The sequence below is a fragment of the Bacillus sp. JZ34 genome, from assembly GCF_053903205.1.
Genome location: NZ_CP096403.1, coordinates 1555942 through 1611810, shown reverse-complemented (window position 1 = coordinate 1611810; position 55869 = coordinate 1555942). Strand labels below are relative to the sequence as shown.

Genomic DNA, 55869 nt, shown 5'->3' with positions numbered 1-55869 from the left:
TCTTTTAGTATTTGCGCTTTCTTGCAGCTTCAGACTTTTTCTTGCGTCTTACGCTAGGTTTTTCATAAAATTCACGCTTTCTTGCTTCCTGCAAAGTACCTGTCTTTGATACACTGCGTTTGAAGCGACGAAGAGCATCTTCAAGCGATTCGTTTTTTCTAACGACCGTTTTTGACATTCTCTTTCCCTCCCTCCGAATACACCAATCGACTGCTTTAAAAAAAGACATACATATAAACATGTACTTTGACATTATAATATAAGCCTCCGGTAAGGTCAACCAAGGAGAATCGTTTTATTGTTCAGTCATGATTTCGGCAGCTTGTCTGTATATATTTATAAAGGAGGCTGTTCGAAAAACTGATGATAATCTTGATCTTATTCATATTATTGATCGTTCTTTTTCTCAAAGGCATGAGCATGCTGAGAAAAGGCTTGATTTCACTGACATTTGAAAAAATCGAAAAGCGGCTGCTGTTTTTCACGGATCATCCGGTGAAAGCCTTTTTGGTCAGCATTGTATTTACGGGGGTTTTGCAAAGCAGCTCGGCATTTATGGTGATCGTCATTGGCTTTGTCTCGGTAGGCGCCCTTTCATTTAAACGTTCGATTCCGCTCATTTTGGGAACAAACATCGGGTCCACCTTCACAACGGAATTTTTGGCGGTGAAGCTGGAATTTTTGATTTTTGCCCTCTTTGCCGCAGGTGCGGTTCTTTTCATGGCCGGAAAATCCCCTTTTCGGCAAGTGGGCGTAAGCATGATCGGCTTGGGTGTTATTTTTTTCTGTATCAGCGGCTTTAGCCGGCTTGCCGTGCCGTTGTCACAGCTAGACTCGGGCGCTTATATTGTGCAGCTTGCTGAAAATTCACCGCTTTACGCCTTAATCATCGGCACGGTGTTGACCGCGATGATTCATTCCAGTTCGGCGTGTGTCGGCATCCTGATGAGCTTTATGGATCAAGGTGTCGTCGGTTTGACCGAAGCGATGAGCGTTGTTCTCGGCTCCAATATCGGGACATGCATCACAGCCGTGATGGCGTCCTTCAAAGGCGGAGCTGCGGCCAGGCAAACGGCTTATGCCCATGTGCTGTTTAATGTCATCGGTGTAGCAGCTGTATACCCCCTGCTCTCATCAATAACAGGCTTTATCTCCGGACTGTCTGAAAGCCCCGCTCAGCAGATTGCCCATTTCAGCCTGCTCTTCAACGTCGTCACATCCCTATTGTTTCTGCCGCTCTCAAATCTGTTTCATTCGCTGATCATGTTTCTCATTCCAAACAAAAACCAGGCCCGGTAAACGCCTGGTTTTTGTTGATTAGTAGTCTTCATCCGCTGTTAAGCCTTTGACAATCGACACGCCTGCGCTTGCTCCGATTCTCGTCGCTCCGGCTTCAACCATGGCAAGGGCGCTTTCCTTATCGCGGACGCCCCCTGATGCTTTAACGCCGATAACAGGTCCGACAGCTTCCCGCATCAGTTTTATATCCTGAACTGTCGCACCGCCGCCGGAAAAACCGCTCGATGTTTTGACAAAGTCGGCGCCGGCTTTTACGGCCAGTTCACAAGCGTGCCTTTTTTCTTCATCCGTCAACAGTGAGGTCTCTATGATGACTTTTACGAGAGCTTTGCCGTCTGCCGCGTCTGTCACCGCTCTGATGTCATGCTCCACGGTTCGGGTATCGCGGTCTTTTAATGCACCGATGTTGATCACCATATCAACTTCACCGGCCCCGTCTGCAATCGCCTGCCTGGTTTCAAAGGCTTTTGTTTCCGGAGACGCCGCACCTAAAGGAAAGCCGATAACCGTGCACACTTTCACTTCTGAATCTTTAAGAAGCTCGGCGCACAGCTTTACCCAGCAAGGGTTGACGCAAACGGAAGCAAAATCGTATACACGTGCTTCTTTGCAAAGCGCTTCGATTTCGGATGTGACAGCATCAGGCTTCAATAGCGTGTGATCGATCATTCGCGCAATTTGTTTTGTCATCGTCACGACTCCTTTTCAAGTGGTTGTCTTTTATGATATTCGCAAAAAAAGCCGGAACACCTTTTTCGTGAACCGGCTAAATTGATCATTTATGACGATAAGCGGATGTTTTCATGGACGTCGTCTTCGGCGACGCGGACGAACTGGCCTTTATTGTACGGATAGCCGGCTTTTAAGATCTTCACTTTAACAAGCTGGCCGATCAGGTCTTCGGAACCTTCGAAAACGACCTTCATATAGTTGTCCGTGTAGCCGACAAGCAGATTGTCTTCGCCCGTTTCCGTGAACGGCTCTTCCGGAATGATTTCCAGAACATCGCCTTCATAATCTGATGCGTATTCTTTCGCAAGCTGATCTGAAAGAGCGATCAGTTTGTGAACTCTTTCGTTTTTCACGTTCTCGTCAACCTGGCCGTCCATGCGTGCTGCTGGAGTTCCGGTCCGTTTGCTGTACGGGAAGACGTGGAGCTCGGAAAACTTGTGTTCTTTAATAAAGTTGTACGTCTCCATGAATTCTTCTTCCGTTTCCCCCGGGAAGCCGACGATCACATCAGAAGTGACTGCGAGCCCCGGAAGAGCTTTTTTGAGTTTCGTCAGCCTGTCAGCGAAAAACTCCATCGTATACTTTCTTCTCATCCGTTTTAAAACGCTGTTTGAGCCGGATTGAAGCGGAATGTGAAGGTGTCTGACGATCTTGTCTGAGCGGTCAAGCACTTCGATCACTTCGTCTGTAATTTGGCTCGCTTCGATTGAAGAGATACGGATTCGTTTCAGACCTTTCACACGGCTGTCCAGTTCTTTCAACAGCTGTGCAAAGTTGTAGTCTTTCATATCTTCTCCATAACCGCCGGTGTGAATACCGGTTAAAACGATTTCTTTATAGCCGGCATCAACGAGCTGCTGCGCCTGGCGGATGACTTCCTCAGGGTCGCGGGAACGAAGCAGGCCGCGCGCCCACGGAATGATGCAGAATGTGCAGAAATTGTTGCAGCCTTCTTGAATTTTCAATGAAGCACGTGTTCTGTCGGTAAATGCAGGAACATCAAGCTCCTCAAACACTCTTGCTTTCATAATATTGCTGACGCCGTTAATCGGCTGTCTTTCTTCCTGGTACTGCTGAATATAGCCGAGCATTTTTTCGCGGTCCTGCGTACCGACGACGATATCAACGCCCGGGATCGCCATGATTTCCGCCGGGGAAGTCTGGGCGTAGCACCCTGTCACACAAATGACGGCGTCAGGATTTTGGCGGATCGCCCGTCTGATCACCTGGCGGCTTTTTTTATCACCTGTATTTGTGACGGTGCATGTATTAATGACGTATACGTCCGCCGAACTTTCGAATTCTTTTCTTTCGTAGCCGGCTTCTTTGAAAAGCTGCCAAATTGCCTCTGTTTCATAATGGTTGACCTTGCAGCCAAGTGTATGAAATGCAACGGTTGCCATTGTTATTCACCTCTTAATAACTCTGTATGATAAGAAACTGCCGCCAACGCGTACAGCGGAGCTGTTTCCGCCCTTAAGATCCGCGGACCGAGCCCGCAGGCGAGGGCTCCTTTTTCTTTAAGCGCCTCAATTTCATCTTCTGAAAATCCGCCTTCAGGACCAAACACCATGAGCACGGATGATCCTTCCGGCAGGCTTTTGAGCACGGATTGAAACCGGCTCGTCTCGCCTTGCTTTGATGACTCTTCGTATGCAACGACACATTTATCGAAGTCCTCAAGGCTCTCAAGCAAACGTTGAAACGTGTGAACCGGCGCCACATCGGGAATCGTGTTTCTGTGGGACTGTTCTGCGGCTTCCTTGGCGATTTTCGCCCACCTTTCCCGCTTTTTCTTTGCCTTTTTTTCATCAAGTTTAACAACGGAGCGTGATGCCTGAAAAGGAATAAACGAGCTTGCACCGAGCTCTGTCCCTTTTTGAATGATCCATTCCAGCTTATCTCCTTTTGGAAGGCCGTTTGCAATATGGATCTGGACGGGCAGTTCGCGTGTTTTCCCCGTCCATTCGATTACGCTCAATAAAACCTCTTCTTTTGTGACGGACTCGATCCGGCAGTTCGCTTCATGGCCGTCTTTTGCACAGCAAATGACCTCGTCTCCGGGAGACATCCTCATCACGGTCGCAATGTGATGAACGTCTTCGCCTTTGATCGAGAACACAGGTGCGGCCGTGACCTCTTGTTTTGATTGTTCGATAAAATATCGTTGCATACGCTTGTCACACCTACTAACGATTATTTTTTAGCGATGATGCTGACCCAGTCCTCCATTGAAAGAACCTCGACGATCGTAAAGCCTTCTTTCACCAGTGCATCTTTGACTTCCTGTTTTTTCTGCTGAATGATTCCCGAAGTAATGAAATAACCGCCGTCTTTCAACAGGCTGTATGCCTGATCCGTAAAGCGCAAGATGACCTCGGCCAGGATGTTGGCGACGATAACGTCTTTTTCCCCTTCGACGCCGTCAAGCAGATTATTTTGCTTGATCTCGATATGATCGCTGACTTTATTGAGCTTGGAGTTCAAGCGGGCGCTTTCCACGGCTACAGGATCGAGATCATATCCTTCAACCTGTTTGGCGCGAAGCATGGCTGATGCAATGCTCAAAATGCCTGTTCCCGTTCCGACATCCACGACCGAATCCCCTTCTTTCACATACCTTTCGAGCGCCTGTATGCAAAGTACGGTTGTCGGGTGTGTGCCTGTTCCGAACGCCATTCCCGGGTCCATCTCGATGATGAGCTCATCCGTATGAACCGGTGTGTACTCTTCCCATGTCGGAACAATCGTAAACTTCTCGGAAATTTTTACGGGATGATAATATTTTTTCCATGCTGTCGCCCATTCTTCTTCGTTAACCTCGCTGATGGTGATTTTGTTCCGTCCGAGGTCAATATCATACAGCAGCAGATTATTGATGGTTTCCTTGATTCCTTCTACGGTCTCTCCCAAAAAGCTGTTGATCGGGAGATACGCTTTAATGATGACTCCTTCATCAGGGTAATCATTGGGGTCGAGCTGGTAGATTTCTCCGTATACATTCTCACGCTCTTTAATTAAATCAAGCGGATCTTCAATTACGACTCCACTCGCACCAGCTTCATGCAAAATATTCGAGATGGGCTCAACCGCTTCATGTGTCGTGTGAATGCAGATTTCGGACCATTTCATACTACCAACTCCTCATCCAATCATTAATCGCCTTTAAAGGCGCGCTTTACTTTATCGAAAAAACTCATTTCCTGTTCATCCGGCATATTTCCGCTCACTTCTGCAAATTCGCGGAGAATATTTTTCTGGTTTTCTGTTAAATTCGTCGGTGTCACGACGCGGACGACGATGTGCTGATCGCCTTGACCGTACCCGCGTACGTTGGCAACGCCTTTTCCTTTTAAACGGAACTTGGTGCCTGTCTGCGTGCCCGCCGGCACTTTTAATTTTACTTTACCGTGAAGAGTAGGCACTTCGATTTCGTCCCCGAGCGCAGCCTGTGCAAATGTCAGCGGCATTTCGCAGTAAATATCGTCGCCATCGCGCTCGAAAAATTCGTGTTCTTGGACGCGGAAAACGACGAATAAGTCACCTGACGGACCGCCGTTGATCCCCGGTTCACCCTGTCCGGATACTCGAAGCTGCTGGCCGTCATCCACACCCGCCGGGATGGTGACATTGATTTTCTTGCGTTTTTTCACTTTTCCTGTACCGCCGCAAGTTGAACATTTGTGCTTAATTTGCTTACCCGTTCCATTACAGTAATGACATACTCTTCTGTTGACAACTTTTCCGAACGGAGTCGACTGCTCCATGTTCAGCTGGCCAGAGCCGCCGCAGTGTGAACAGGTTTCCGGCTTTGTTCCCGGTTTCGCGCCTGAGCCGCTGCATGTTTCACATGTTTCTTCACGCGGAATTTCGATCGTCGTCTCTTTTCCGAAGGCCGCTTCTTCAAATGACAGTGTCATCGTATACTGCAGATCGGCGCCCTGCCTCGGGGCATTCGGGTCTCTCCGCCTTGCGCCGCCTCCGAAAATGCTTGAGAAAATATCGTCAAACCCAAAGCCGCCGAAGTCGCCGCCGCCGAAACCTCCGCCGCCGAATCCCTGATTTGGATCGGTGTGGCCAAACTGGTCGTAATGGGCCCGTTTTTGGTCATCAGAAAGTGTTTCATAGGCTTCTTTGACTTCTTTGAATTTTTCATCCGCTCCGGCTTCTTTGTTGATGTCCGGGTGATATTTTTTAGAAAGCTTGCGGTAAGCTTTTTTAATCTCATCTTTAGAAGCGCTCTTACCTACCCCAAGCACCTCATAGTAATCACGCTTACTCATCTCTTCACACTCCCGATTTTCTCACATAAATTAGATTGTATCATTTCAAATTATGTTTTTTCAATTCCTTTTGTCCTTTAGGAAGAAAAAAGTCAAAGTCAAGAGATCCTGACTTTGACTTTCATCGCCTGTAAGGTCATGTGCTGTGCAAACCGGGGTAAGCACAGCACATTTTATTTCAATTATTTTTGTTCTTTGTCGTCGTTTACTTCTTCATATTCAGCGTCAACGACATTGTCGTCGGCTTTTTTAGCGCCGGCGCCGCCGTCTTGCTGAGCCTGAGCCTGTTTTGCAGCTTCTTCGTAAAGCTTCATTGAAAGCTCTTGGACGATCGCTTGCAGCTCATCTTTTTTCGCCTTGATTTCATCAAGATCATTTTTCTCGATCGCAGCTTTTAACGCGTCTTTTGCATCATTCGCTTTTTTCACTTGCGCTTCATCGGCTTTGCCTTCAAGATCTTTCAGCGTTTTTTCAGTTGTGAAGACAAGCTGATCCGCTTCGTTGCGAAGCTCGATTTCTTCTTTTTTCTTCTCATCCGCTTCGGCGTTTTCTTCAGCTTCTTTCACCATGCGTTCGATCTCCTCGTCAGAAAGACCTGAAGAAGATTTGATCGTGATGTTTTGCTCTTTGCCGGTACCCAGATCTTTCGCGCTGACGTTGACGATACCGTTCTTATCGATGTCAAATGACACTTCGATTTGCGGTACGCCGCGAGGAGCCGGCGGAATATCTGTAAGCTGGAAGCGTCCGAGCGTTTTGTTGTCGGCAGCCATCGGGCGCTCACCTTGGAGCACGTGGATGTCAACCGCTGTTTGGTTGTCAGCCGCTGTTGAGAACACTTGGGACTTGCTTGTCGGGATTGTCGTGTTGCGGTCAATCAGCTTCGTGAACACGCCGCCCATTGTTTCGATACCAAGTGACAGCGGAGTTACGTCCAGAAGGACAACATCTTTGACATCGCCTGTGATGACGCCGCCTTGAATGGCTGCACCAAGGGCTACGACTTCGTCAGGGTTGACGCCTTTATGCGCTTCTTTTCCAGTTTCTTTTTTGATCGCTTCCTGAACGGCAGGAATACGTGTTGATCCGCCGACAAGAATTACTTTGTCGATTTCGCTTGCAGAAAGCCCCGCATCTTGAAGAGCCTGGCGGACTGGACCCATTGTGCGCTCTACCAAGTGTGAAGACAGCTCTTCAAACTTCGCGCGGGTCAGTGTCAATTCAAGGTGCAGCGGACCTGCGTCACCGGCTGTGATAAACGGCAGCGAAATTTGCGTAGAAGATACGCCGGAAAGGTCTTTTTTCGCTTTCTCAGCCGCATCTTTTAAGCGCTGAAGCGCCATTTTATCTTTAGAAAGATCAATGCCGTTTTCTTTCTTGAATTCTGAGACGAGATGATCGATGATCACTTGGTCAAAGTCGTCTCCTCCAAGGCGGTTGTCACCCGCTGTAGAACGAACTTCGAATACGCCGTCTCCCAATTCAAGGATGGAAACGTCGAATGTACCGCCGCCAAGGTCGTAGACGAGGATCGTCTGATCTTCTTCCGTCTTATCCAGACCGTATGCAAGCGCAGCTGCAGTCGGCTCGTTGATGATCCGCTCAACTTCAAGTCCGGCAATTTTACCGGCATCCTTTGTCGCTTGACGTTCTGCATCGTTGAAGTATGCAGGAACTGTGATTACGGCTTTAGATACAGTTTCGCCTAAATAGCTTTCAGCATATGATTTCAAATGCTGAAGGATGATGGCAGACACTTCTTGCGGCGTGTACTTTTTGCCTTCGATTTCAACTGTATAGTCCGTGCCCATGTGGCGCTTGACCGACATGATCGTGTTCGGATTCGTGATGGACTGGCGTTTCGCCACTTCACCCACCTGGCGCTCTCCGTTTTTAAATGCAACAACCGAAGGAGTCGTGCGGGCTCCTTCTGGATTTGGGATGACTTTCGGCTCTCCGCCTTCAAGCACTGCAACGCATGAGTTCGTTGTTCCCAAGTCGATTCCGATTACTTTGCTCATGATTTTTACCTCCTGCTATGTAGTTATTGGTTGACTTTTACCATAGAAGGACGGATCACCCGGTCCTTAAGTTTATAGCCTTTTTGCAGTTCCTCAACGACTGCGTTTGATTCGTACGCTTCATCCTCGACCTGCATAACAGCCTGGTGCATGTTCGGGTCAAATTGCTCTCCGACTGAAGGAATCTGTTCAACTCCTTCATTTTTAAGAGCCTCCAAAATTTGACGGTGCACCATTTCCATCCCTTGAAGCAGGCTTTTCGTCTGCTCGTTGTCAGGATCGATCTGTAGCGCACGTTCAAAGTTGTCAAGCGCCGGCAGCAAATCGCTGATGATGCGCTGGGAACGGTACTTTTCAGCAGCCTCAAGGTCAAGGCGTGCGCGTCGTTTGTAGTTTTCAAAGTCCGCCTGAACACGTAAAAGTTTATTTTCTTTTTCTTCAAGACGTTCTTGAAGTTCTTTTAGTTGTTTTTCAAGCATTTCTGTTTGCGTGTCTTCTGCCGGGGCATCAGCTTCAGCAGCCGTTTGTTCGGCTTCGGCTGTCTCCGCTTCTGTCTCGTTCAGTTCCTCTTGTTCGTTTAGCTCTTCAGTTTGTTTTTCTTCTGCCATCTGTGTTCACCTCCCTTAAAGGATGAGTTTCATGATAAAGAAGGGATTTCTCCCTTCTGTTTTGTTTTCAGGTACTGCCTTACCCATCATACAAACTTGTCAACGCTTTTGACAAGTCAGATGATACGTGCTGAAGCAAACCGACGACGCGGGAGTAGTCCATGCGCGTCGGCCCGATGACCGCGATGGAGCCGATCTGTTTTGAACCGACCGTGTATGTCGCGGTAATCAGGCTGCAGTTTTCCATTTCTTCATAGTCGTTTTCCTTGCCGATTTTAATGGTAATTCCGGACTCAGTCGACTGAAAGAGCCGGAGAAGCTCCTGTTCTTTCTCAATGAGCGACAATAGCGATTTCACTCTGTCAATATCGTGAAATTCGGGCTGATTCAGCATATTAATCTTGCCGCCGAAAAACAGCCGGTCGGTTTGAACAGATGAATCCAGCGTTGCGCCGAGCCCGTGTAAAATCGTATCGTAATTTTGGATATGCGACTTTAAGAAGATGACGACCTCTTTGAAAATCCTGTCTTTCAGCTCTGAGATCGGCACGCCTCTAAGGCGTTCATTTAATATATTCACCAGCTTTTCGAGATCGGAAAGATTGACCTCCGCCGGAAAGTTGATCGTTTTATTCTCGACATGGCCGGTATTCGTTACTAGAATGGCAACGGCCTTCTTAGGCTGAATCGGCACAATCTGGATCTGTTTGAGATGATTTTCGCTCAGTCTCGGACCGAGGACAATCGATGTATAATTTGTCAGATCAGACAGCACTTGAGCCGACTTCTGCACCGCTTTTTCGAGTTCAAAGATTTTTTCTTTGAAAACCGAATGAATAATGTTCAAGTCCGTTTTTGACAGCTTTCCGGGTGAAAGCAGATGATCGACATAATAGCGATAGCCTTTTTCAGAAGGAATCCGGCCTGAAGATGAGTGGGTTTTTTCAATAAAACCGAGCTCTTCCAAGTCAGCCATTTCGTTTCTGATCGTTGCTGAGCTGAATGTGATATCTTCCTTTTTGGAAAGCGTTCTTGATCCTACCGGCTGAGCTGAACGAATGAAATCGTTGACGATAACCTGCAAGATTAACAGCTGACGATTTGTTAACATCCATATCACCCCTGTTAGCACTCGACACAACTGAGTGCTAATTGTATATCAAAATTACCAAACCAAAATCAAAATGTCAATTATAACTCACCCAGGAATGCTTGAAACACTTCATTCCCTAACAGTTTTCCATTATGTGTTAAAAATACATTTTTGCTCGTGTTCACAATCAGCCCTGTTTCTTCCAGCGAACGGAGCACTTTCGGGAAGAGATCGTCAACAGTTCTTCCGTATTTTTGGAAAAAGTGTTCTTTGTCTACTCCCGCGGTTTTTCGAAGACCGAGAAACATTTCTTCTTCAATCTGTTCATTTTTTGTAACCCTGTGTTTTTCTTTATAAGGAAAACCTGACTGCTCAATCAGGTCGATATAATGTTTAACAGGGCCGGCATTTACCGTTCTTTCACCATTGATATAGCCGTGCGCGCCCGCCCCCAAACCGAAATACTCCTCATTGTTCCAATATGTGAGGTTATGTTTGCTCTCATATCCTTTTTTGGCGTAGTTGCTGATTTCGTATTGGCCGATGCCCGCTTCTTCCATTTTCCGCATCACAAGTTCGTACATTTCTGCTTCCTGATCCTGCGGAGGCAGGTGAAGCCGGCCCTTTTTCATCAAGTTATAAAAAACGGTTTTCGGCTCGACGATCAGCGAGTAGACCGAATAATGTTCAGCCCCGAGGGCAAGCGCCGTATCGAGCGATGAAGCGAAGTGGCCGATGGTTTGTCCTGGCAGACCGAACATCAGGTCAAGGCTGATATTATCGAACCCCGCGTTTCGCGCTCTTTCAAAGGAAACGAGTACGTCTTTTTGCTCATGGACTCTGCCGATTTTTTTTAGCAGCTCGTCTTCAAACGTCTGTACGCCAAAGCTCAGCCTGTCTACACCGGCGGCTTTTAAAACCTCCAGCTTTTCAGCCGATAAATCGTCGGGATTGGCTTCCACTGCAAATTCGGCAAGGCTTTCGGACGGTTTCAAAACGCGATGAATGGAATCAAGAAGCCGCTCAAGCTGCGCTTCCGACAGCGATGTCGGCGTTCCTCCCCCGATAAAGATCGTTTTCAGCTCCGGATGTCCGGCCGCTTCCATTGAATTGGCCATTTCCTTCTCTAAAGAACGCAAATATTCATCAACAGGCTGAGATTGAATAAAAAACTTGTTGAAGTCGCAATAATGGCAAATGTGCTCGCAAAACGGAATATGGATATATGCTGCTTTCATTGTTTTCACCTTCTTTTACAGGAAGAAGCCGCAGTGTGTTACGCTGCGGCAGCTCATGATTATGATTTCGGGCTGCTGTCGTCCATTTTCAGGACTGCCATAAAGGCTTCCTGCGGAACTTCGACAGAGCCGACCTGTTTCATTCTTCGCTTTCCTTCCTTTTGCTTTTCGAGCAGTTTGCGTTTTCTGGAAATATCCCCGCCGTAGCACTTCGCCAAAACGTTTTTGCGCATGGCTTTGATGGTTGAACGGGCGACAATTTTTGTGCCGATGGCTGCCTGGACAGGCACTTCAAACTGCTGGCGCGGAATGAGTTCCTTCAGCTTTTCGACAATAACTTTTCCCCGTTCATACGCATAATCGCGGTGAACGATAAAGGAAAGGGCATCGATTTTTTCGCCGTTCAGCATAATATCCATTTTCACGAGCTTGGACGGTTTATATCCGATGAGTTCGTAATCAAATGACGCATAGCCTTTCGTATTTGATTTAAGCTGATCGAAAAACTCGTAGACGATTTCCGCAAGCGGAATTTCGTAGACAATGCTGACGCGGTTCGCATCAAGGTACTGCATATCGATAAACTGGCCGCGCTTGCCCTGGCACAGTTCCATGACCGCTCCGACAAAGTCGTTCGGCACCATCATCGTCGCTTTGACGAACGGTTCTTCCACCCGGTCGATCTTCTGCGGATCAGGCATATTTGACGGGTTATCGACAACGATTTTTTCTCCGTCTGTCATGTACACGTCATAGATAACGCTCGGAGCCGTCGTAATCAAATCGATGTTGAATTCGCGTTCAATCCGCTCCTGAATAATTTCCATGTGGAGCATCCCCAGGAAACCGCAGCGGAAGCCGAATCCGAGAGCCTGGGACGTTTCCGCCTCATACTGAAGGGCTGAATCGTTCAGCTCAAGTTTTTCAAGCGCTTCCCGCAAGTCGTTGTATTTCGCTGTATCAATCGGATACAGACCGCAATAGACCATCGGATTCAGTTTTCTGTAGCCTGGCAGGGCTTCGGGCGCTGGGTTTTCCGCACTTGTAATCGTATCCCCTACACGAGTGTCTCCGACGTTTTTGATTGCGGCCGTCAGGAATCCGACGTCGCCGACAGTCAGTTCGTCAACCGGAACGGCCTTCGGTGTGAAAACGCCGACTTCAGTGACTTCAAATTCTTTTCCGGTCGCCATCATCTTGATTTTTTGACCGGCTTTTACGGTACCTTGGACGACTCTGATATAGGCGACGACCCCGCGGTATGCATCATACAGAGAGTCAAAGATCAACGCTTGAAGCGGCGCTTCCGGATCTCCGCTTGGTGCGGGAACCTTTTCAACGATCTGCTCCAATATTTCTTCAATTCCGATGCCTGCTTTTGCTGAAGCAAGGACGGCTTCTGAAGCGTCAAGACCGATGACATCCTCGACTTCCTGGCGGACGCGTTCGGGTTCTGCGCTCGGAAGGTCAATCTTATTAATGACCGGCAGGATTTCAAGGTCGTTATCAAGCGCAAGGTAAACGTTTGCCAGCGTTTGCGCCTCGATTCCCTGTGCGGCGTCGACGACGAGAATCGCGCCTTCGCATGCGGCAAGGCTTCTCGAAACCTCATACGTAAAATCGACGTGTCCCGGGGTATCGATCAGATGAAAAATATATTCCTCTCCGTCCTTTGCCTGATATTTCAGCTGTACGGAGTTCAGTTTAATGGTGATTCCTCTTTCACGTTCTAAATCCATCGAGTCGAGGAGCTGTTCTTTCATTTCCCTTTGAGTGATTGCCGCCGTCTTTTCCAGGATTCGATCCGCAAGCGTTGACTTGCCGTGATCGATATGGGCGATAATAGAGAAATTTCGGATTCTCGACTGCCTTTGTAATCGTTTTTCTTTATCTGTCACACTAATCACTCCTACTATGAAACGCAATATGCGCTAGCTTAGATTATATCAATAGGGTTGTGAAGATTCAATGTTAAGTCACATATGCTTTCTAAACCCGAAAAAGAAAAAACGAGTCCTGCATCCGACTCGTTTTTTCTTTTACTTATTCCGTTTTTTCCTTTATCCAGTCATACAATGAACGGGCTGTGTTTGTGACCGAATCGGCCAAAGCGCGGCCGGCCGAGGAAAAGAGGTTGAAAGCTTCCAGCTGTTCCAGCTCTTTTTGTTTTTCCTCCAAATCGATTTGATGGCCGAGGACTGACGCCTCCTTCGCATCCCCTTCAGATATGCTGAGCGCCGCTTTTAAATCAGGGTCCTGATACCCTTTCATTTCAATCATTCCGTTGTTCGCCTGCTGCATGCCGAGAAGGACGCCGAAAAACATGACACAGCAAGCCAATATGCATTTCCCCATAAAAGAAGCCACTTCCATCACCTGTCCTATTGTTTTTTCTTATCGTCTTCACCGGTGTCTGCATCAACTTTTTCAGCATTCCAGTACATCTCGCTGAATACATCCGCCATCGCTTCTGCAGCCCGCTCCAGCTCTTCGCGGTTATTATCTACGCCGCCAAATTCGATTAAGACGGATCTTTCGTTTAAATCTTGATTATATATGCCATTATCCCCGGCAGCTCCCTTAGATATAACACCGCGGCTCAAACCGGGATATTTTTTTTCCAGCCGTTCATGCAGTTCTTTTGCCAGTTTTAAGTTCGATTCGAAATTAGAGCTCTTCTTGCCGAGCACAAATGCAACACGTGCATAGCTTTTTCCTTTGACAGTTGCGGTTGTCGCTTTCTTCCGCTGCGAATCCCTGTGAATATCGATAAAATACTGCAAATCTTTGTTTTGAGCCATCGCCTCTTTAACGACCGGCCTTGATTCATCATAGGAACGGGCATAAGCCCAGCCTTTTTTCCGCAAGTTCGCCTGAAAGTCGGTTTTATCCACCATTGCCCCGACCCCCTGCGACTTCATCGCATTTGCGAGCATATCGCTGACAAGCGTCACATTTGCTTTCGAATGAAGCGCCCGATCAGGTACCGTCTCCCCTTTTAAAAAGGGAAGATACGACTCCGTATTGTGCGTATTGTAGATAAATACGACTTTTCGGCCGCCCGTCGATTGTTCAGGAGGTTTTTCCTCCCCTGTTTGCTTTTTCTGTTTCCCTTCAAGCTCTGCAAGATTCGCTTCTCTCTCCTCTTTTAAGACCTCAGTCGGCGGCGGAGATTCTGACGGCATATTCGTGTAATCCGTCCCTTGCCCTGCAATAAGGATTTCCGAGTCAAAATGAGAGAAGCCCGGAAGCTCCCGACCGAGAAAACTTCGCGGATCTTTTAAATTAATGCTGGTCGCCAGTTTCAAGACGATCGGAGAAAGTTCAAAGCGTTTATTCGGTTCCGGCAATTCTGATGCGAAGTAGTGGTTTTCCATTCCCAAAATGAGCCCAAAGGTCTCGCCCGCCAATTCATCGGTCACCCGGTACAACGATGAAGACGGCCTTAACTCAGGACGCAGCGATGTCAGCACGCCTGATAAAATAAAAACGAGCAGCAGGCTGACGATAAATAAGAATACTGTCTTAATCGCACTTCTTCCATTTACAGCCAGCACAAACTGACGATTCCTGCCTCTTTTTCTCATCGCAAATCCCTCCAGAGCTTGTCTAGTAAATAGACTATGTACAAGATAGAGGAAGTAGAACAAGTTCCGGTAATGCTATAAGCACGAAAAAAAGCGGCCTGGTCAGCCGCCTTAATCTTAGTGGTTATACATTCCTTTATTGTCTTGCGAGACATTTTCATGAAGCGCTGTGTTCAGACCGTTCGCAATCACATTTGCCATATCATCGATAAAGGTATCGACCTCTTTTGGGGTTACCATTAAGTTATGGCCGAGCGGAGCGAGGACTTCATGGATCAGCTGCCTTTTTTCATCCTCTGCGAGGCCTCCGACTATACCGAGAAACGATTTGCGGTGCTCCTCATCGGGAAGGTCTTCTTCGGTGAGGACCTTTCTTTTCCCAAAGCTCATCCCCGCGGGAACGAGCGACCTGGACGGACTGTCATCTCTCATCTCTCTTCCAAAATGCTTCAGCATATAATCAATCGTATCACTCGTGATCGTGACGGCATCGACCACCGTCGGAACACCGATGGCGATGACCGGAATGCCAAGCGTTTCCTTGCTTAATTCTTTTCTTTTATTCCCTACCCCAGATCCGGGATGTATCCCGCTGTCTGAAATTTGAATGGTAGAATTCACACGCTCGATCCCTCTTGAGGCCAGCGCATCAATGGCAATGACAAAGTCGGGCTTTGAGCGATCGATTACCCCTTGGATAATATCGCTCGTTTCAATGCCGGTCAAGCCCATGACTCCAGGGGAAAGCGCGCTCACTGGACGGTAGCCATCCTCTACATTTTCGGGCTGCAGCTGAAAAAGGTGCCTCGTCACGAGAAGGTTTTCTGTCACTAGGGGGCCGAGTGAGTCGGGCGTGACATTCCAGTTGCCAAGCCCTACAATTAAGCAGCTGGCATCCCGCGGAATGTTCAAATAATCGAGAAATGCGGAAAACTCCTTCGCAAACACATTGACGACTTTTTCCTGCAAGACGGAATCCTGCTGTCTGATCCCTTGTGTTTCAAAGGTTAAATAGCGGCCGGCTTTTTTCCCCGACAGCTTCGCTCCTTCTTCATCAATGTCCATCGTCTGAATTTTGATCCCGTCTTTTTCGTATTCTTTGACTGTAAACCCTTTCAGCTCTTTCTTTGGAGAAGCTTCCTTTTCCTCTGCCAGATCCCTCGCTTCCACGGCTAAGTCTGTCCGGACTGCATATTGACTTAAATCAAGCTTCTTTTTCTCCATATTTGCATTCCCTCCAAAAACATAACTGGTGTTAGTGTGCCCACAAGGTCTGTGAACATTCCCCCGAAGCGGAGCTTTCAAACAAAAATACTTTACATTTATATTGCAATCTAAGGGTGTGTTTGATAGAATACAATTTGTTCTATTGTTGAGATCTAACCTATAGAAAAGGAACAGAGGTTATGTCTTAGGAGGTGAAACACATTGCCAAACATTAAATCAGCGATCAAACGCACAAAAACAAACAACGAGCGCCGCGCGCACAACGCAACAATCAAATCTTCAATGCGCACTGCTATGAAACAAGTTGAAACTTTCGTAAGCAACAACGAAGCAGACAAAGCGAAAGCAGCTCTTTCTGCAGCAGCAAAGAAAATCGATAAAGCAGCTAAAAAAGGTCTTGTCCACAAAAACACCGCAGCTCGTTACAAATCAAACCTAGCGAAAAAAGTGAACGGACTTTCTGCATAATAGAAAGCTTGGCCATGCCAAGCTTTTTTGCTTGCCTTCATAAAAAACGGCTCTCTTAAATGAGAAGCCGTCAGACCGCCGATAAATCGTAAAAACCGCGCGGTCAGCTGGCGGAAGAAAATCAACATGACAATGTGCGCGATGCGCTGCATTGCAAAAATATACGGTCAATCCAGCCATAAGGTAGGCTCTGCAGAAAAGGAAATGCTTGCTGATCTCATCCTCTGGGGTCCGGCCTTTTTTTGTCGTCAAGCCTGAACCCCGTCCGTGCCGAAGCGAAATATTCGCGGATTGAGTAAACTGGACATGAAATGAAATAGCGTATAAGACTTATCAGAGGGAGAGCTTCCCTTCCACCTGTCAGCTATGTTCAGTCGCACGACGCTATTTTTTGTGCTAAATATTGTTGATTTTTATACAAAATGAGGGAACTTCCAAAAAGGAAATTCCCTTGCTATGTACAAGTTTAATTATTCCGGTGTTTAACTTTTAAATGATAATCCATTTTCCTTCAAAGCAACCCGCAATTTAGGTAAAGACGCTGGTCCCATACCGTGAAATTTCAAAATCTCTTTTTCGCTGTATTTTGACAGATCCTGCAAAGAAGTTATTCCATTGTGTTCCAAAGCTCGTCTGGCTGGTGCAGAGAGCAATGAAAGAAATCCGTTGTCAGGTTTGCGCTGTTGCTCACAAATCGGGCAAACAGGACAATCACTGCTTTTATCATACTGGTGTCCTTTGCTGCAAGTCCTTAAATTCTTTGTCATTTCATTTCTCCTTTTCCGCACATTTTCAATGTTACCGATTTTATCTTTTCTTTTTTGCAATCGTGCCCCTTTGCTATGTTTGGCATCTGATGTTCATATTCAGGATACACCGAAACTCGTTAAACTATCTTCTGGAAAAAGAAAGGCTGCGAAATCGTCGGTTTCAGAAATCGAAGCTCCAACTGGTTCCTGGATCGTCATAGCGGTTTAGTAAGGATGGTTTTACTTATAACCTGTGAGTAACTGGAGCAGGCCAAAGCGAAAAACGAAAGAAAGGGAAGCGTCCCAAAAACAATGATCCGGGCTGAAGCGAAAAATAGACACAAATCATGAAAGTCCCCATTGATGCAAAGACTTTTAGGTCAAACTCATTTCTCTTCTTCACTCAATTGCTTGACAAAGTCGAGATGTTTATATCCCCAGCTGCACATATCGGTCAACACCGGCGCCAACGTTTTTCCGTGCCCAGTTAAGCTATATTCGACCTTCGGAGGGATTTCCTGATAAACTTGCCGTTTGACGAGACCATCATGTTCGAGCTCCCGAAGCTGGTTGGTCAGCATCCCCTGTGTAACTCCAGGGAGCATCCGTCTTAGTTCTCCGAAGCGTTTGGTGCCTTCATGAAGTAATACGAACAGGATCAGCGGCTTCCATTTTCCTCCTATGGCCGCCAAAGTTATGATGATACCTTCCGTCGTCTTCATTTCCCGTACTTTTGACTTCATCTTTGTCAACTCCCGATTCGGTATTCGTGATATCAGTTACGTTACCATATCATTCTGATTCGCGGTAGTACTCTTATTTTACATACATAGTACGGTTTACCGGACTACCATAAACAAGTTCTTTCACCGCAATAGTACGGTTTAAAGGTCTATGTACGAAAAAAAAGCGTACTTTGCAATGCCAAAAATATTCGTAATAATTGGGGCGAAGAAAGGTTCAAGAAAAACAACAAACGGTAGAGGAAGATGTTTATGAAAATAATGGTAATTGCAGCACATCCAAATTTGAGGGAGTCCAAATGGAACAAGGCACTAATGAACGAATTGAAAAATCATCCTGATATCTTTATTCGTGATCTGTATCAGGAGTATCAAAATTGGAGTATCGATGTTGAAAAAGAACAGCAATTATTACTTGAATATGACCGGATCGTTCTTCAGTTCCCATTTTATTGGTTCAGCTGTCCGCCTCTTTTGAAAAAATGGTTTGATGATGTCCTGACATACGGCTGGGCGCACGGCCCCGGAGGCGAAAACTTGAAAGGCAAAGAATTCATGATTGCTACGACAACAGGCGGAGCGGAAGAAGAATATCGCGTTGGGGGCCGCAATATGTTCACTGTAGAAGAGTATTTACGGCCGATTGAGGGTACTATTATCCGATGTCATGGCACGTTTCTTCCGGCTTTTACATCCCACAATCCTCATGACAATATCCTCAAAAACGAAGCGAAGCGATATGCAAAGCATGTTTTATCTCCTAAGGAAGGATGAAGCTTGCCAATTATGAGGGTAAACGGAAAAAGAAATAAGAACAACTGAAAAGACTGTCGAGATTTTCTCGACAGCCTAACGGCTCTCTTAAAATTAGATTTTCAATCGGACTGCAAAAGCTTGAGCAAAAACAGCTCAAGCAGGAGCTGCTTGTCTTTTTTGCCTGTCTTCATTTCATAATCCATAACGGCGAGATGCTCGATGATGCTTTTCAGCTCTTCTTCAGAAAACAGCCTCGCCTGGTCGATCGCGAGCTTCACCCTGAACGGGTGAACTTTGAGGTTTGAGGCGATTTGCTTTTGCCCGTACCCCTGCTGCGAAAAGTATTTCGTCTGCATCAAAAGCCTGAACTGGTTTGCGATCAGCGCCATCATTTTGATCGGTTCTTCATTTTGCTTTAACAGATCATAGAAAATCTGCAGCGCTTCTGTACGCTTCCGGTTCACAACCTTGTTGATCAATTCAAAAATATTCTGCTCGAGACCTCTGGCAACGAGCTTTTTGACGTCCTCAAGCGTGATCGAATCCCGATCACCAATATATGTACTAAGCTTTTTCACCTCTTGGGCAATGGCCGACAGGCTGGCATTACACAGGATGACAAGCTCCTCCGCCGCTTCTCGTTCTATGAGCTTCCCCTCTGATTTTGCAAGCCCAGTGATAAAATCAGCCGTTTCCCGGCCGTTCAGTTCTTTTGCTTCAACCATATGGGCGTGTTTTTTCAAGAGCTTGGTCAGCTTTTTCCTCTCATCAAGCTTTTCATAAGGAGCGAGCAGCACAAAAACGGAATAAGGCGCCGGCTGCGCAATATAATCCTCCAGGCTCCCGAGGTTATGCTCCATTTTATCTTTCTTTTTTTCAGCTGTTAAAAAAGACGGGTTTTTCGCAACAACAAGACGCTTCTCCCCCATAAACGGAAAAGTTTCAGCATCTTCAACAGCAAGGTCCAATGCCTCTTCTTCCAGATCAAATACGGAAAGGTTGAAATCCTTCGTCTCTTCGTCAACAACGGCTTGTCTGATCCTTTGAACCGTCTCCTGCAGAAGATACGTCTCTTTCCCGTATAAACAATAAACAGGATGAATATCGCCTTTTTTTAAGCTTTTCCAAATATCAAATACCGTCATCTGCACTTTCCCCTCTTTCATCCTTCCTTTCTATCCTAAAGCGTGTTTTGCAATTAGTAAAGAGAGAAGCGGAGTCACCCGCTCTCTCATTTATAATAAACGCCTTCCATAAACCCCCGGGTCAGTTTATAGAAGACGATGTTCATAAATTTTAGAAAACGGTTGCATGAAGCTCCTAGATTTTTGCAAAGAATTGAATTATACTGGATATCAATAGGAGGGGTAAATTGTGAATGAATTTGAAAAAGACGTGCAAAGCAAACGTAACGATCTTGTAGATTCAGGTGTCGGTTTTATCGTGTCTTTTGGCTTTTTCGCTACAATGTTTATTATCGCTACTGTTATACATCTGGCCGCTTAATCAAGCCAAGTCATGGACACCGCTTTACTCTCCGTCAGGCAAGCGGCTTTTTGACGGCTGCTGTTTTTCAGCAGTCTTTTTTTCTTGCGAGGAATGTACTTTATCATATGGGGGATGAAGTAAAAACGTTCCGTTTCCGCCTCGAAATAGGTACTGAATCGAACCGTGCTGATCCGTTCTGAATACTTTCACATGGTGGCGGTTTAAGATATCCAGCACTTCCCCGTGGGGATGGCCGTAGCGGTTGTGCTCTCCCGCCGAAATGATGGCTGCTTTCGGCTCAATTTGCTTAATCAGATCTTCCCCCGTAGAACCTTTGCTTCCATGGTGACCGACTTTCAGAATATCCGCTTTAAGATTCGGATACACTTTCATCATCTCATTTTCACCTTCCTTCTCCAAATCGCCCGTTAACAGCCACGAAAATTCGCCAGCTTTCAGCCACAACACGAGGGAACCGTTGTTTTTGCTGTTTTTGTCCGCCTCTTTCGGTGAAAGAACATAAAATTCAAGATTGCCAATATGAAGGATGTCACCTCTTTTGGCTACATGCACCTTGACGCCTTCTTTCAAGGCAAGGCGAAGCAGCTTTTCATCAGACGGTTCGGCTGCGAAGCCTTTCGGCACGATCAATTGCTTGACTTTATGTTTTTGGATCAGCACTTGAGCTTCACCAATATGATCCTGATCAGCATGAGTCAAAATTAAAGCATCGAGCTTCTTGACTCCTTTGGATGCCAGAAATGGCATTAATACGCTCTCTCCCAGGGAAAAATCCTTTTTCCGCTTTCTCCACTGCTCTTTCCGGAAGGATACGGTTCCTCCCGTATCAATGAAGACGGTGCCATTCTGACCGGGAGCGCTGACATACATGCTGTCACCTTGGCCGATATCAAGCATTGTGACCTCTCCTTCTCCTGCAAATTGAGGAAGACATACGTGAATAGCAAACACAGCGGCAAGGAAGCCGGACGAAATCATGACCGCACGAAACGACATCTCTTTTTCAAGAAACAGCAAAAACAGAAAAATAGCTGAGAAGTAGAAAAACAACAAAATATCCGGCGGTTTAACCGCAGAAAAAACGAAAATATCCACGGCAGACACCGATTTAACAGCCTGATGGCTCCACACAAGCAGATGGTCCAGCACACAGGCTGCCGCCTCCCCGAGAGGACGAAAACATATGAAAGCCAACAGACTTCCGAAAGACAGCGGCATGATGATAAAAATATAGAGAGGTATGAAAAGCAGATTCATCACTGTGCTGAGAAATGAAAACTCTTGAAAATGAATGAGCAGGATCGGAAGGGAAGCGAGCTGAGCCAAAAATGACCCCAATAGCAGTTGAGAGATTCGGCTTTTCGGCTTGATCAATATTTCTTTTGAAAGAATGAAAACGAAGGATACGGCAAAAGAAAGCTGAAATCCGGCTTGAAATAGCAGATAAGGATGATACAACAGCAGTCCGAGGCAGGCGATGCTGATCACATCGGCGCTTTTGAAGTTCTTATTGGACAGTGATGCCAGCAGATAGATTTCAGACATGAGAACCGCCCTCACTACCGACGGGGCGCCTCCGGTCAAAACTGCCGCAACGGGCAGCCCGAAAACGAGCAGCCATTTGGCGCATTCTCTCGTCAAACCGAAGCGAATAAATACGTGGAACAGAGCGGCCGACAACAGACCGACATGAAGCCCGGAAATCGCTAAAAGGTGAATGATCCCGAGACGCTGATAGCCGTCCAGCACATCTTGTTCAATGAGAAACCGGTCCCCGAAAGTAAGCGCTCTTACAATACCGGCAGCCGGATTAGCCATATTTTCTTCTGTAAAATCAAGGCCCGCTTTTCGGATGTTCAATAGAAATGGCATAAGACCGCCGCCCGGCTTGCAGTTTTCAATGGACTGAACCGCAAATATCCAGTGAATCCCTTTTTGATACAAGGATTCTTTTTGATCAAAAGTTCCAGGAACCGTCTCTTTTTTCGGCGCTCTTAATTCACCTTGCATGACACAGAGGCTTCCCGGCTGAAGAGCGGAGAGCGCCCGTTTTTCTTGCGGAGACCGGATCGTATAGCCCGCTTTCAAAGCTTCCCCCTTATCTGTTTCGGCTGTGAATGAAAGCCGGTCTCCGTCTATTATGGGGATATCCCGAACAGAAGCAAACGTGTGAAATTTGCCTTCATGATAAATCGTTGTATTGAAATGGTCAATCATGTTAAAAGAGGTGAAATATAAAATACAAATCGCTGCACATATGATGAAAAGGAGTATTTGTTTCTTGAAGAAACAGAGGATAAAGAACAGAAAAAAACCGACGGCGAGGAAGAGATAAAGAGAAGAGTGAGCGGAGGCGATTCCGGCTGCCGCTGAAATCGCTCCGCACGGGAAGATGCGATGTCTGTCCATTGGATTACACGTAGCTTGTAAACAGTTTGTTAGCCTCTGCGTGTATTTTCCTGATTTCCTCTTCCTCAAGGCCTTTATCAGCCAGCTGTTTGATCAGATCTGCCACAAACGATAACTTTTCCTGGTTTTTCAAGTCGATAATCATCTCATCGAGCTCTACCTGCTCCACTTTAACAGAAGCCTGATCGAAAAGTTCAACCGCGTAAGGATGGTTTTTGTAATCTTTCGCATAGTATATCGTTTTAATACCTGCCTGAATGATCGATTTACAGCATTGAATGCACGGAAAATGCGTGACATATATTTCAGCGCCTTCGGTCGGAACGCCGAATTTTGCACACTGAAGTATCGCGTTCATCTCGGCGTGAATCGTTCTGATGCAATGCCCGTCCACCATATAGCAGCCTTCATCCACACAGTGAACACCTCCGGCGATCGATCCGTTGTAGCCTCCTGCGATAATTCGTTTATCCCTGACAATCGTCGCTCCTACAGCAAGCCTTGTACACGTGCTGCGAAGCGCCAGCAAATGGCTTTGCGCCATAAAATATTGATCCCAAGAAATCCGTTCCACTTGTTTTCCCTCCAAAAATACGATGTCGACTTCCCTAAGTTTACATATGTTTATCCGCAAACGTCAATTTACTTTACCGTGATGGAAGATTTTATTCTTTCAAAAGACTTCTCTCCAATTCCCGAAACGTTTGTTATGTCTTCAATCGTCTGAAACATTCCGTTCTCCTCGCGGTATTCGATTACCGCTTCCGCTTTTGAAGGACCGATCCCGGGAATCGTTTGAAGCTCCGCAGAGGAAGCCGTATTGATATTGACGATATCACCTGAGCTGCCGTCTGCTCTTGAGTCCGCTTCCGAAAGAGAGCCAGCGGCCTCTTCCCCTTCAAATGGAATGTAAAGAACCATACCGTCCCGCAAAACGGCTGCCAGATTAATTTGCTTTTGGTCCGCTTTTTTCTCGGTGCCGCCTGCTTTTTTCAATGCATCGTGCACCCTGTCTCCCTCCTTCATTTGATAGACGCCCGGATTTTTCACAGCGCCTTTCAAATCGATGATAACCTCCTCTTCCCCCGCGTTTTTTTCCCGCTTCACTTCCTCTTTCTTGTCAAAAGTCTGTGCAGAAGCCTCTTCAGGAATGGAGAAGCCGGATGAAGTTTCACGCTTTCCGCTTAACAGCATGAAGGCAGCGCTGATGATCAAGACGAGTGCCACACCTCCCGCCGCATGCCATTTATATTGTTTTAGCCAATCTGTCAAACTGCTCACCTGCTTTCATACATATTTTGACTGAAGCCTTCATATCGTTTAAAAGATACAGGTTCAAAGGAGGGGAGAACGATTGAATATCGGCTTTATCGGGACAGGAAATATGGGGACCATTTTAATTGAGGCGTTGATTGAATCTAGAGCGGTCATTCCCTCATCTTTAACAATTACTAACCGAACGATCGACAAAGCGTTAAACATAAAAAAACGATTCCCAGACATTCAGGTTGCAGAACGGCCGGAAGAAGTGATCACGGAAAGTGATGCCGTGTTTATCTGTGTAAAGCCGCTGGATATTTATCCTTTGCTAAAGCGGCTCTCACCCGTCTTCACCCGCGATCAGATTGTGGTCACCATTACGAGTCCGGTGCAGGTCGAACAGCTGGAAGCCATCGTCTCCTGCCAGGCGGCAAGGGTGATCCCGAGCATTACGAACAGAGCGTTGTCTGGCGTGTCATTATTGACTTTCGGAGAAAGCTGCACAGCTGAGGCAAAAGAAAAATTGACGGCTTTAGTGAGCAAGATCTCAATCCCTCTTGAAATCGAAAGCGGGATTACGAGGGTCGCCTCAGACATTGTCAGCTGCGGCCCCGCCTTTGTCAGTTATTTGGTTCAGGAGTTTATTCAGGCCGCTGTAGAAGAAACCTCCGTCTCAAAAGAAGACGCGATTTTAATGACGACAGAAATGCTGGTTGGTTTGGGAAGGCTGCTCGAAACAGGGCATTACACATTGCCCGCCCTGCAGGAAAAGGTGTGCGTTAAAGGCGGTGTAACCGGTGAGGGAATTAAGGCGCTGGAAAGCGGCGTTCAGGATATGTTCCGCCAGATGTTCCGGAACACCCATTTGAAGTATGAAGAAGATATCGCTCTAGTCAAGAAGCAATTTTCCGTTTGATTCATTGTTTCACGAACGCGCTGAGATTTTCAACAAAGGAAAAATACATTATGAAAAACCATCGTTACGATTAAACGATGGTTTTTGTTTTTTTCGCTGTATAAAAATGACGTTCCGACTCTGCGCCAGGCTCCAATTTTGAAAAATCGGCAGTCACGCACTGCACCTCAAATCCGGCTTGCCGCAATAAGCTGATATACTTTTCCGTCTGGAAAGTCCGCTGTTCATGCGATTCATCAAACCTTTCGTATACGCCTCCGCTTTCTACGAAGAAGGTCAAATCGTGAACAGCTGAATGAGGCTCATCCCCCGCATAGCTTTGCCAAATGACGCTGACTTCTTCATCCTGATCGGCATACGTACTTCCCGGAAAAATGACATCCATTTTGTAAATGGAATGAACATCAAACAGAAGAAGCCCGCCTTCTTTTAATAGAGAAAAAACGTTTTTAAAAGTATTGAAAACGTCTTTTTCGCTCTTTAGATAATTCAGCGAGTCACAGCAGATCACAACCGCGTCAAACTCTTGCCCATGCCCGGCAAGCTCGCGCATATCCTGCTGAAAGAACTGAATATCGAGCTGCCGAACGGCTGCTTTGTACTGAGCCTGTGCAAGCATATCTTCGCTAATATCGATTCCTGTGACATCGTAGCCTTTTTCAGCCAAGCGGACCGATATTTCACCCGTTCCGCACGCCAGATCAAGTATCCGTATACGTTCTTTCTGCTGTGCACCGATCGTTTTTTCAATCCAGCTGACCCACTCATCGTAAGGAGCGTGAGACATCAGCTTGTCATAAATACCGGAAAATCCTTTATAAATCATTCATTAACTCCGAATGAAAGGTCTTCAGTCGGCGCGTCTCCCCACAGCTTTTCAAGGTTGTAATAGCCTCGTTCCTCTTTGTGGAAAACGTGGACAACGACATCGCCCAAATCGATCAAAACCCATCTGGCTTCGTCAAAGCCCTCCATTTTCTTCACATTGATTCCATTTTCTTCAGCTTGATCCTTAATTTCCCGGGCAATGGCCTGAACCTGTTTGTCAGAATTCCCGTGGCAAATCAGAAAATAATCAGCCACAAGGGAAATCCCCTGCATATTCAAGGCGATCATATCTTCCGCCCGTTTATCATCGCAGGCCTCTGCGGCAATTTTTAAAATTGAAGCTTGATCCATTCAGTAATTCCTCCTAGTGTCTATCGTTTACTAAAGCATTATATGTGGCGACCGTTTCCGGATAAACGGCCTGATTTTTTGAAATTAAAAATGTCATCGTATTTTTCAACGCCTCGATAAGCGCCAAATCCAAATCTTCTTCAGCGAGAGTCCGAACCTCTTCAACCCCTGGAAAACGGCGGCCCGGCTCGATATAATCCGCTACATAAATCACTTTCTCAAGAAGCGTCATATTCGGCCTCCCAGATGTATGGAATCGAATGGCTGACAGGATGTCTTCATCCGTAATTCCAACCTCTGTTTTGACAAGCGCGGCTCCTGCCGGCGCATGCCAAAGTTCATGATGAAAATCGAGCACTTCAAGCGGCCCGCCCCCGTTGAGGATGATTTGTTTCATTTCCTCTTTCGGGCGAAATTTGGCATAGTCATGAAATATCGCGGCGATTTCGGCTTTTTTCACATCTGCGCCAAACCGTTCGGCAAGTTTGACAGCCGTCTCCATTACGCCGACCGTATGGATGTAGCGCTGTTCTGTCAGCTGTTCTTGCACGCAGGCTAAGGCTTCCTCACGTTTCATATAGATGATTCTCCTTCACATAGACCTTCACTTCGTCAGGGATTAAATAATCTGTCGGCTGCTGATTTTTAATGCGGTCCCTAAGTAAAGATGATGATACTTCAAAAATAGGCACATCGACAAAAACGAGCGGATACGGCGTCTCAATTTGAAAGCCGGGCCGTTTCACCCCGACAAATTGAATCATGTTGACAAGCTTGTCAATGTTTGACCATTTCGGGAGGTATTCCACCATATCCGCGCCGATAATAAAGTAAAACTTATCGTTTGGATATCGGTCTTTCAGCAGGCGAACGGTATCAAATGTATAAGAAGGGCCTTCCCTTTCGAGTTCGATCGTCTCCAATTTAAATTGCTCTTTCCCCGATATGGCGAGCTTCAGCATTTCCGCCCTGTGCATACTTAGCGAAAACGAGTTTTTTTGTTTATGCGGCGGAATTTGGTTGGGCATGAACCAAATTTCATCAAGATCCAGTTTATACAGGACTTCATTTGCCATTAATAAATGCCCGTTGTGCGGAGGATCAAATGTCCCTCCAAAAATCCCGATTTTCCTCATGATTACCACCTTTAAGCGTTAAGGAAGCTCAATTTTTTTATTTTCTTTCGACTCCTTATACAGCACGATAATGTTTCCGATCGTCTGCACCAGTTCGGCGCGTGCTCCGCCCGCCAGCGCTTCGGCTACTTCCTCTTTAGGCTGCTCGCAGTTTTGCAGCACGCTCACCTTGATTAATTCCCTGGCTTCAAGCGCTTCACTGATTTGTTTGACCATGTTTTCGTTGACTCCGCCTTTACCGACTTGAAAAATCGGTGACAGATGATGCGCTTCCCGGCGCAAATATCGTTTTTGTTTTCCTGTTAGCATGATTTTCCTCCTAGTTGCTGCAACACAATTGATTTCATTTTTTCCATATTCGGCTCATGTCCGGTCCACAGCTCAAAAGCAAGGGCTGCCTGGCCGATGAACATGCCGACTCCGTCCAATGTTTTCAAGCCTTTTGCTTCAGCCTCCTGCAGCAGGGCCGTTTTCAGCGGATTGTAGATAATATCGCATACAAGGCACGTTTCTTTCGCATTCGCCAATGAAAGCGGGGCAGCTTCGATGTTCGGGTGCATCCCGACCGACGTCGTTTGAATCACGATATCATATGCTGACAAGTCTGCTTCTGCTTCCTGCAACGACAAAGCACGTGCCTCTCCTTCAAAACGCTTAGTGAATGCTAGTGCCTTTTCAGGTGTACGATTCGCCACGTCCAGCTGCTTCGGCATCTCAGCTGCCAGAGTGGTAAATATCGCCCTCGCCGCACCGCCTGCCCCAATCAACAGTATCGAGAGCTCAGAAAGCGGACGATCAAGGGATGGCTTCAGCGATTTAAGAAATCCTGCTCCATCTGTATTATATCCGACCAGCCCTTCTTTTTCTCTTCTGACAGTGTTGACCGCCCCGAGAGCTTCGGCGCTTTCATCAATGCGGTCGAGATGCTTCATGATCGATACTTTATGGGGGACCGTCACATTAAACCCTTGAATACCAAGGGCCCGCATACCTTTCACAGCATCTTCAAGATCTTCGTTTTCCACGCGAAAAGCGTGATAATGTCCTTCTAAAGAAAGATCCTCCAAAGCCGCATTATGGATGTCCGGAGACATGGAATGAGCCACCGGATTGCCAATCAGTCCGTACATCGGTTTCATAACTCTCTCCCCTTAGCACTTATATTAGAGATCTGCGTAAAAACACGTGAACGCCTTTAGGCGCGTGGGCAACAATTTTTTGGTTCGCCTCTTGGACAGTTACCCAGCCGAGGCCCGAGAACACAACGTCCGTTTTCGGCTCTTTAATCGTAAACGTATGTTTAACAAGCTCCGGAAACGAGTCAAGATCTTCTTTTGCAGGGGGAGCAAGCATTTCCCCAGCGTGTTTTTCATACAGCTGATCCGCGTTTTCAAGCTTTGTTCTGTGGATGTTGAGTTCATTCGGCATATAGCATACAAACGAAGATCTGCCTCCGCTTGCATAATCAAACCGCGACAATGCGCCGAAAAACAGCGTCTGTTCTTCGTTCAGCTGAAAGGTGCGGGGCTTTAGCTCCTTCTTCGGCGTTAATATTTTCAGATCGCGTTTCGCGACATAGTGCGCCATTTGATGATGGTTGATGATTCCCGGCGTATCATACATCGCCGATCCGTCATCCAGAGGAATTTCAATCGCGTCAAGCGTTGTCCCCGGATATTGAGATGTCGTAATGATGTCGCCCTCTCCGGAAACCTCTTTAATAATCCGATTGATAAACGTTGATTTTCCTACGTTCGTACACCCGACGACATATACGTCTTTGCCCTGTCTGTAATGTTCGATCGCGTCGATCGCATCTTTCATCCCCTGCCCGCGCCCGGCGCTGACGAGCAGCACATCAACAGGCCTTAAGCCCAGCTCTTTCGCTTCGCGCTTCATCCAGTTTACAAGGCGCTCGCGCTTGACTGATTTAGGGAGAATGTCTGCTTTGTTTCCTATTAATAAGATCGGATTGCCTCCGACAAAGCGGTTTAAGCCGTTGATCCAGCTTCCGTTGAAATCAAAGATGTCGACGATTTTCACGATAAGCGAATCCGTTTCCCCGATGCCGTGCAGGATTTTCAAAAAGTCATCGTCCGTCAGTGAAACATCCTGAATTTCGTTATAATTTTTCAATCTGAAGCAGCGCTGGCAGATGACATTATCTTTTAACAGCGATGCTTCAGGCGCGTAGCCCAGTTTATTTTTATCTTCGGTTTGAATGGCGACTCCGCATCCGATACAAACTACCTTTTCCATTCTTTAATCCTCCCACTGAATATGGCCTTTCCGTTTTAAAGCGCTGAGAATTCTGCGTTCCACCTGGCGGTTGAAACGCGTAAAAAAGCCGTCGGAAGCAGCCACAGGCACGACAAGAATGGTATGGAACCCATTGCGGTTCCCTCCCAGCACATCTGTCATGAGCTGATCTCCTATGACAACGACGTCTTCTTTTTTAAGACCCATATTTTTGACGGCTTTTCTGAAAGCTCTGCCCATCGGCTTTTTCGCTTTGTAAATAAACGGGATATTAAGCGGTTCAGAAAATATTTTAACGCGTTTTTCATTATTATTTGAGACAATTGTCACTTTAATGCCGTGCTCTTTCATCTCTTCAAACCACTCGATGAGACGCGGTGTCGCACTAGGCCTGTCCCATTCTACAAGCGTGTTGTCCAAATCCGTAATAATCCCTTTTACATTGCGCTCTTTTAGTTTTTCAGGGGTAATATGAAAAATATTTTTTACAAATTCATCCGGCAAAAAGAACTTTTTTAACACAAAGCCGCACCCTTTCCTTTCAATTACTGCTTCTTTTTTCAATGTGTCGAAACAAATCTAAAAGTGTCTTAAAAAATCGGCTGTCCGAAAAGTTTTCGACATATAATAGGATTCTTCAACAGGTGTGGATAAAATTACACACAGTATCCACTCATATTTCATCGACCTTTTATTAAATTATAAACATGATACCCACAAGTTATCCACTTTTTGGTGTGGATAACAGAACGATTGTTCTCGCCCAATATTCATGATAGATTATAGGTACTTCAAACAAAGATCATATAACTTAACATTTTATGCTTATTCCAAACAGGTTATTCCAATTTTTATGAGGAGGTGGCTTCCCCATTAAATGGGTACCGAGTATGAAAAAGCTGTCTGATGAACTTTTAATAGAATCATACATTAAAGCAAATGAGATGAATTTGAACCGCGAATTCATCGAGCTGATTGAAACCGAAATCAAAAGAAGGTCGCTCGGTCATCTGCTTTCCGTCTCTTCATAGCTCAAGCACTCCCGAGCGCTCTTGCCGCTTTTTTTCACTTAGGTTGATATTATATCACTTGAATAATACGCTTACTACTGTTTTTCATGAAAAAACACCTCTCTAAAAGAGGTGCTATTTGAAGAATCCGTGAGGACTAAGCCAGTAGAACCCGCCGATGACGAGCAGGACGACTAAAAGGACGACAACGAACGCATATCCGTATGCGGCGCCTGCATATCCGGGATAAGCCGGGTACGAACACGGACCAGCGGGAAAAGGATATCCCATCGCATCATTCCTCCTTTAGACTGTTATAGTAACAGCCTATGAAGAAAAAGGAGAAATGGCTAGGCCTTTTACTTAAATCAAGAAGTTTTTATAACTTTACTTTCATTAATTCCTTCAAAAATAATTCGCGCGCCTTTTGGGGTTAAGTGATTTCCCGATGGGTCGATAAACCCCGAATGGATCAGCTTCTCATCTGTAGCTCCGCCTGCTTTTTTCACGATGTTTTTCCAGTTGTCGATCAGCGGAACATCAAGTTCACGCGCCGTTTCCCTTGTGACATCATTATAGGAATCGTGCCATTTGCGCGCTCCTCCATATTTTTCAAACGAAGCAGCCCGGTATCTTGCATAATAAAAGATGTTGTCCCCGCTTCCTTCGACGATCGGCAGGCACGTCATTAATATCGGCTCTATTCCGCGGCGGCGGCTTTCTTTAACAAAATAATAGAGGTTTTCTTTAAACCTTTTTTTGGATACGCGCGGCAGCCCTTTCGCAAGAATTGCTGCATCATTTGTTCCGAACATGATAAAAAGATATGCCGGCTGCTCATCCAGCACATCCTTCCTGAACCGAAGCCTGGCGTCTTCTGTCGTTTCTCCGCCTATTCCCGCATTATTTATTTTGTACTGCCCTTGAAGGGAAGTCTGAAGTAAATTGACCCATTTTTCCGCTTTTGGATAATCGCGAAATTGCCAATTTGAGCCGCGTGTATTGCTGTCTCCAAATGCTACGACTTTTCTGGGATCGTCCTCTCCGCAGCCTGCAAGCAGAAGCAGAAAGATGAGGACCATCACCAAGCTTTTTTTCATTCGTTCCACCTCCAAAAGCCAATACTACGATCATATAGGAGAGAAGCTGCACTTTCAATGGGAGAAATCTCTGCCATCCTGCAAGCGTTTAGTCCTTACTATGCATTTAACCTGTCCCCCCTGTTTAAAAACATTCGTATTGGTTCACGGTTTTCCGACAAACAATGAATATGTTTTGACAGGTCGAAAGCCTAATTTTTCAGCGAGGCGAATCGATGCAACGTTTTGCCGGTCGCAATCCCAGCGCGGTTTCAAGCGGTTCTCTATTGCATACGCGATAAAGGCGCCGGCACAGCGGGCTGCAAACCCACGTCCCCTGTAATCCGGGTGTGTTACGATATCAACTTCGGCAAAGCGTTCCGAACAAAAAATGGTGACACATTCACTGGCGATCACACCTTCATGCGACACTTTAAATCCGAAACCGTTCTTCAAAAAACGGCCTGGCCCTCCCCAATACTCAATCGCGTATTTTTCCGTGAAATTCGCGCTTTTTCGAAAGTCATCTTCAGAAAATCTTTCAACACCGGCAAATGCGGCACTGCGAACATATTCCTCTTTTCCAAGGAAAAATGACACGCGCTCCATTTGCTGCAGAGGATCGCCAAGCCCCCCGATTAAAAAGGCGTCCCACTCCTCAGAAGCCGAAAACACGGTAAAGCGCGCTCCGTTCCTCTGTTCATTCAAATAATGAAGCCATTCGCTCCTTCCGCTGTCGGGGATATCTCCAGCGACATAATAAATCCCGGCAGCTGTTCGAAAAAGAACAGTGGCCGGTGTGAAGAAATCATCGACATAAACGTTTCCTTCGATAATTCCTTCGGCTATCGCATGCGCGAATGTCGGACTTTCGTCTGTTAACAAAACCTTTGCTTTTCGTTTTTCACTCGATTTCAGTTCAATCATCATGACTCCCCCTCGAACTTGAGACCGATCGTCAAGCCCCGCTGGCTGATTCGGTGCCGTATTCAATATTGCGGTCAAAGATAAAAACAGACACCGCAATATCCTCCTGAATTTTGATGTCTGTAAAAAGGTGCTCGAGCTTCGCTCCGATGAGCTGCTCCATTCCTTCCGGCACGTGATTGGAGTAGTGTTTCTGAATCAGGGTCGTCCTTGCGGCATGGACCATTTCCCTTCCCTCCGACGTGCTTGCGATAAATTGCTCGCTCGCCGTCAAATTGCCGTAAAGCGTCGAAACTGCCATATTGTCGACAAAGACCGTGTGAATCCGTTCAGGCCCCTTGCCAAACAGCTCTTTTCGAAGCTTGCGGATCATATCGTTGAATTCGTGGATTTTTTTAGACATCATGCATACCCCTTCCGTTTAAACCTTCCATCTGTCTCGATGTCCCCTTAGACATTTCACTTGGTTAAAATTTTCCTATTCTATTGAATTATAATCAATATCACTTTATAATAAAAGCCGGGCTGATGGATTTGTAATACCGTCGTGTTATGAATCTATCGAATTCTGACAATATAGGATTGGTCTGTTAGTAAGCTTTGCTAGTAAACTATTCCGCCATGTATGTTTATACCGCTTTCCACGCCAGGATTCGGTATATATGTACATGGCTTTTTTGATTTTGAAAAGATGATGGAGGGGAATAAAGATGGACGGAAAGCCAATCAGTGTCCGGATAGACGGCAAAGAAATTAAAGCAGCGGCCGGGGCAACCGTTTTAGACATATTGAACAAAAACGGGTTTGAACACCCTCAAATATGCCATGTTCCAGAGACGGATCCTATTCAAACGTGTGATACCTGTATTGTGGAAGCAGACGGAAAATTAAAGCGGGCATGCTCCCTGCGGGCAGAAGACGGAATGACGGTCAGCCTGTCTGGAGAACGGGTCAAAGCAGCACAAAAAGAAGCAATGGACCGCCTGCTCGAAAACCATTTGCTTTATTGTACGGTATGCGACAACAACAACGGCAACTGTACGCTACATAATACGGCAGAAATGATGGGAATCGAAGAGCAGAAATACCCTTACACGCCAAAAGAAGACCCGTCTTGCGCAGTCGATATGTCGCATCCCTTTTACCGCTATGATCCGAATCAGTGCATCGCATGCGGACAATGTGTTGAAGTGTGCCAAAACCTGCAGGTCAATGAGACGCTCTCAATTGACTGGGAGCGTGACCGTCCGCGGGTGATCTGGGATGAAGGCGTTTCAATCAACGAGTCATCATGTGTCAGCTGCGGGCAGTGTGTCACGGTTTGTCCGTGCAATGCGTTAATGGAAAAATCGATGCTTGGAAAAGCCGGGTTCATGACAGGCATCAAACCGGATGTCATGGAGCCGATGATCGACCTTGTCAAAGATGTAGAGCCGGGATACAGCAGCATCTTTGCCGTTTCAGAAGTCGAGGCGGCGATGCGTTCACAGCGGATCAAAAAGACAAAGACCGTCTGTACATTTTGCGGTGTCGGCTGTTCATATGAAGTATGGACAAAAGGCCGTGACATCTTAAAAATTCAGCCGGTGTCAGAAGCTCCCGTCAACGCCATTTCGACGTGTGTGAAAGGGAAATTCGGATGGGATTTCGTAAATGCGGAAGAGCGTTTGACCAAACCGCTGATCCGCAAAAATGACGAATTTGTCGAATCAACTTGGGAAGAAGCGCTTGACTACGTCGCCCGCAGATTAGGCTCAATTCGGGAGCAGAGCGGAAAAGACGCCGTCGGGTTTATTTCGTCTTCAAAAATTACGAATGAAGAAAACTACTTGATGCAAAAGCTGGCGCGGCAAGTATTTGGCACGAACAATGTCGACAACTGCTCGCGGTACTGCCAGTCTCCGGCAACGGACGGATTGTTCCGCACAGTCGGCATGGGCGGCGATGCTGGCACCATTCAAGACATCGCGAAAGCAGGCCTCGTCATCATCGTCGGCGCCAACCCGGCCGAAGGCCACCCGGTACTGGCAACCCGTGTGAAGCGCGCCCATAAGCTTCACGGACAAAAGCTGATCGTCGCTGACCTTCGCAAAAACGAAATGGCCGAACGCTCGGATCTGTTTATCAGACCGCGGCAAGGAACTGATCAAGTATGGCTGATGGCCGTGACCAAGTATATGATTGACCAAGGCTGGCACGATCAAGCGTTTATCAATGAAAACGTCAATTTCTTTGAAGAATATAAGCAATCGCTTGAGACATACACCCTTGAATATGCAGAAAAAATCACAGGCATCAATCAACAGACGCTGATCCAAATCGCTGAGATGATCCGCGACGCCGACGGTACGTGCATCCTCTGGGGAATGGGAGTCACCCAAAACACAGGCGGTTCCGACACGTCCGCCGCGATTTCAAACCTGCTTTTAGCTACCGGTAATTACCGCCGCCCGGGCGCTGGGGCGTACCCGCTCCGCGGCCATAACAATGTCCAGGGCGCATGCGACATGGGGACGCTCCCCGGCTGGCTTCCGGGATATCAGCACATTACAGATGACAAAGCGCGGAAAAAGTTCGAAAAAGCTTACGGCACAACAATCAACGAGAAACCCGGACTTGACAACATCGAAATGCTTCACGCCGTTGAAGAAGGCAAAATGAAAGCCATGTATATCGTCGGAGAAGATATGGCTTTAGTCGATTCAAACGCAAACCGGGTCCATGACATTTTATCAAGCCTTGATTTCCTTGTGGTTCAGGATATGTTCCTTTCGAAAACAGCCCAATACGCCGACGTTGTTCTCCCTGCGTCAGCTTCGCTTGAAAAAGAAGGAACTTTTACAAACACGGAAAGACGCGTCCAGCGATTGTATCAGGCCCTTTCGCCGCTCGAAGACGCAAAGCCGGACTGGGTCATCATTCAAGACATCGCAAACCGGCTTGGAGCTGACTGGCATTACAGCCACCCGGGAGATATTTTTTCAGAAATGGCAAGCCTGTCACCGCTGTTCGCAAAGGCCGATTATGACGCAATTGAAGGATGGAACAGCTTCCTGTGGGGCAGCCTGACCGGAGAAAGCACGCCTCTTTTATATGAAGACGGCTTTAACTTCCCTGACCGGAAAGCGCGCTTTGCCCTCGCAGACTGGACAGAGCCGGCCGAATTCCCTGAAGAATACGACCTTCACATTAACAACGGCCGAATGCTGGAGCATTTTCACGAAGGAAATATGACGAACAAATCGGCAGGCATCCAGGCGAAAGTGCCGGACGTCTTTGTTGAAGTCTCGCCTGAGCTTGCCAAAGACAGGGGCATCTGCGACGGATCGCAGGTCAGACTGATCTCGCCGTTTGGCGCCGTAAAATTAACCGCGCTTGTGACAGACCGGGTTAGAGCGAACGAGTTGTATTTGCCGATGAACTCGACAGATAAAGAATCTGCGATCAATTTCTTGACCGGCCCCGCAGTAGATGCGCGTACCAATACACCTGCTTACAAGCAGACAAAGGTGCGTATGGAAGTGCTCGGCGGATGCGCAGAACCGCCGCTTCCGAAAACAAATCCGCGCAATAAGAAACGCCATCCGCAAAACGGAGCTGAAGTCGAGCGGAAATGGAAGCGACCGGGATACGTTCATTTAACAGACTAAATCAAAAGGAGGTCATCACACATGGCAGCTCCCATCACCGCCATCCGCAAAGAAGACAAATCTGAGGAGCAAATGAAGCTTGAAAAATTAGAAGAACTCAAAACCCTTTTGGCTGAACAGGAAGCCGCCGTTTCAAAAACGATGAAGCTTCTCGGCGAACTGAACGGCCTCGGGGTCCTTGATGCCGCAGACAGCATGATCGGCGCAAAGGAAGATATCGCCAAAATCGTCCTCGGCCAGCTGTCTAAAGAGCCGGCCAAAAACCTGATGAATACAGCCATTGCGGCAGGCGGCGCTCTCTCCAAAGCCGAACCGGAAGTCATGGGGAAACTGCTAGAAAGCATCGTCGCCGGCACAAAACAAGGAGAAGACTTTTTAAAAAGCGATAAAAAAACCGGGGTCCTCGATCTGCTGAAAGCCATGAACGACCCTGACATCAACCGAGCCGTCGGCTTCGGCCTGCAATTTTTAAAAGGCATGGGAAAAGCATTGAAAGACTGACAAATAAGAAAACCGGCTCACCACTTTGAGCCGGTTTTTCCTATTGGCGATAGAAGCACCGTCGCTTTCTACCGCCTCATTTGCTGTGTGTTTCATCTTTTTTATTCAGCGATTCTTTTAAAATATTAAAAACTGCCACCGCAATAACGACAGTCATTAACCCTGTCGTCAGCAGATTTGGGAAGGTTTCCTGAACCCCGATCATGACCACGCTCAGCACAATCAACGAAAGTATGAACAGACGTTTGTTTTTCATCTGCCGCACCGGACTAACTGATTGATAGCGTTTACCCTATGGTGAACCGTCCGGCACCCTCACCTCCTTGCCTTTATTATCCCGCTATTGTTAACTTTTGTAAACGATTAAAAAATGGAAGCGGTTGCGAAAACAAGCGGCTGCATGCCGAACAGAACGCCGGAATATTTGGCAGTCCGGCAATTTTGCCGCGTACAGACACAGACATCCCCCCTCCCACATACATTTACATATAGGCTTCTGCCTACATACATTATGTGGAGGTGCCGATAATGACAGGTGTTTTTGCAGCGCTCGGTTATGTCATCAAGGAACTCGTTTTTTTAGTATCATATGTGAAAAACAATGCCTTTCCACAGCCGCTGTCAAGCAGTGACGAAAAAAAGTACTTGGAGCTGATGGCCCAGGGGGATGAACACGCGAGAAACATGCTGATCGAGCATAACCTCCGGCTGGTCGCCCACATCGTCAAAAAATTCGAAAACACAGGCGAAGATGCAGAAGACCTGATTTCCATCGGAACGATCGGGCTGATCAAAGCGATCGAAAGCTATTCAGCCGGAAAAGGAACAAAGCTCGCCACTTATGCGGCACGGTGTATAGAAAACGAGATTCTCATGCATTTGCGCGCATTGAAAAAAACGAAAAAAGACGTCTCCCTCCATGACCCGATCGGCCAGGACAAAGAAGGCAACGAAATCAGCCTCATCGATGTCCTCAAATCGGAAAACGAAGACGTCATTGACACCATCCAGCTCAACATGGAGCTTGAAAAAGTCAAAAAATACATCGACATTCTGGACGGACGGGAAAAGGAAGTCATCGTCGGCAGATTTGGCCTTGATTTGAAGAAAGAAAAAACGCAGCGCGAAATCGCGAAGGAGCTTGGGATTTCGCGGAGCTATGTGTCGCGGATTGAGAAGCGCGCGCTGATGAAGATGTTTCATGAGTTTTATCGGGCGGAGAAGGAGAAGCGAAAAAAAGCGAAGGGGAAATAACGCTGTAGAAGCCGGCCAAAATTCCGGCTTCTATTTCTTTCACTAGGTCCTCAAAAAGGTAGAAATTTATGAAAATTATATTCCCCCAGTATTACAAGCGCTCCATTTTTTAAGTCCTCACCAAAATATATCGTCCTCTATGAGGTTTTCTTATCTCTGGATTTTTTTTCATTAATTGATCCATAAATACCGTCATATTAGAGATTTGTCTCCCCGTTTTCTTTTCAATCTTTTTTGTAGATTGATACTTCTAATCGGCTTTTCCTGCTGCTTTAATATATATAATGCTGCTTCATGCAAGGCCTCTGATTCAACTCTGCCCGGTCGCCTTTTTTCTCACCTGCCTTATTGATTGGGTGTTCGATGCGTTTAATATTACATTTTTTGGTTGCATTTCTTTACATCATTTGCTGTTAGTTCAACGACCTCAAATAAAGATGGATTCTTCTTCCCTTTACTCAGGTTCTCTTAAACGTGCATAGATCTTCTCTCGTACTGATCAGAACGAGAGAAGTATTGACATTTCAAGTTTATCTAATTCTACTAACCTCATACGCAAAGCTTCTCTTTGATCAGGCATCTTCCTAACGACTGTGCATACGGATCATTCTCTACTTGTTTATAAATTTGTTCACGGTATTGTTCATAGATTTGAGACTCGTCAATTTTCTTTTTCACCATTCCCCGCCCCTTTGCTTTTCAAAAATCCAAAAATCAGTATGATCAAAAAACCAATTGCACCAAAATCATATATACAACGGTTCCTCCCGCTATGGAGAGGAGCATATTTTTCTTCCAGAAGTGAAGCAGTGCAACTACACCTACTGCAATAAGCTCAGGGAACCCGTGACTGCCAGAAAGCAGGCTCACATCCTTAAAACAATAGATCACCAAAAGTCCTAACACTGCCGATGGCAGTACTTTACCGAGATACTGCACATACTTCGGTGTTGGTTTACCCGATGGGAAAACCATAAATGGAAGAAACCTTGTCAGCATTGTGCCTAACACGACTATGGCAATCGTGATGATTTGCTGCGTTACACTCATTGTCATCGGGCAACCTCAACTTTCTCCAATGGTTTTCTAAAAGCGGTAAGCGTCCCCAAAATAGCAAGCATCGCAGGAATAATGAAGTTGCTTCCGCCAAAAATCATAAGGCTGACTGCTGAAAGTCCAAGTCCTGCAAGATTGCTGAAGTGCCGTTTCTCTTTGATCCACTGTTCAATGAAAATCACAACAAAAAGAGCCGTCATCACAAAATCGAGCCCCTCTGTGTTGAACTTGACAAGAGAGCCAAAAATGCCGCCAATCGCTGCCCCTATCACCCAATAAGAATGATTAAGCAGTGTTACAAAGAACATAAACCAGCCCTTGTCCACATTCTTCGGAATATCAACTGTACAATTGATAGAAAAAGACTCATCACACATCCCGTAAATCAGATAAAGCTTTTTCTTCCCGGTTCCCCTATACTTATCCAGCATAGAAATGCCATAAAACAAATGGCGTGCGTTCACCATTAACGTTAAAAAAAGAGCATTCATCGGGTTGAACGCCACAAGCAAAAAATTGGCTGCGACAAACTCCATTGACCCTGCAAAAATGGCAAAGCTCATGATGATTGGATAAATGGCGCTGAACCCTAATGAATTCATATAAATCCCATAGGCAATCCCCAAAAATACAAAACCCGCCAAAATAGGAACCGTATGCGGAAAAGCCGCACGAAATGCAGCCCATATTTGAATTCTTTTATTCACTTGATTGTATGTCCTAAGAGAATTTAAATTTAACGAATCCTTGTTCTCATTCAAATCCATAACCTCCTAAACTTCGTCAATTGGCACACTGACCGTCCTTTTTTCTGTACTCATAACCATGCTTGTATCAACTCCACTGATTGCCGGATTCTGCATTAATGAATCAATGATGAAATTCCGATAACTCTCCATGTCCTTTGCTACAATCTTAAGCATGTAGTCATGGCTTCCTGTCAGTGTGTAGCACTCTTGAGCCTGTGGATATTTGTTTATATCCTCTAAAAATGAATGAATGGTTTCCCTATTCAGGGGTGATAAATTGATGAGTGCTAATGCTGTGACTTCAATCCCCAATTTTTTCTTATCAACAATCGTCGTAAACTTTTTAATCATACCAGTTCTACTAGGTTTTTTGTTCTTGCAAGACATGCCGATGGTGAAAGCCCAATTTTCTTTGATAAATTTAGATTTGACATGGAAGCATCTTCCTGCAATTCTCTTAATATTGCCTTTTCATAATCGTCAAAAATAATCGCCATATCGAACCTCCAATTAATATCTTATATATTGTTTAATCGATATGTTAACGTATTTTATACCGGTAATCAGTATGTATAACTATATAAAATTTATAAAAAACAATAATACAGAGAATAAAATTTATTTACGTCTCCTGTTGGACCAGTTGGTGCAGGTTGGTCCTATTGCTTCAGCTGCCCCTATTACATTAAGTAAATCTACTAAAATATCTGCAGTTTTTTCTTTCGGAAGATTATTGATTAAAATAAATGCTTTTGTTGTGCCTGGGAAAGTCGTAGTTGTCGTCTGATAAATTTCAAGCTATGTCCATTTCCTTCAGCGGTATACGATTTGTAAATACAATAACAAAAAGACCATATCCAAGAAAGTGAATATGACGACCAAGATAAGTAACCCGTATCGTAACAGAGGGGCCGAGAGAAATCCTGTTTTCGCTAGTTCTACAAGAAATTCTCCCCCTTCTCCTGCATTAGTCGGAACAAAGTGATCAGTGTCTACTGGTGATTTACCTTAATCTTTATTTGAGCAAAAACAGAAGCTCTTGCGCAGCCTTCGTCATATACTCCAACTTAGCGACTTATACGTACAATGGAGATCTTCAATATGCTAGCTGTTACATGATAACACCATAATCATTCTTAAAAACCTGTTGTTTCTTCTATTTAAAAACGCCATTCTATTGGTTTGTAATGATAGAATGACGTTTTTTAAATTTACTTTGCGATGAGCTGCAGGTAATGTTATTGCTGACTGACTTGGAGAGCGTTGTCTAAATCGTAAAGAATATCATCAATCGTTTCAATACCAATAGAAAGACGAATCATATCCGGAGTAACACCGGCTTTTACCTGACTTTCTTCATCCAGCTGTTGATGGGTCGTGCTGGCAGGATGAATAACCAGTGATTTCGCATCGCCAACATTCGCCAAATGACTGAAAATCTTCACGCTGTTAATAAATTTCTTCCCTTCTTCCACACCGCCTTTAATACCAAATGTGAAAATGGATCCTGCTCCTTTTGGCAAATACTTTTGAGCAAGTTCGTGATAAGGGTTTGATGCAAGGCCTGGATAATTAACCCATGAGACATGGGGATGTTTTTCTAAAAATTGTGCAACCTTAAGGGCATTTTCTACATGGCGCTCCATCCGTAGAGGAAGAGTTTCTAATCCCTGAAGAAACATAAATGTATTGAATGGCGAAGCGGAAGCTCCAATGTCTCTAAGCAACGTAACGCGTGCTTTTGTAATATAAGCTAGCGATCCCAGTGCATCTGTATAAACTAGCCCATGATAACTTAGATCTGGTTCTGACAAACCTGAAAATTTTCCGTTAGCCCAATTAAATTTTCCAGAATCTACAATAACACCGCCGATAGAGGTTCCATGGCCGCCAATAAATTTGGTAGCTGAATGAACCACAATATCTGCGCCATACTCAATCGGCCTGCATAAATATGGGGAGGCAAATGTATTATCAACGATAAGTGGAACATTATTTGCATGTGCAATATCGGCAATTGCTTGAATATCCGCAATATTAATTCGAGGATTTCCAATCGTTTCTATAAACACAGCCTTTGTTTTATCATTCATTTTTTCTTGAAATTGAGCTGGATCGTCTACATCAACCAAGTGAAATTTGATTCCAAGCTTTGTCAAAGTATGAGTAAATAAAGCATAGGTCCCCCCATACAGGCTGCTGGAAGCGATAATTTCATCTCCTGCTTCTGCTATGTTCAAAATAGAATATGTAATAGCTGACTGTCCCGATGAAGTTGCTAATGCCCCTACGCCGCCTTCCATTAGGGCAACACGTTGCTCAAAAACATCATGAGTAGGATTCATGATACGTGTGTAAATATTTCCGGGTTCTTTTAAAGAAAACAAATCTGCAGCATGATCTGTGTCGTTAAAAATATATGAGCTTGTTTGATAAATAGGGACTGCTCTAGAATTTGTAGTAGGGTCAGGTACTTGTCCTCCATGAAGAGCGATTGTTTCAAACCCTAATGAATGCTTTTTCTCCATCATTACCCCCTCGTTTCACTCGTCTTTATATTTTGAATATTGCGTAATGATATCACAGAGTTTACTTCTCTACTACCCATTTTGTTTGTGATTCTTTGTATAAACTATCGTTCTGATTCATAATTTTCCCCTCTTTCACACCTAACTGTACCTACTATTCGGTACAGTAACTATTGAAAAATACTCTTATAATTATTCTTTCTTCTTATTGTGACTTAAAGATGCCTGAACATGAACATTTCTTTGGATTGTATTTTTTACAGGTGAAAGTTTCATGGCCTGTGCAACAAGTTCTTCAATCTGATGTTCATCCGCATCACTATCGATATTAAAATGTGCATTGATTTCATCAAAACCAGGATTTCCTTCTTTTAATCCTAAAAAGACATTCAAATCTAGTTGTCCTGAAACCTCTACTTCTAACGAGTTTATCTTGATTCCCATTCCACTAGCATTTGCAATAAACCCCACTGACAAGCAAGAACCTATTGCGCTTAATAAATATTCCACTGGGTTCGCTCCCTTATTGGAACCTGCTAACCATTTTGGCTCATCAACATGAATAGGAGCATGATCACCTACTTTTGCCTCAACATGGAATCCATTATCCCATTTTACAGAAGATGACCAACTTCCAGTACCTTCAGCAGGATTTTTTTTGTATTGCTCCACTAAACCTTCAATAATACTCATATCAACACCATTTAATTTTGCCATTGTTTATCTCTCCTTCAGCATAGAATTATACCTACCAGTCGGTACAAAAAGAACTTAACATAAGAAAAACAATGTTGCAAGAAAAAAACAGTTGACTATTCTAGATTAAATTGTTTTCGGATTACTTCTATAATGTCACTTAAAAAGTTGACGTTTTGTTGGTTTTTCATTAACAAAATTCCTCCTTCAATCATAGCTACAATTGCTTGAGCATCTTTTTTAGTATCAAAGGAATCTAATAGACCTTGTTCAACCATTTCATTTAATGTAGTCTCTATAGCCCCTATCCAACATTCAAATAAATGTTGAATTTTCACACGAAACGCTTCATCATGCTCACTCATTTCAATGGCTAAGTTTCCAATAGGACAACCTGATTTATTCTTCACTTCAGTATGAAAAGTAAGGGTTCTGTCCAGCATCATATTTAACTTATTTACTGGAGTATTATCGGACTGAAGAATATTTGATATTAACTCTGTTTGATATTCATGGACTATAGATTCCACTACTGCTAATCCTAAATCATATTTAGATGAGAAGTAATGATAAAATTGGCCTTTTCCAATTTCTGCAGCCATAAGAATATCTTTTATAGAGGTTGCTTGAAATCCCTTAGAATAAATAATCTCTCTTGCAGCTGATATTATTTCTTGCTTTTTAGACAAATTTCTCACACCTTAATCGCAAAGTTTAGTTTATATATTATATGATTCCATTAGGTTTTTGCCAAGTAATTTAGGAATGATTCATATTTCCATCATTCAGTATAGTCATCAGAACATTACTTTCATGTAATGAACAGTTGCGATTCTGAATGAACTCGAAACAGCCACCCCTTCCCTGATTTTGGAGAAATAATATTACTCGATTACACAATAGAGTACCTACTCCAGCAATTTTTAAGTTGTCCTACCTTCGAAAAGCTGTACGGACAAATACGTTTCAAGTGGCAAATCATCAAATTTGTCTTCAATTTGTTTTTCTAAAATCTTAATGGCCGTTTTGGAAGTTAATTCAATCGACTGTTGGATAGTAATCAATTCTGGCAGAATAGCCTGAATGGTTTCTATGCCGCCATAACCGATCACTTTTAATTGATCTGGAATGTCTTTTCCACATTTTTTGGCTTCCGTAATAACTCCTGCAGCCATGATATCATCACTTGCAAAAATATCCCATCAACTGAAAGCGTAAAATCATGATTGTTCAATATGTCTAAGGCTTGTGGCTCGTCGAAGTTCGTACTCGTAATATGCAGGTCCAACGCTCCCGGAATTTTTAAGGCTTCAAACAAGTAAGTCGAGAAATGAGTGCTGAGTTCTTTGGCAATCTCGCTTGTCCCTCCTTCGATCCCTCCGCCGTGCGGCGCGAAGATTAGAGCAGAAGTTCCTAGACCCCTAGTAAAGATATTATAATTCGCAGGGTCTTCGCCCTCTTTAAGTTCAGCGAAATTCCGATACTTGTCAGAAGCATAGGTGATATTTATAGAAGTAAACAACACTAGGAAAGAAACGAATAACACGCTCGCTCCGCGTACCTTTGAAGCATTGGACGGTGGAGTGAGTAGCTTTTATCATCTGCACGATCATTAAAGATTCTATATGCCATTCTATCTTCCCCTCAGCTGTTATTTATTGATAATCATAAATGAAATCATGACGGCAGCATACCCCACCAGCCAAACAACCAGTGAAAAAATATATTCCTTATCTGTGTGAATACACGCGAAAGAATAATAAGTAATCCACTAAAACAAAATATAAAAACATAAAAGACGGACACTTTTTCGTGAGCCTGTCTTTTTATTACGTAATAGTGTTTGAGAGAATACAATGACAAGCGAAAGATCTGTTCCAAGCGTAAATATTTCGCATTGGGCCTAACTATTTTGCCCTGTTTTTACAAGAGATCTACCGCATAATCCGGTCGGCAGACACATCGGCTTTTGATCGACCGGGCTTTTCATAATGCAGCATTCAAGTCCAAAAACGTCTCGGAACAGCTCTGGTGTAAATACTTCAACAGGAGCACCGGCGCTGTATACTTTCCCGTCCAATATGCTGATTAAATAATCGGCGTCCTGTGAGGCCTGATTCAAATCGTGCAATACCATGACAATTGTACGGCCATGCTCCCGATTCAGTTGTTTTAACAGCTCCAATAATTCGATCTCATGCGTGATATCCAAAAAAGTTGCAGGCTCGTCAAGCAGAAGCAGATCCGTGCCTTGCGCCAAAGACGTGGAAATCCAGGATCTCTGCCTTTGTCCGCCCGAAATGGCATCAAGCGTCCGATTGCGCTTGATAAAGTTCATTAGAAAGTCTTATTTTGATTAAAAATAGATTATTAAACAAAAGGCGAAAGGGAAGGTAGAGATGGAAGGGGATAATATTTATTAGTACATTATTCTCCTCTTATAAAGAGTCTCATATGACAGATAAGCTATACACAATTATATTTTTTGAACTTTTTAATAATGTAAATTATGTAAATAAATATTATTCCTTTTTCCTATTTACCCATATTTTTACTACTGATAGAATAATCACAAGGAGGTGGGAATTCATACCAAAGCAAACAATTACAGGTTGTAACCTAAATACATAGTCACTGGTTTGCTACTAATTATACGTAGAGGAGGAAATGATTATCAATAGACTAGCTAAAGGATTCATAGTAATAGCTTCTTTAGCCCTTGGCTCTACTTCCTTTGTCCAGTCATCTCAAGCTAAGGAAAATGATGAGATTGATACTAATGCCACTGGAACATCCGTACCCATTGTTTATACTGTAGATAGTCTGTTCACACCAAAGGTTGAATTACAAAATAAAAACTCTGCTACAAAGCCTGTTAAAGATGCTATCCGGGCAGTTCTAAAGAATAAAGCAAAGCTTTTTCAACTTGTAGAAAGGCTTGCAGGAAAGAAAGTAAGAAATGAACTTGAAGAAAGGTTTACAAAGTATATAGAACCCGTACTAAAAGACCTTTTAGATGAGTATTATGCCTTTGGGTGGTCTGATGTCCAAAATAAGCTATATAATTCGCTTAAAAAATCAGGACTTTCTAACATAAATGCCAAAGTTTTAGCATATTGGACAACCATTGCAATTAAATCGTTTTAAAATTATTCATAATATAATAGGAGATAAATATATATGAAAAATAAAAAGAGAATAGCTTCAGTGGTTCTAAGCGCCACGCTTCTTACATCTTTCTTAGGCACATCAGGTGCATTAGCATCTGAAAAAACAGCGTCATCTACTCCTGTTGCTATGAAAGTGACTGTTCATAAAGGGGTACAAAACGCTATCAAGTCACAGAATGTACCTGTTAAAACAGTAGCTACTGCTAATGGGAATTTTCAAACTCAAGGCGCAGTGTCATGGACTTATAAAGCCTTTAAATTAGCTCTCCGCTCAGGAGGTTGGGTTTTATCGCAAATGCTTAGACCTTTGTCTCCAAAGGCTGCCGCATGGGTTAGAAAAAACTCTGCTAAAGTAGCTAAGTTGATGGATAAAGGCGAAAAATGGACTGAGAATCAGTTTTATAATGGACTGAGAGGCATTGGCTGTCCGCCTGATGTGGCAAGAGCATTGGCAAAATTCATTATTACGCTGATTTAACGAATAAAAAATTTAAGAAAGTGCTGTTAGTTCCCCACTAATGGCACTTTTCTAATGGAGGTCAAAGATGACTATCTTTACAGCAATAACTCTAGCTATACTTTCATGTTTGGTTATTTCCTGTGTTTTGTTTTTACTTTTGATTAAAAAGGGGGTTATAGATAATCCCCCAAACACCTTGGCGTTCATATCTTTTATCCTCCTCATAGGCTTTTGTTTATTCTTTGCCATGGCTGTTCCTAGCCTAATTATTTATTTTGTTTCTTTAGGTGTTAATCATTTCTTAGGCGACTATGTAAATTATAGCTCTAGATCTGATTTATACATATTTTCTTTATTAGTAAGCGCATTAGCACTTGTTTACATGCTTATACTTATGGCAGTTATAAAAGGACTCTCAATATTTCTCAGAATTCCTAAGTGGATAACTTATATATTTGAGTTTGCTGTTGCGTGGATAGCCGTTTATTTCTCCATAGAGTATGTTACAAATAGCCATCTAAGTAATGTATCCATATTTCAAGGTGGAGAGTTACTTTTATCCTTTTTTATTACATTTCTATTCTTAGGGTGTGACATTCTTTTTTCTAACCTAGATGAGATATCAAGGGAAAAGTTAGGATAGGCACAGTAAAAAATACTGTGTCTATATAAATATTTAGAGAAGGAGAGATCAGAATTTTTCAGTGGGGAGAAGAAAATGGGATAAGTAGTGCATGTGGGGCTACGTGTAGACACTTCCCCTCTTGCACAAGGAAAGGCTGCAGGTGTGTAGAAAAAGCTCTTTGGTGCATCATCTACAACATCAAAAGAGCTGGGAGCAATTTAGATAGAGTAATGGACATTATCATTCAGCAGAAGAATGTAAGTGGATATAGACGAAGGAGTATCAGTGACCGTATAAACTACACGACTCCATTTTAGAAAGGTCATTAAAAATGATATGACAACCAACCGGCTTTTTCACTTTATCAAGACTTTCATGATATTCTTTGAGCAATTCAACGTGTTCCGGTAACATCATTGACACCCATTTGATACTTCCTCTGTCCCGCAGCATACACAATTTTCCTTTCTAACTTTAATCTCAATCGTGCGGTTCCGGCGTTTGTATAAAAAACTTCGTGTAGAAGTGCTGACGAGCCGTACCGTTCTCTGAAACCGTCCATAACGTACCCAAGTATTCGCTTTTTTCTTGATCAGGGCGAAATAGATTGAGCTTGATTAAATTGTCTCCCGAATATTGGAAAGAGAAACTGAAATTTCTTTGTTTTCACATCTCGGCATGCCCAAAAACTCGTGTCAAGACAGAGTTTTGCCAGCAGCGTATTCGGTTCAATTCCAACAGTTCATGGCAAACCAAATTATCTTTTCATGTCATCTTTAATTTTCATTGCAATTGTTTGTGCTTCTCCCCACATATTTTCAAGACCGTTACTTTCATACGTGTGAATAGCATCATGGGGGACATACCAAATACGTATGTATGTTTCTTTTTTAAATAACGTTAAACTTAAAAATTCTTTATTACTTTAATACAACAAAACGGATAACCTCTAGGAGTCAACGAAATCAGCCTCATCAATGTCCTCAAATCGGAAAACGAAGACGTCATCGACACCATCCAGCTCAACATGGAGCTTGAAAAAGTGAAAAAATACATCGACATTCTGGACGGACAGGAAAAGGAAGTCATCGTCGGCCGCTTCGGTCTTGATTTGAAGAAGGAAAAAACGCAGCGCGAGATCGCGAAGGAGCTTGGGATCTCGCGGAGCTATGTGTCGCGGATTGAGAAGCGCGCGCTGATGAAGATGTTTCATGAGTTTTACCGGGCTGAGAAGGAAAAGCGGAAGAAGGCGAAGGGGACATAATTTAGCAAAGGCCGGATTGGACATTCCCGCTTTTCTCTATTTTCACTAAAGTTTCTTTTAAAAGAAATAGATGAAAGAGTTATGAAAATCGTTTTTGCACACTAATAAGCTCTATGAGAAAGACAATCTGGATCATAGCAGATAACTTGATTATGAGTTCTTTAATCGCATCGTCCCTGCTTTCTTTATACAGGCCTCGATCTGGGTGTGGTTGCTCGATCCATACCCTTATATACATTGCCATCACTCTGGATCTACTTCCTATCAAGTTTTATTAAATAATGAGAGGAATCGTTCATGCATTTGTCAGCTGGCGGTCCCTCGATGAGCATCACCTTCATAAATGCATCACACCTTGGGTAATGCTATGTAATAACTGTTTGTCCTAATGGGTGATTTTCAGTATGAAAACAAATAAAAAACCGATGGCTTGAACCATCGATCTGTATTCTATATTACTGGGCCCTCAATATAGTAAATCTATCTCATTGGTTATGAAAGTTTATTTTCATTACATTTCTATACGTTTATATCAATTATGGTTAAAAAATAGCGAGAAAAAACAATAAACGTCCATCCTAACTTTTTCATCTTATTTATTAAGAATTTTAACCTCTTCCTTTTAAAATAAAGAAGCGATTTTCAGTTCTTAATGCTATGTCATCGGGACATGTCTGTTAAAGTAGCCAAAAAATACATTCAGATATCCACTCACAACCACAATCCACTTTGATCCACTACAGATTTCTGAACTGACATTAAACAGCTAGACTTATAAATACCGATTATCAATTTTTTTATTCTGTTCCAGTTCCCATTCACAATTAGGACATTTCGGCGGCGTCTCGGCATAAAGTGAACTAATTTATTAATGTTCAACAACAGAATTTCGTCTATTTGCAATAAAGAATCCACAGATCATTGCAAGAATGGCCATCGCCCACCAGAACGTTGAGATCGCCTGATCATGATCGATGATAATCAAACGAATGACAGCTGTGATGCCAATATAAATGAAGTAGCGAAGCGGGAAATGAAAGTCTGATTTGAAGTATTTGATAATCAAAGCAATGAACTCAAAGTACATGAAGAATATAAGCAGTTCTCCAAGCATCTCATAATAGCTGTCCACTTTGTTGAACAGTGACTTGTATACGAATTGCACAATGTACCATGTCTCGCTGATCAGAAGTGCGCTTAAGGCTATCGCCAGGAAGAACAGACAGACATTGAGAAGCGCTTGTAACAGGTAAGGCACCTTTTTGAATTTGTTGGAAAATCTCATCATGTTGTCTCCTATTTCAATATATTCGTGGTTTTTATTCTCAGCCTACATCTTGGTGTTCCAAAATCGTAGCACAATGTAGTACTTAGAATTCTTTTGTATACTGTGAAACTGTCCCTGCATGCGGGACATCATTCGCGCAATGCTCCTTTCACCGAGTCCGTTGCTTTCCAGTGTTATATCCGCAAGTTTAATCGTATTGCTAACATGGATCTCAAATATCTCTTGATCCGATACAAACGTGATGCTGATTTCTTCTTCCGGATCTGCGTATTTAAATAAGTTTGACATCACATTATCAAATACACGACCAAGCTCCTCCAAATTCACGTTAATATAGGTTTCCGGCAGCTCGCCTGAAATATGGACCCGGAAATGCTTCTGATGAAGGATAGCAATCTGATCTGATATTAGATCGTAGATCACTTCTTTTACTGCAACGGTCTCCAGATCGGCCTCATATTCCTTGTCCAGCAGGAAATACGCAAACAGATTGTCAGACAAGCTTTTTAATTGCAGTGCTTTACTATAAGCATTGGCTACATACCGATCTTTGCTGGTACCCGCTTCGCCTCCCGCTTTTTTGGCAAACTCCAGATTCATGATCAGCGACGTCAGCGGTGTGCGCATATCGTGCGACATTTCGGTAACCAGGCTGCGGCTCTCAGCTTGCAATTCCTCGATAGCTTTAAGTTTGTCCAGGAAAGCTTTCCGCAGATCCTCAATGCTCTTTGCAATCATCGCTAATTCATCATGCCCTTTTATCGTCATCTCGTAGTCCAGTTCGCCCCCTTCAAGAATATGAATCTCTTGGTGAATCGTTTTAAGGTAGCGAAGACTTTGGCGAATGCCAAAGAGAACAATGATTAAAAAGATGAGGGTTGCCCCGAGCAAATCCAATGTAAAGGCCAGACTATAATATCGGGAAGAGTAGAAACCGTCGATAATGACTCTTCCTTCGCCATCGCTAAACTTGACAGGATGTGAATGATTTTGAGCGTACTGAGTCAGCTTTTCCTTTCCATAATCCGATTCGGAATAAATGGAATCATATTGCAGCTCCTGATCCTTGAATATGGTGAGGTTAATGTAATTTTCTTTTTTGACCCACTCACCAAACGCTTTTCTATCTGATGTAGACAACTCATTTTCTGAAACGTACTTGCTGAATTTTTGAATGTATCTTGCTGACTCCTCGTGATAATACTCATCCGAACTCAGATATCCCTCGATCAGATCATCTGTGATTTTTTGCAACGTCAGAAAGATCACACCACTCACAAACGCAGCAACCATGATCAGCAAAGCCAGTTTTTTGGTTAGCGTAAATTTACGATGCGCCAAATCGATATCCTCTTCCCCATTCAGTTCTTATATAAACCGGACGTGCCGGATCATCCTCAATTTTGGAGCGCAGCTTCCGAATATGCACCATCACCGTATTGTTGGAACAGTAAAAGTAAGGCTGTCCCCACACACTCTCATATATATTTTGGGCAGAAAATATTTTGTTGCGTTTGCTCATCAGAAGTTTCAGGATACGATATTCCAGATCTGACAACTTGATTTGCTGCTCCTCTTTCCAGACCTCATTAAATTCTTCGCTCACTCTTAGTTTGCCCCCGATAAGAAATGTTTCTTCCTGTTCCTTCTTTTCCTGATAGATAGTATATCTGCGTAATTGAGCAATCACTCTAGCATGAAGTTCCTCTTCCGAGAATGGTTTAGTCATATAATCATCGCCGCCGGCGAGTAACCCCTCAGTTTTATCGAGTGTACTCGATCTGGCCGTCAGAAACAGAATCGGGACGTTAGAGGATTTCCTGATGTGCTGACATGTTTCAATTCCCGAAATGCCTGGCATCATAATATCCAAAATAACCAAATCAAGCGAGTCATCCACAAGTTGCAATGCTCGCTTTCCATCCTTGGCTCTTAGCACCTCGTAGCCTGCACGCGTAAGGGATTCCTCCAAAAGATCACCAATATCCTGATCATCCTCTACGACTAATATTCGATGGGTCATGTCTCTCTCACCTCATGATTCTTGATGTTATTTCTCGTGTGTCCTTACTATATATCGTTCATAGTTAAGTACGTTATAAGATACTACGTAAATCTTAACAATTTATGAAAGCTGATGCCCGCCACAAATTTGTCACATTTTCTAAAAAAACGATGACTCTTCATAAATTGTTAAGATTCGGTCTTTATATTTATCCATTGTAAGGCTCAGGTTTTTCAGATCCGAACCACACATTGCGATGATAAATGGAAAAGGAGCATTGATATGACTGTACAAAAAGAAGGACACGGGCAACCGGTGAGTCTGCGGGAACGGGTTCATTTTCTGGACATCGTACGCGGATTTGCCTTGCTGGGCATTATTATTGTCAATTATTTTCTGATCGTAGATTCAGTAAAGGGATTCGAAATGACCTCCGATGACGTACTGCACAATCTGGTTTCCTGGTTTGCCGAAGGGAAATTCGTTACGTTATTCTCCTTCCTGTTCGGGGTTGGGTTTATGATTTTTATGGATCGAGCCGCGCAGAAGGTAGATAGTCCCAACAAGCTGTTTGCCCGTAGGTTATCTATCCTGTTGGGATTTGGCATTTTGCACATCACATTTGTTTGGGTCGGTGACATATTAGCCTTTTACGCCGTAAGCGGCTTCCTGTTACTCGCCTTCTATAAACGCACGGCCAAAACGGTGCTTAGATGGATTATCGCACTTATCGTGTTTCAATTCCTGACTCCTGTTTTCACAATGTTGTACAATGTCATCAATACTGCAGGGTCAAAAAACCCAAATTTTTCAGAGTTTACTTTGTTTAGCCACAGCAGCCTTACCTACGTGGAATCCATCAGCACTCGGTGGACAGATATGGTCACGATGGCTGCTGGCTCTTTCTCTATGATCTATTCCATGTTTCTCATGTTTCTGCTGGGCGTGTACTTTGTTAAGATGGAATTTTTCAAAGACATGGAAGCGAAAAAGCCTATATGGAAGCGTATCTGGATCATTAGCACAATCGCTTTTCTAATAACACAAAGCAGTATATTACTAGACATGTTTAATCTTTCTGAGAATATGCTGTGGAAGGACATTTCCTCTGTCTTGAGTCAAAATGGCGGCTTAACCGGAAGTATGTTTTATATGAGCACTTTTGCAATGCTGTTTCTATACGTTCCTCAGCTGCGAGGCCCTATGATGATATTCACCAAAGTCGGACGGATGTCATTGACCTGTTATCTGCTTCACTCTATCATTGGAACAGTTCTGTTCCTCAGGTACGGATTCGGGCTTGCGGGTCATATTCAATCTGCCGGCACGTTCATGTTCAGCCTGGCCGTGTATTTCGTTCTTATGATCTTTAGTACATTGTGGTTGAGACGATTTAAGTACGGTCCGATGGAATTAATATGGCGCAAGCTGACGTATGGCAAATTAAACGGGAGTCCCAAAGCAACTCCGCTGCACTCGGAAAAATCTATTCAGAAATAACCCCCTTGCACAGATTGCATGACTTCAAATTAGTGTTGTTGAATGAAGCGGGCATTAAACGGACAGATTTGATATATGGACTAGTTATTTTTATATCATTTAGGCTTCTTTGGGCTAATAAATCCACCAGAGTTTACTCAATGTGCATTGCTCATGATCGAATCTAAATTGAATCTTTTACGCATGTTCATAGTCAAAGGCGCCTCATTCGACTATTTTTGTATCTTTTCGCAGGAAAAATTCGAGAATGATGACAAATCCCGCATACACACTTAATACGGTAGTGAACGATAGTAAATAAGGGTTACATGCAGCTTGTTTTCCAATGAAACAAAGAAAAAGAAATCATACAAAAAGACAGGAGAAAGCTTTTGAAGTATTTTAACGCCAAATTTACCGCGGAAGAAAAAGCGACGGAATCACTTTTTGTGATAAGGGCTCGTAGAACAGCTGGAATGTTTCTACTGAACGACTGAACTCGATATTTCAGCAACTGAGGGAGTGAACAATCATGAAAACAAAAAAGGAACCAAAAGTTATTCTGGAACTAGCAAAGGAATCTGATCTGCCAGAATTCCAAAAAAAATTACAAGAAGCCTTTGCGATCGCCGTGATTGAAACGTTCGGTGATTGCGAAGATGGACCGATTCCATCGGACAATGATGTTCAGGAGTCTTTCAATGCTCCCGGAGCGGTGGTATATCATATTCTTCAGGATGGTAAGAATGTCGGTGGTGCAGTAGTACGTATCAACAGCCAAACAAATCATAATTCGCTAGATTTATTCTATGTATCTCCAGAATATCACAGCCAAGGGATTGGTCTTTCTGCTTGGAAAGCCATTGAAGCACAGTATCCGGATACTGTGCTTTGGGAAACCGTGACACCTTATTTCGAAAAGCGAAATATCAACTTCTATGTGAATAAGTGTGGATTCCATATCGTAGAGTTCTACAATGAACATCACTCTGATCCGCATATACATCGCAATGGACGCGAAGATGACAAGCCCCTGCCGGATGATGATGACTTTTTCAGATTTGTAAAGATTATGAAAAAAAAGGACTAAACAATTGAACACGGCGAGATGCCGCAGAGAGTTGCTGGTAACTTTTTAGAGAAATGTATTAATGCTGTCTAACAATAAAAAAAGCTTTATCCTAGAAATAGGATAGAGCTTTTTCACCTTTTGACTCAATTGTCAATTTTAAACCAATCCAATACATAAAGAAAAAACCTCTATTAAGAGGGTTTAATCAGTTTTCATGTTTGATTTCGGTCAGAAAGTTGATGATATGCTTCACTTTGCTCTACAGCCTGTTTGTTGCATAAGGCATTTACTATTTTTTACATAAACCCCCAAATACCTTTGCTTTTCTAGAGAAATCCAAATGTGTGTTTAAAGCATAATACCTAGATATCAGGCTTTCGTTTAAACCTGTTACAAGCTTCGCACTTAAATACAGCGGAATTTATAATATATGCTTGGACAGCCGAAAAAGCCGAACTGTACATGGTATGCACTTTTGCATTCGAACTTTCATGTTACGTAATATTAACCTTTCGTACATATAATCACAGGCAATTGAAAATGCAGCTTGGCTATTTAAAGTATCTCCTTCATTCGCTAGTATTACAGGAGGCTGACTCAACATTGATTTAATCAATCAGTGATAGGAAATCTGTGCACCCCCCTAATGAATAATGAAATCCTCATGCATTTGCACGCCTTGAAAAGAACGAAAAAAGACGTCTCTCTCCATGACCCGATCGGCCAGGACAAAGAAGGCAACGAAATCAGCCTCATCGATGTCCTCAGGATCGGAAAACGAAGACGTCATCGACACCATCCAGCTCAGGCACAGAGTTTGAAAAAGTCAAAAAATACATCGACATTATGGACGGACGGGAAAAGGAAGTCATCGTCGGCCGCTTCGGTCTTAATTTGAAGGTAGAAAAAACGCAGCGCGAAATCGCGAAGAAGCTCGAGATCTCTCGGAGCTATGTGTCGCGGATTGAGAAGCGGGCGCTGATGAAGATGTTTCATGAGTTTTATCGGGCGGAGAAGGAGAAGTGATATCGCAGAAGCCGGTCTAATAATCCGGCTTCTATTTCTTTCCTCTATGACCTCAATAAAAGTGAGAGCTTGTTATCCACTTACAGAGGTCTGTTGAATTCTGATTTTATTTGTGTTGCTATAATGTTCATAACATTTTTCATAAATTCCTCTATTGTTAATGAAGCAGTCCCTCCACCTTGAGCGAACATTTTATTTCCTCCACCTTTTCCATCAATAAGGGAAAGGCTTTCTTGCATTAGGGTTCTCATATCCATTTTATTTGCTTCTCCTCGTCCGCAAACCAATTGGAAGCGATGATCGTTCTCTGATAAAAAAAAAATAAGGGCCCGTTTTTCTCGATCAGCGATCATTTTTGCTAGCTTTTGAAGTTCTTGAATCGATCGATCTGAAAACGTTTCGATCACCATGACAGTATCATTTTGAATGGTGTTTTTGGCTAATAATTCATTGGCTTCATACTGAAGGTTTTTTTCATTAGATTCTAGAAGCGCTTTGTCTAGCTTTTTTATATTTTCAAGCAACCGTTTGACAGCTTCACTTAATTCCCCTTCAGGA

General features: G+C 44.1%; 60 protein-coding genes and 7 pseudogenes (1 of these 67 only partly in view). 18 read left to right on the top strand and 49 right to left on the bottom strand.

Annotation, left to right across the window (positions count from 1 at the left end; genetic code table 11):
- Window positions 1-4: 4 nt before the first annotated feature.
- On the bottom strand, window positions 5-178 hold the full coding sequence (gene rpsU, locus M1D90_RS08185; protein WP_003183654.1) for a 30S ribosomal protein S21: 174 nt from the start codon (window positions 176-178) through the stop codon (window positions 5-7).
- Window positions 179-363: 185 nt separating this feature from the next.
- On the opposite strand from rpsU, the gene M1D90_RS08180 reads away from it, so the two are divergent.
- A complete protein-coding gene (locus M1D90_RS08180) occupies window positions 364-1299 on the top strand; it encodes a Na/Pi symporter (RefSeq protein WP_020452253.1) in 936 nt (311 codons plus the stop codon).
- A gap of 18 nt (window positions 1300-1317) precedes the next feature.
- Here the strand turns inward: M1D90_RS08180 and deoC are convergent, their stop codons facing one another.
- The 13 genes from deoC to gpr form a co-directional block, all read right to left on the bottom strand.
- A complete protein-coding gene (gene deoC / locus M1D90_RS08175) occupies window positions 1318-1989 on the bottom strand; it encodes a deoxyribose-phosphate aldolase (RefSeq protein WP_025811137.1) in 672 nt (223 codons plus the stop codon).
- Between the two features lie 89 nt (window positions 1990-2078).
- On the bottom strand, window positions 2079-3434 hold the full coding sequence (mtaB, locus tag M1D90_RS08170) for a tRNA (N(6)-L-threonylcarbamoyladenosine(37)-C(2))-methylthiotransferase MtaB (protein ID WP_026579280.1): 1356 nt from the start codon (window positions 3432-3434) through the stop codon (window positions 2079-2081).
- 2 nt (window positions 3435-3436) lie between these two features.
- Entirely contained in the window at window positions 3437-4204 is a 768-nt protein-coding gene (locus tag M1D90_RS08165) for a 16S rRNA (uracil(1498)-N(3))-methyltransferase (protein ID WP_025811136.1), read from the bottom strand.
- A 23-nt stretch (window positions 4205-4227) separates the two neighbouring features.
- Entirely contained in the window at window positions 4228-5163 is a 936-nt protein-coding gene (gene prmA, locus M1D90_RS08160; protein ID WP_095291031.1) for a 50S ribosomal protein L11 methyltransferase, read from the bottom strand.
- 23 nt (window positions 5164-5186) lie between these two features.
- Entirely contained in the window at window positions 5187-6314 is a 1128-nt protein-coding gene (dnaJ, locus tag M1D90_RS08155; protein WP_020452258.1) for a molecular chaperone DnaJ, read from the bottom strand.
- A 182-nt stretch (window positions 6315-6496) separates the two neighbouring features.
- The gene (gene dnaK, locus M1D90_RS08150; protein ID WP_020452259.1) at window positions 6497-8335 is read right to left on the bottom strand and encodes a molecular chaperone DnaK; all 1839 of its coding nucleotides are present in this window, start codon (window positions 8333-8335) and stop codon (window positions 6497-6499) included.
- Window positions 8336-8358: 23 nt separating this feature from the next.
- On the bottom strand, window positions 8359-8943 hold the full coding sequence (gene grpE, locus M1D90_RS08145; protein WP_020452260.1) for a nucleotide exchange factor GrpE: 585 nt from the start codon (window positions 8941-8943) through the stop codon (window positions 8359-8361).
- Window positions 8944-9022: 79 nt separating this feature from the next.
- The gene (gene hrcA / locus M1D90_RS08140; RefSeq protein WP_020452261.1) at window positions 9023-10054 is read right to left on the bottom strand and encodes a heat-inducible transcriptional repressor HrcA; all 1032 of its coding nucleotides are present in this window, start codon (window positions 10052-10054) and stop codon (window positions 9023-9025) included.
- Window positions 10055-10134: 80 nt separating this feature from the next.
- Entirely contained in the window at window positions 10135-11274 is a 1140-nt protein-coding gene (hemW, locus tag M1D90_RS08135; protein ID WP_026579276.1) for a radical SAM family heme chaperone HemW, read from the bottom strand.
- Between the two features lie 59 nt (window positions 11275-11333).
- The gene (gene lepA, locus M1D90_RS08130; RefSeq protein WP_020452263.1) at window positions 11334-13172 is read right to left on the bottom strand and encodes a translation elongation factor 4; all 1839 of its coding nucleotides are present in this window, start codon (window positions 13170-13172) and stop codon (window positions 11334-11336) included.
- A gap of 145 nt (window positions 13173-13317) precedes the next feature.
- Complete coding sequence (locus M1D90_RS08125) at window positions 13318-13641, bottom strand: YqxA family protein (RefSeq protein ID WP_023855247.1); 324 nt, start codon at window positions 13639-13641, stop codon at window positions 13318-13320.
- A gap of 14 nt (window positions 13642-13655) precedes the next feature.
- Window positions 13656-14861: a stage II sporulation protein P gene (gene spoIIP, locus M1D90_RS08120; RefSeq protein ID WP_020452265.1), complete on the bottom strand. Its 1206-nt coding sequence runs from the start codon at window positions 14859-14861 to the stop codon at window positions 13656-13658.
- Window positions 14862-14978: 117 nt separating this feature from the next.
- Window positions 14979-16085, bottom strand: coding sequence for a GPR endopeptidase (gene gpr, locus M1D90_RS08115; RefSeq protein ID WP_020452266.1), 1107 nt, complete (start codon window positions 16083-16085; stop codon window positions 14979-14981).
- Between the two features lie 204 nt (window positions 16086-16289).
- Here gpr and rpsT point away from each other — a divergent pair, with 204 nt between their 5' ends.
- Complete coding sequence (gene rpsT / locus M1D90_RS08110; RefSeq protein WP_020452267.1) at window positions 16290-16556, top strand: 30S ribosomal protein S20; 267 nt, start codon at window positions 16290-16292, stop codon at window positions 16554-16556.
- A gap of 482 nt (window positions 16557-17038) precedes the next feature.
- Here the strand turns inward: rpsT and M1D90_RS08105 are convergent, their stop codons facing one another.
- The gene (locus M1D90_RS08105; protein ID WP_025811131.1) at window positions 17039-17323 is read right to left on the bottom strand and encodes an RNA polymerase alpha subunit C-terminal domain-containing protein; all 285 of its coding nucleotides are present in this window, start codon (window positions 17321-17323) and stop codon (window positions 17039-17041) included.
- A gap of 368 nt (window positions 17324-17691) precedes the next feature.
- Window positions 17692-18048: a winged helix-turn-helix transcriptional regulator gene (locus M1D90_RS08100; RefSeq protein ID WP_023855250.1), complete on the bottom strand. Its 357-nt coding sequence runs from the start codon at window positions 18046-18048 to the stop codon at window positions 17692-17694.
- A 252-nt stretch (window positions 18049-18300) separates the two neighbouring features.
- Here M1D90_RS08100 and M1D90_RS08095 point away from each other — a divergent pair, with 252 nt between their 5' ends.
- On the top strand, window positions 18301-18822 hold the full coding sequence (locus M1D90_RS08095) for an NAD(P)H-dependent oxidoreductase (protein ID WP_025811130.1): 522 nt from the start codon (window positions 18301-18303) through the stop codon (window positions 18820-18822).
- A gap of 101 nt (window positions 18823-18923) precedes the next feature.
- On the opposite strand, the gene holA is transcribed toward M1D90_RS08095, so the two are convergent.
- Window positions 18924-19949 (bottom strand): DNA polymerase III subunit delta, encoded by a 1026-nt coding sequence (holA, locus tag M1D90_RS08090; RefSeq protein WP_095291015.1) that lies wholly within the window; start codon window positions 19947-19949, stop codon window positions 18924-18926.
- Window positions 19950-20178: 229 nt separating this feature from the next.
- Here holA and M1D90_RS08085 point away from each other — a divergent pair, with 229 nt between their 5' ends.
- Window positions 20179-20310: a YqzM family protein gene (locus tag M1D90_RS08085; protein WP_003183686.1), complete on the top strand. Its 132-nt coding sequence runs from the start codon at window positions 20179-20181 to the stop codon at window positions 20308-20310.
- 24 nt (window positions 20311-20334) lie between these two features.
- Here the strand turns inward: M1D90_RS08085 and M1D90_RS08080 are convergent, their stop codons facing one another.
- From M1D90_RS08080 to M1D90_RS08070, 3 genes are all read right to left on the bottom strand, one after another.
- On the bottom strand, window positions 20335-22722 hold the full coding sequence (locus tag M1D90_RS08080; RefSeq protein WP_026579271.1) for a DNA internalization-related competence protein ComEC/Rec2: 2388 nt from the start codon (window positions 22720-22722) through the stop codon (window positions 20335-20337).
- 4 nt (window positions 22723-22726) lie between these two features.
- A complete protein-coding gene (locus M1D90_RS08075) occupies window positions 22727-23296 on the bottom strand; it encodes a ComE operon protein 2 (RefSeq protein WP_026579270.1) in 570 nt (189 codons plus the stop codon).
- A 68-nt stretch (window positions 23297-23364) separates the two neighbouring features.
- A complete protein-coding gene (locus M1D90_RS08070) occupies window positions 23365-23994 on the bottom strand; it encodes a helix-hairpin-helix domain-containing protein (protein WP_026579269.1) in 630 nt (209 codons plus the stop codon).
- Window positions 23995-24076: 82 nt separating this feature from the next.
- Between M1D90_RS08070 and comER the strand changes: the two genes are divergently transcribed.
- On the top strand, window positions 24077-24898 hold the full coding sequence (gene comER, locus M1D90_RS08065) for a late competence protein ComER (RefSeq protein ID WP_025811127.1): 822 nt from the start codon (window positions 24077-24079) through the stop codon (window positions 24896-24898).
- 70 nt (window positions 24899-24968) lie between these two features.
- Here comER and M1D90_RS08060 read toward each other — a convergent pair whose 3' ends face one another.
- The 8 genes from M1D90_RS08060 to M1D90_RS08025 are packed head-to-tail and all read right to left on the bottom strand — an operon-like array spanning window position 24969 to window position 29994.
- Entirely contained in the window at window positions 24969-25724 is a 756-nt protein-coding gene (locus M1D90_RS08060; RefSeq protein WP_023855255.1) for a class I SAM-dependent DNA methyltransferase, read from the bottom strand.
- Window positions 25721-26077, bottom strand: coding sequence for a ribosome silencing factor (gene rsfS, locus M1D90_RS08055; protein ID WP_023855256.1), 357 nt, complete (start codon window positions 26075-26077; stop codon window positions 25721-25723). Before rsfS ends, M1D90_RS08060 begins: the two co-directional genes overlap by 4 nt.
- A gap of 13 nt (window positions 26078-26090) precedes the next feature.
- Window positions 26091-26654 (bottom strand): bis(5'-nucleosyl)-tetraphosphatase (symmetrical) YqeK, encoded by a 564-nt coding sequence (gene yqeK / locus M1D90_RS08050; protein WP_025811126.1) that lies wholly within the window; start codon window positions 26652-26654, stop codon window positions 26091-26093.
- On the bottom strand, window positions 26644-27213 hold the full coding sequence (locus M1D90_RS08045; protein ID WP_025811125.1) for a nicotinate-nucleotide adenylyltransferase: 570 nt from the start codon (window positions 27211-27213) through the stop codon (window positions 26644-26646). The genes yqeK and M1D90_RS08045 overlap by 11 nt, the downstream gene beginning before the upstream one ends.
- Before the next feature lie 18 nt (window positions 27214-27231).
- Complete coding sequence (gene yhbY, locus M1D90_RS08040) at window positions 27232-27522, bottom strand: ribosome assembly RNA-binding protein YhbY (RefSeq protein ID WP_003183704.1); 291 nt, start codon at window positions 27520-27522, stop codon at window positions 27232-27234.
- Entirely contained in the window at window positions 27516-28352 is an 837-nt protein-coding gene (gene aroE / locus M1D90_RS08035; RefSeq protein ID WP_020452280.1) for a shikimate dehydrogenase, read from the bottom strand. The genes yhbY and aroE overlap by 7 nt, the downstream gene beginning before the upstream one ends.
- Before the next feature lie 19 nt (window positions 28353-28371).
- Window positions 28372-29472, bottom strand: a complete 1101-nt coding sequence (gene yqeH / locus M1D90_RS08030; RefSeq protein ID WP_020452281.1) for a ribosome biogenesis GTPase YqeH — start codon at window positions 29470-29472, stop codon at window positions 28372-28374.
- A 3-nt stretch (window positions 29473-29475) separates the two neighbouring features.
- Window positions 29476-29994: a YqeG family HAD IIIA-type phosphatase gene (locus tag M1D90_RS08025; protein WP_020452282.1), complete on the bottom strand. Its 519-nt coding sequence runs from the start codon at window positions 29992-29994 to the stop codon at window positions 29476-29478.
- A 368-nt stretch (window positions 29995-30362) separates the two neighbouring features.
- On the opposite strand from M1D90_RS08025, the gene sda reads away from it, so the two are divergent.
- Window positions 30363-30503, top strand: coding sequence for a sporulation histidine kinase inhibitor Sda (gene sda / locus M1D90_RS08020; protein WP_003183713.1), 141 nt, complete (start codon window positions 30363-30365; stop codon window positions 30501-30503).
- A gap of 114 nt (window positions 30504-30617) precedes the next feature.
- Here sda and M1D90_RS08015 read toward each other — a convergent pair whose 3' ends face one another.
- The 4 genes from M1D90_RS08015 to M1D90_RS08000 form a co-directional block, all read right to left on the bottom strand.
- Complete coding sequence (locus M1D90_RS08015) at window positions 30618-30773, bottom strand: hypothetical protein (RefSeq protein ID WP_023855260.1); 156 nt, start codon at window positions 30771-30773, stop codon at window positions 30618-30620.
- A 77-nt stretch (window positions 30774-30850) separates the two neighbouring features.
- Complete coding sequence (locus M1D90_RS08010; RefSeq protein ID WP_020452283.1) at window positions 30851-31582, bottom strand: SGNH/GDSL hydrolase family protein; 732 nt, start codon at window positions 31580-31582, stop codon at window positions 30851-30853.
- A 144-nt stretch (window positions 31583-31726) separates the two neighbouring features.
- Window positions 31727-32488, bottom strand: a complete 762-nt coding sequence (locus tag M1D90_RS08005; RefSeq protein WP_128822587.1) for a GNAT family N-acetyltransferase — start codon at window positions 32486-32488, stop codon at window positions 31727-31729.
- Between the two features lie 31 nt (window positions 32489-32519).
- Window positions 32520-32891 (bottom strand): DUF2294 domain-containing protein, encoded by a 372-nt coding sequence (locus tag M1D90_RS08000; RefSeq protein WP_025811122.1) that lies wholly within the window; start codon window positions 32889-32891, stop codon window positions 32520-32522.
- 307 nt (window positions 32892-33198) lie between these two features.
- Here M1D90_RS08000 and fdhF point away from each other — a divergent pair, with 307 nt between their 5' ends.
- Complete coding sequence (gene fdhF, locus M1D90_RS07995; protein ID WP_456283329.1) at window positions 33199-36138, top strand: formate dehydrogenase subunit alpha; 2940 nt, start codon at window positions 33199-33201, stop codon at window positions 36136-36138.
- Between the two features lie 21 nt (window positions 36139-36159).
- Window positions 36160-36639, top strand: a complete 480-nt coding sequence (locus M1D90_RS07990) for a DUF1641 domain-containing protein (RefSeq protein WP_023855264.1) — start codon at window positions 36160-36162, stop codon at window positions 36637-36639.
- 76 nt (window positions 36640-36715) lie between these two features.
- Here M1D90_RS07990 and M1D90_RS07985 read toward each other — a convergent pair whose 3' ends face one another.
- Window positions 36716-36895 (bottom strand): hypothetical protein, encoded by a 180-nt coding sequence (locus tag M1D90_RS07985; protein WP_023855265.1) that lies wholly within the window; start codon window positions 36893-36895, stop codon window positions 36716-36718.
- Between the two features lie 272 nt (window positions 36896-37167).
- Between M1D90_RS07985 and sigK the strand changes: the two genes are divergently transcribed.
- On the top strand, window positions 37168-37893 hold the full coding sequence (gene sigK / locus M1D90_RS07980; protein ID WP_003183729.1) for an RNA polymerase sporulation sigma factor SigK: 726 nt from the start codon (window positions 37168-37170) through the stop codon (window positions 37891-37893).
- Between the two features lie 109 nt (window positions 37894-38002).
- On the opposite strand, the gene M1D90_RS07975 is transcribed toward sigK, so the two are convergent.
- The 11 genes and pseudogenes from M1D90_RS07975 to M1D90_RS07925 form a co-directional block, all read right to left on the bottom strand.
- Window positions 38003-38077 carry a hypothetical protein gene (locus tag M1D90_RS07975; protein ID WP_429673934.1) on the bottom strand — a complete coding sequence of 25 codons (75 nt, stop codon included), beginning with the start codon at window positions 38075-38077 and terminating at the stop codon, window positions 38003-38005.
- 365 nt (window positions 38078-38442) lie between these two features.
- Window positions 38443-38574: a hypothetical protein gene (locus M1D90_RS07970; RefSeq protein ID WP_256860378.1), complete on the bottom strand. Its 132-nt coding sequence runs from the start codon at window positions 38572-38574 to the stop codon at window positions 38443-38445.
- Between the two features lie 42 nt (window positions 38575-38616).
- Window positions 38617-38949 (bottom strand): branched-chain amino acid transporter permease, encoded by a 333-nt coding sequence (locus M1D90_RS07965; protein ID WP_128822590.1) that lies wholly within the window; start codon window positions 38947-38949, stop codon window positions 38617-38619.
- Entirely contained in the window at window positions 38946-39710 is a 765-nt protein-coding gene (gene azlC / locus M1D90_RS07960) for an azaleucine resistance protein AzlC (protein ID WP_128822592.1), read from the bottom strand. Before azlC ends, M1D90_RS07965 begins: the two co-directional genes overlap by 4 nt.
- A 12-nt stretch (window positions 39711-39722) precedes the next feature.
- Window positions 39723-40195 (bottom strand): annotated as a pseudogene (locus tag M1D90_RS07955) (Lrp/AsnC family transcriptional regulator).
- A 741-nt stretch (window positions 40196-40936) separates the two neighbouring features.
- On the bottom strand, window positions 40937-42226 hold the full coding sequence (locus tag M1D90_RS07950; RefSeq protein ID WP_128822595.1) for a homocysteine synthase: 1290 nt from the start codon (window positions 42224-42226) through the stop codon (window positions 40937-40939).
- Between the two features lie 192 nt (window positions 42227-42418).
- On the bottom strand, window positions 42419-42943 hold the full coding sequence (locus M1D90_RS07945; protein ID WP_035399754.1) for an OsmC family protein: 525 nt from the start codon (window positions 42941-42943) through the stop codon (window positions 42419-42421).
- A gap of 95 nt (window positions 42944-43038) precedes the next feature.
- A complete protein-coding gene (locus M1D90_RS07940) occupies window positions 43039-43611 on the bottom strand; it encodes a TetR/AcrR family transcriptional regulator (RefSeq protein ID WP_035399752.1) in 573 nt (190 codons plus the stop codon).
- A 234-nt stretch (window positions 43612-43845) separates the two neighbouring features.
- Window positions 43846-44118 (bottom strand): annotated as a pseudogene (locus M1D90_RS07935) (substrate-binding domain-containing protein); the annotation flags it as partial.
- Window positions 44037-44447 carry a poly-gamma-glutamate hydrolase family protein gene (locus M1D90_RS07930; protein ID WP_456283488.1) on the bottom strand — a complete coding sequence of 137 codons (411 nt, stop codon included), beginning with the start codon at window positions 44445-44447 and terminating at the stop codon, window positions 44037-44039. The pseudogene M1D90_RS07935 and the gene M1D90_RS07930, both read right to left, overlap by 82 nt.
- A 378-nt stretch (window positions 44448-44825) precedes the next feature.
- A pseudogene (locus M1D90_RS07925) lies at window positions 44826-45245 on the bottom strand (ABC transporter ATP-binding protein); the annotation flags it as partial.
- A 344-nt stretch (window positions 45246-45589) separates the two neighbouring features.
- Here M1D90_RS07925 and M1D90_RS07920 point away from each other — a divergent pair.
- The 3 genes from M1D90_RS07920 (at window position 45590) to M1D90_RS07910 (ending at window position 47195) form a co-directional block, all read left to right on the top strand.
- Window positions 45590-46069 carry a hypothetical protein gene (locus tag M1D90_RS07920; protein ID WP_023855267.1) on the top strand — a complete coding sequence of 160 codons (480 nt, stop codon included), beginning with the start codon at window positions 45590-45592 and terminating at the stop codon, window positions 46067-46069.
- A 33-nt stretch (window positions 46070-46102) separates the two neighbouring features.
- Complete coding sequence (locus M1D90_RS07915) at window positions 46103-46570, top strand: hypothetical protein (RefSeq protein ID WP_026579257.1); 468 nt, start codon at window positions 46103-46105, stop codon at window positions 46568-46570.
- Window positions 46571-46637: 67 nt separating this feature from the next.
- Window positions 46638-47195, top strand: a complete 558-nt coding sequence (locus tag M1D90_RS07910; RefSeq protein ID WP_023855269.1) for a hypothetical protein — start codon at window positions 46638-46640, stop codon at window positions 47193-47195.
- A gap of 327 nt (window positions 47196-47522) precedes the next feature.
- Here M1D90_RS07910 and M1D90_RS07905 read toward each other — a convergent pair.
- Window positions 47523-47630: pseudogene (locus M1D90_RS07905) on the bottom strand (YolD-like family protein); the annotation flags it as partial.
- 505 nt (window positions 47631-48135) lie between these two features.
- On the opposite strand from M1D90_RS07905, the pseudogene M1D90_RS07900 reads away from it, so the two are divergent.
- Window positions 48136-48441, top strand: a pseudogene (locus tag M1D90_RS07900) (sigma-70 family RNA polymerase sigma factor); the annotation flags it as partial.
- Between the two features lie 868 nt (window positions 48442-49309).
- Here M1D90_RS07900 and psiE read toward each other — a convergent pair.
- From psiE to yrkP, 3 genes are read right to left on the bottom strand one after another with little or no spacing between them, the layout of a single operon-like run.
- Window positions 49310-49726, bottom strand: coding sequence for a phosphate-starvation-inducible protein PsiE (gene psiE / locus M1D90_RS07895; RefSeq protein ID WP_023855272.1), 417 nt, complete (start codon window positions 49724-49726; stop codon window positions 49310-49312).
- Between the two features lie 45 nt (window positions 49727-49771).
- Window positions 49772-51070: a two-component system sensor histidine kinase YrkQ gene (gene yrkQ, locus M1D90_RS07890; RefSeq protein WP_456283325.1), complete on the bottom strand. Its 1299-nt coding sequence runs from the start codon at window positions 51068-51070 to the stop codon at window positions 49772-49774.
- Window positions 51057-51752: a two-component response regulator YrkP gene (gene yrkP, locus M1D90_RS07885; protein WP_026579256.1), complete on the bottom strand. Its 696-nt coding sequence runs from the start codon at window positions 51750-51752 to the stop codon at window positions 51057-51059. Before yrkP ends, yrkQ begins: the two co-directional genes overlap by 14 nt.
- A gap of 264 nt (window positions 51753-52016) precedes the next feature.
- Between yrkP and M1D90_RS07880 the strand changes: the two genes are divergently transcribed.
- The 5 genes and pseudogenes from M1D90_RS07880 to M1D90_RS07860 form a co-directional block, all read left to right on the top strand.
- Window positions 52017-53234: a DUF418 domain-containing protein gene (locus M1D90_RS07880; RefSeq protein ID WP_026579255.1), complete on the top strand. Its 1218-nt coding sequence runs from the start codon at window positions 52017-52019 to the stop codon at window positions 53232-53234.
- Window positions 53153-53401, top strand: a complete 249-nt coding sequence (locus M1D90_RS07875) for a hypothetical protein (protein ID WP_128822602.1) — start codon at window positions 53153-53155, stop codon at window positions 53399-53401. The genes M1D90_RS07880 and M1D90_RS07875 overlap by 82 nt, the downstream gene beginning before the upstream one ends.
- Window positions 53402-53745: 344 nt before the next feature.
- The gene (locus tag M1D90_RS07870) at window positions 53746-54303 is read left to right on the top strand and encodes a GNAT family N-acetyltransferase (protein ID WP_025811115.1); all 558 of its coding nucleotides are present in this window, start codon (window positions 53746-53748) and stop codon (window positions 54301-54303) included.
- Window positions 54304-54647: 344 nt separating this feature from the next.
- Window positions 54648-54892: pseudogene (locus tag M1D90_RS07865) on the top strand (ImmA/IrrE family metallo-endopeptidase); the annotation flags it as partial.
- 39 nt (window positions 54893-54931) lie between these two features.
- Window positions 54932-55311: pseudogene (locus tag M1D90_RS07860) on the top strand (sigma factor-like helix-turn-helix DNA-binding protein); the annotation flags it as partial.
- Between the two features lie 80 nt (window positions 55312-55391).
- Here M1D90_RS07860 and M1D90_RS07855 read toward each other — a convergent pair.
- A protein-coding gene (locus M1D90_RS07855; protein ID WP_456283322.1) for an alanyl-tRNA editing protein crosses the window boundary here: on the bottom strand, window positions 55392-55869 show its end. The gene runs 764 nt beyond the window's last position; only the last 478 of its 1242 coding nucleotides appear in the window; its start codon lies beyond the right edge, outside the window; it ends in the stop codon at window positions 55392-55394.

Bases quoted from the DNA above. Each gene is read 5' to 3' on its own strand.
- rpsU (WP_003183654.1), bottom strand. From the start codon at position 178: ATGTCAAAAACGGTCGTTAGAAAAAACGAATCGCTTGAAGATGCTCTT.
- M1D90_RS08180 (WP_020452253.1), top strand. From the start codon at position 364: ATGATAATCTTGATCTTATTCATATTATTGATCGTTCTTTTTCTCAAA.
- deoC (WP_025811137.1), bottom strand. From the start codon at position 1,989: ATGACAAAACAAATTGCGCGAATGATCGATCACACGCTATTGAAGCCT.
- mtaB (WP_026579280.1), bottom strand. From the start codon at position 3,434: ATGGCAACCGTTGCATTTCATACACTTGGCTGCAAGGTCAACCATTAT.
- M1D90_RS08165 (WP_025811136.1), bottom strand. From the start codon at position 4,204: ATGCAACGATATTTTATCGAACAATCAAAACAAGAGGTCACGGCCGCA.
- prmA (WP_095291031.1), bottom strand. From the start codon at position 5,163: ATGAAATGGTCCGAAATCTGCATTCACACGACACATGAAGCGGTTGAG.
- dnaJ (WP_020452258.1), bottom strand. From the start codon at position 6,314: ATGAGTAAGCGTGATTACTATGAGGTGCTTGGGGTAGGTAAGAGCGCT.
- dnaK (WP_020452259.1), bottom strand. From the start codon at position 8,335: ATGAGCAAAGTAATCGGAATCGACTTGGGAACAACGAACTCATGCGTT.
- grpE (WP_020452260.1), bottom strand. From the start codon at position 8,943: ATGGCAGAAGAAAAACAAACTGAAGAGCTAAACGAACAAGAGGAACTG.
- hrcA (WP_020452261.1), bottom strand. From the start codon at position 10,054: ATGTTAACAAATCGTCAGCTGTTAATCTTGCAGGTTATCGTCAACGAT.
- hemW (WP_026579276.1), bottom strand. From the start codon at position 11,274: ATGAAAGCAGCATATATCCATATTCCGTTTTGCGAGCACATTTGCCAT.
- spoIIP (WP_020452265.1), bottom strand. From the start codon at position 14,861: ATGAGAAAAAGAGGCAGGAATCGTCAGTTTGTGCTGGCTGTAAATGGA.
- gpr (WP_020452266.1), bottom strand. From the start codon at position 16,085: ATGGAGAAAAAGAAGCTTGATTTAAGTCAATATGCAGTCCGGACAGAC.
- M1D90_RS08105 (WP_025811131.1), bottom strand. From the start codon at position 17,323: ATGACAAAGAATTTAAGGACTTGCAGCAAAGGACACCAGTATGATAAA.
- M1D90_RS08100 (WP_023855250.1), bottom strand. From the start codon at position 18,048: ATGAAGTCAAAAGTACGGGAAATGAAGACGACGGAAGGTATCATCATA.
- M1D90_RS08095 (WP_025811130.1), top strand. From the start codon at position 18,301: ATGAAAATAATGGTAATTGCAGCACATCCAAATTTGAGGGAGTCCAAA.
- holA (WP_095291015.1), bottom strand. From the start codon at position 19,949: ATGACGGTATTTGATATTTGGAAAAGCTTAAAAAAAGGCGATATTCAT.
- M1D90_RS08080 (WP_026579271.1), bottom strand. From the start codon at position 22,722: ATGGACAGACATCGCATCTTCCCGTGCGGAGCGATTTCAGCGGCAGCC.
- M1D90_RS08060 (WP_023855255.1), bottom strand. From the start codon at position 25,724: ATGATTTATAAAGGATTTTCCGGTATTTATGACAAGCTGATGTCTCAC.
- rsfS (WP_023855256.1), bottom strand. From the start codon at position 26,077: ATGGATCAAGCTTCAATTTTAAAAATTGCCGCAGAGGCCTGCGATGAT.
- yqeK (WP_025811126.1), bottom strand. From the start codon at position 26,654: ATGAAACGTGAGGAAGCCTTAGCCTGCGTGCAAGAACAGCTGACAGAA.
- M1D90_RS08045 (WP_025811125.1), bottom strand. From the start codon at position 27,213: ATGAGGAAAATCGGGATTTTTGGAGGGACATTTGATCCTCCGCACAAC.
- yhbY (WP_003183704.1), bottom strand. From the start codon at position 27,522: ATGCTAACAGGAAAACAAAAACGATATTTGCGCCGGGAAGCGCATCAT.
- aroE (WP_020452280.1), bottom strand. From the start codon at position 28,352: ATGAAACCGATGTACGGACTGATTGGCAATCCGGTGGCTCATTCCATG.
- yqeH (WP_020452281.1), bottom strand. From the start codon at position 29,472: ATGGAAAAGGTAGTTTGTATCGGATGCGGAGTCGCCATTCAAACCGAA.
- sda (WP_003183713.1), top strand. From the start codon at position 30,363: ATGAAAAAGCTGTCTGATGAACTTTTAATAGAATCATACATTAAAGCA.
- M1D90_RS08015 (WP_023855260.1), bottom strand. From the start codon at position 30,773: ATGGGATATCCTTTTCCCGCTGGTCCGTGTTCGTACCCGGCTTATCCC.
- M1D90_RS08010 (WP_020452283.1), bottom strand. From the start codon at position 31,582: ATGAAAAAAAGCTTGGTGATGGTCCTCATCTTTCTGCTTCTGCTTGCA.
- M1D90_RS08005 (WP_128822587.1), bottom strand. From the start codon at position 32,488: ATGATTGAACTGAAATCGAGTGAAAAACGAAAAGCAAAGGTTTTGTTA.
- M1D90_RS08000 (WP_025811122.1), bottom strand. From the start codon at position 32,891: ATGTCTAAAAAAATCCACGAATTCAACGATATGATCCGCAAGCTTCGA.
- fdhF (WP_456283329.1), top strand. From the start codon at position 33,199: ATGGACGGAAAGCCAATCAGTGTCCGGATAGACGGCAAAGAAATTAAA.
- M1D90_RS07990 (WP_023855264.1), top strand. From the start codon at position 36,160: ATGGCAGCTCCCATCACCGCCATCCGCAAAGAAGACAAATCTGAGGAG.
- M1D90_RS07985 (WP_023855265.1), bottom strand. From the start codon at position 36,895: ATGAAAAACAAACGTCTGTTCATACTTTCGTTGATTGTGCTGAGCGTG.
- sigK (WP_003183729.1), top strand. From the start codon at position 37,168: ATGACAGGTGTTTTTGCAGCGCTCGGTTATGTCATCAAGGAACTCGTT.
- M1D90_RS07970 (WP_256860378.1), bottom strand. From the start codon at position 38,574: ATGGTGAAAAAGAAAATTGACGAGTCTCAAATCTATGAACAATACCGT.
- M1D90_RS07965 (WP_128822590.1), bottom strand. From the start codon at position 38,949: ATGACAATGAGTGTAACGCAGCAAATCATCACGATTGCCATAGTCGTG.
- M1D90_RS07950 (WP_128822595.1), bottom strand. From the start codon at position 42,226: ATGGAGAAAAAGCATTCATTAGGGTTTGAAACAATCGCTCTTCATGGA.
- M1D90_RS07945 (WP_035399754.1), bottom strand. From the start codon at position 42,943: ATGGCAAAATTAAATGGTGTTGATATGAGTATTATTGAAGGTTTAGTG.
- M1D90_RS07920 (WP_023855267.1), top strand. From the start codon at position 45,590: ATGATTATCAATAGACTAGCTAAAGGATTCATAGTAATAGCTTCTTTA.
- M1D90_RS07915 (WP_026579257.1), top strand. From the start codon at position 46,103: ATGAAAAATAAAAAGAGAATAGCTTCAGTGGTTCTAAGCGCCACGCTT.
- M1D90_RS07910 (WP_023855269.1), top strand. From the start codon at position 46,638: ATGACTATCTTTACAGCAATAACTCTAGCTATACTTTCATGTTTGGTT.
- psiE (WP_023855272.1), bottom strand. From the start codon at position 49,726: ATGAGATTTTCCAACAAATTCAAAAAGGTGCCTTACCTGTTACAAGCG.
- yrkP (WP_026579256.1), bottom strand. From the start codon at position 51,752: ATGACCCATCGAATATTAGTCGTAGAGGATGATCAGGATATTGGTGAT.
- M1D90_RS07880 (WP_026579255.1), top strand. From the start codon at position 52,017: ATGACTGTACAAAAAGAAGGACACGGGCAACCGGTGAGTCTGCGGGAA.
- M1D90_RS07875 (WP_128822602.1), top strand. From the start codon at position 53,153: ATGGCGCAAGCTGACGTATGGCAAATTAAACGGGAGTCCCAAAGCAAC.
- M1D90_RS07870 (WP_025811115.1), top strand. From the start codon at position 53,746: ATGAAAACAAAAAAGGAACCAAAAGTTATTCTGGAACTAGCAAAGGAA.